The organism is Arthrobacter sp. A2-55, from assembly GCF_025548615.1.
Taxonomy (GTDB): Bacteria; Actinomycetota; Actinomycetes; order Actinomycetales; family Micrococcaceae; genus Specibacter; species Specibacter silviterrae.
Genome location: NZ_JAJLOZ010000012.1, coordinates 1 through 57,671, shown reverse-complemented (window position 1 = coordinate 57,671; position 57,671 = coordinate 1). Strand labels below are relative to the sequence as shown.

Annotated in this window: 48 protein-coding genes, 1 tRNA gene and 1 pseudogene (1 of these 50 running past the window's edge); 23 read left to right on the top strand and 27 right to left on the bottom strand. The window is 62.5% G+C overall.

The window, feature by feature from the left end; translation table 11 throughout:
- Both LPN03_RS05510 and LPN03_RS05505 read left to right on the top strand, forming a co-directional pair.
- Positions 1–463: the final stretch of a hypothetical protein gene (locus LPN03_RS05510; protein WP_262453434.1), read on the top strand. The gene continues 506 nt to the left of window position 1, outside the view; the window shows 463 of its 969 coding nt (coding positions 507–969); the start codon falls outside the window, past its left edge; its stop codon occupies positions 461–463.
- A 92-nt stretch (positions 464–555) separates the two neighbouring features.
- Positions 556–1,614, top strand: a complete 1,059-nt coding sequence (locus tag LPN03_RS05505; RefSeq protein ID WP_262453433.1) for a DUF4192 domain-containing protein — start codon at positions 556–558, stop codon at positions 1,612–1,614.
- Positions 1,615–1,715: 101 nt separating this feature from the next.
- Here the strand turns inward: LPN03_RS05505 and LPN03_RS05500 are convergent, their stop codons facing one another.
- Positions 1,716–2,825 (bottom strand): LacI family DNA-binding transcriptional regulator, encoded by a 1,110-nt coding sequence (locus LPN03_RS05500; RefSeq protein WP_262453432.1) that lies wholly within the window; start codon positions 2,823–2,825, stop codon positions 1,716–1,718.
- 180 nt (positions 2,826–3,005) lie between these two features.
- Between LPN03_RS05500 and LPN03_RS05495 the strand changes: the two genes are divergently transcribed.
- The 9 genes from LPN03_RS05495 to LPN03_RS05455 all read left to right on the top strand — a co-directional run bounded on the left by LPN03_RS05495 (position 3,006) and on the right by LPN03_RS05455 (position 13,996).
- Positions 3,006–3,863 (top strand): ABC transporter substrate-binding protein, encoded by an 858-nt coding sequence (locus LPN03_RS05495; protein ID WP_262453431.1) that lies wholly within the window; start codon positions 3,006–3,008, stop codon positions 3,861–3,863.
- Positions 3,864–3,947: 84 nt separating this feature from the next.
- Positions 3,948–4,736, top strand: coding sequence for an amino acid ABC transporter permease (locus LPN03_RS05490; protein ID WP_262453430.1), 789 nt, complete (start codon positions 3,948–3,950; stop codon positions 4,734–4,736).
- Positions 4,733–5,503: an amino acid ABC transporter ATP-binding protein gene (locus tag LPN03_RS05485; RefSeq protein WP_262453429.1), complete on the top strand. Its 771-nt coding sequence runs from the start codon at positions 4,733–4,735 to the stop codon at positions 5,501–5,503. Before LPN03_RS05490 ends, LPN03_RS05485 begins: the two co-directional genes overlap by 4 nt.
- Positions 5,503–6,555 (top strand): Gfo/Idh/MocA family oxidoreductase, encoded by a 1,053-nt coding sequence (locus tag LPN03_RS05480; protein WP_262453428.1) that lies wholly within the window; start codon positions 5,503–5,505, stop codon positions 6,553–6,555. The genes LPN03_RS05485 and LPN03_RS05480 overlap by 1 nt, the downstream gene beginning before the upstream one ends.
- Positions 6,556–6,621: 66 nt before the next feature.
- Positions 6,622–7,743: an NAD(P)/FAD-dependent oxidoreductase gene (locus LPN03_RS05475; RefSeq protein WP_262453427.1), complete on the top strand. Its 1,122-nt coding sequence runs from the start codon at positions 6,622–6,624 to the stop codon at positions 7,741–7,743.
- A gap of 129 nt (positions 7,744–7,872) precedes the next feature.
- Positions 7,873–8,583, top strand: a complete 711-nt coding sequence (locus LPN03_RS05470) for a hypothetical protein (RefSeq protein WP_262453426.1) — start codon at positions 7,873–7,875, stop codon at positions 8,581–8,583.
- A gap of 742 nt (positions 8,584–9,325) precedes the next feature.
- Complete coding sequence (locus tag LPN03_RS05465) at positions 9,326–9,883, top strand: hypothetical protein (protein ID WP_262453425.1); 558 nt, start codon at positions 9,326–9,328, stop codon at positions 9,881–9,883.
- Complete coding sequence (gene mobF / locus LPN03_RS05460; RefSeq protein ID WP_262453424.1) at positions 9,880–13,431, top strand: MobF family relaxase; 3,552 nt, start codon at positions 9,880–9,882, stop codon at positions 13,429–13,431. The genes LPN03_RS05465 and mobF overlap by 4 nt, the downstream gene beginning before the upstream one ends.
- 22 nt (positions 13,432–13,453) lie before the next feature.
- The gene (locus tag LPN03_RS05455) at positions 13,454–13,996 is read left to right on the top strand and encodes a hypothetical protein (protein WP_262453423.1); all 543 of its coding nucleotides are present in this window, start codon (positions 13,454–13,456) and stop codon (positions 13,994–13,996) included.
- Between the two features lie 75 nt (positions 13,997–14,071).
- On the opposite strand, the gene LPN03_RS05450 is transcribed toward LPN03_RS05455, so the two are convergent.
- From LPN03_RS05450 to LPN03_RS05400, 11 genes are all read right to left on the bottom strand, one after another.
- Positions 14,072–14,995, bottom strand: coding sequence for a restriction endonuclease (locus LPN03_RS05450; RefSeq protein ID WP_262453422.1), 924 nt, complete (start codon positions 14,993–14,995; stop codon positions 14,072–14,074).
- Entirely contained in the window at positions 14,992–19,818 is a 4,827-nt protein-coding gene (locus LPN03_RS05445) for a DEAD/DEAH box helicase (protein ID WP_262453421.1), read from the bottom strand. Before LPN03_RS05445 ends, LPN03_RS05450 begins: the two co-directional genes overlap by 4 nt.
- A 236-nt stretch (positions 19,819–20,054) precedes the next feature.
- Positions 20,055–20,906, bottom strand: a complete 852-nt coding sequence (locus LPN03_RS05440) for a hypothetical protein (RefSeq protein WP_262453420.1) — start codon at positions 20,904–20,906, stop codon at positions 20,055–20,057.
- A gap of 134 nt (positions 20,907–21,040) precedes the next feature.
- On the bottom strand, positions 21,041–23,830 hold the full coding sequence (locus tag LPN03_RS05435) for a TrlF family AAA-like ATPase (protein WP_410468565.1): 2,790 nt from the start codon (positions 23,828–23,830) through the stop codon (positions 21,041–21,043).
- Positions 23,831–24,207: 377 nt separating this feature from the next.
- On the bottom strand, positions 24,208–25,380 hold the full coding sequence (locus LPN03_RS05430) for an ArdC-like ssDNA-binding domain-containing protein (RefSeq protein ID WP_262453418.1): 1,173 nt from the start codon (positions 25,378–25,380) through the stop codon (positions 24,208–24,210).
- A gap of 21 nt (positions 25,381–25,401) precedes the next feature.
- Positions 25,402–25,956: a hypothetical protein gene (locus LPN03_RS05425; protein WP_262453417.1), complete on the bottom strand. Its 555-nt coding sequence runs from the start codon at positions 25,954–25,956 to the stop codon at positions 25,402–25,404.
- Positions 25,957–25,958: 2 nt separating this feature from the next.
- Positions 25,959–27,779, bottom strand: coding sequence for a type IV secretory system conjugative DNA transfer family protein (locus LPN03_RS05420; RefSeq protein ID WP_262453416.1), 1,821 nt, complete (start codon positions 27,777–27,779; stop codon positions 25,959–25,961).
- Positions 27,779–29,239 carry an ATP-binding protein gene (locus tag LPN03_RS05415; RefSeq protein ID WP_262453415.1) on the bottom strand — a complete coding sequence of 487 codons (1,461 nt, stop codon included), beginning with the start codon at positions 29,237–29,239 and terminating at the stop codon, positions 27,779–27,781. The genes LPN03_RS05420 and LPN03_RS05415 overlap by 1 nt, the downstream gene beginning before the upstream one ends.
- Complete coding sequence (locus tag LPN03_RS05410) at positions 29,236–30,696, bottom strand: SCO6880 family protein (RefSeq protein WP_262453414.1); 1,461 nt, start codon at positions 30,694–30,696, stop codon at positions 29,236–29,238. Before LPN03_RS05410 ends, LPN03_RS05415 begins: the two co-directional genes overlap by 4 nt.
- The gene (locus LPN03_RS05405; RefSeq protein WP_262453413.1) at positions 30,689–32,137 is read right to left on the bottom strand and encodes a type IV secretion system protein; all 1,449 of its coding nucleotides are present in this window, start codon (positions 32,135–32,137) and stop codon (positions 30,689–30,691) included. Before LPN03_RS05405 ends, LPN03_RS05410 begins: the two co-directional genes overlap by 8 nt.
- A gap of 9 nt (positions 32,138–32,146) precedes the next feature.
- On the bottom strand, positions 32,147–32,437 hold the full coding sequence (locus tag LPN03_RS05400) for a hypothetical protein (protein WP_129545596.1): 291 nt from the start codon (positions 32,435–32,437) through the stop codon (positions 32,147–32,149).
- A gap of 168 nt (positions 32,438–32,605) precedes the next feature.
- Here LPN03_RS05400 and LPN03_RS05395 point away from each other — a divergent pair, with 168 nt between their 5' ends.
- Positions 32,606–33,181, top strand: coding sequence for a hypothetical protein (locus LPN03_RS05395; RefSeq protein ID WP_262453412.1), 576 nt, complete (start codon positions 32,606–32,608; stop codon positions 33,179–33,181).
- A gap of 61 nt (positions 33,182–33,242) precedes the next feature.
- On the opposite strand, the gene LPN03_RS05390 is transcribed toward LPN03_RS05395, so the two are convergent.
- The 3 genes from LPN03_RS05390 to LPN03_RS05380 form a co-directional block, all read right to left on the bottom strand.
- Positions 33,243–34,340 (bottom strand): C40 family peptidase, encoded by a 1,098-nt coding sequence (locus LPN03_RS05390; protein ID WP_262453411.1) that lies wholly within the window; start codon positions 34,338–34,340, stop codon positions 33,243–33,245.
- Positions 34,340–34,846, bottom strand: coding sequence for a hypothetical protein (locus LPN03_RS05385; protein WP_262453410.1), 507 nt, complete (start codon positions 34,844–34,846; stop codon positions 34,340–34,342). The genes LPN03_RS05390 and LPN03_RS05385 overlap by 1 nt, the downstream gene beginning before the upstream one ends.
- Before the next feature lie 196 nt (positions 34,847–35,042).
- A complete protein-coding gene (locus tag LPN03_RS05380) occupies positions 35,043–35,951 on the bottom strand; it encodes a sigma factor (RefSeq protein ID WP_262453409.1) in 909 nt (302 codons plus the stop codon).
- Positions 35,952–36,328: 377 nt separating this feature from the next.
- Between LPN03_RS05380 and LPN03_RS05375 the strand changes: the two genes are divergently transcribed.
- The gene (locus LPN03_RS05375) at positions 36,329–36,601 is read left to right on the top strand and encodes an ArsR/SmtB family transcription factor (RefSeq protein ID WP_262453408.1); all 273 of its coding nucleotides are present in this window, start codon (positions 36,329–36,331) and stop codon (positions 36,599–36,601) included.
- Here LPN03_RS05375 and LPN03_RS05370 read toward each other — a convergent pair.
- Positions 36,564–37,049, bottom strand: a complete 486-nt coding sequence (locus LPN03_RS05370) for a hypothetical protein (protein WP_262453407.1) — start codon at positions 37,047–37,049, stop codon at positions 36,564–36,566. The two genes, LPN03_RS05375 and LPN03_RS05370, sit on opposite strands and share 38 nt — an antisense overlap.
- Positions 37,050–37,261: 212 nt before the next feature.
- Between LPN03_RS05370 and LPN03_RS05365 the strand changes: the two genes are divergently transcribed.
- The 4 genes from LPN03_RS05365 to LPN03_RS05350 all read left to right on the top strand — a co-directional run bounded on the left by LPN03_RS05365 (position 37,262) and on the right by LPN03_RS05350 (position 39,333).
- A complete protein-coding gene (locus tag LPN03_RS05365) occupies positions 37,262–37,579 on the top strand; it encodes a MarR family transcriptional regulator (protein WP_410468564.1) in 318 nt (105 codons plus the stop codon).
- Between the two features lie 121 nt (positions 37,580–37,700).
- Positions 37,701–37,943 carry a helix-turn-helix domain-containing protein gene (locus tag LPN03_RS05360; RefSeq protein WP_176616495.1) on the top strand — a complete coding sequence of 81 codons (243 nt, stop codon included), beginning with the start codon at positions 37,701–37,703 and terminating at the stop codon, positions 37,941–37,943.
- An 8-nt stretch (positions 37,944–37,951) separates the two neighbouring features.
- Positions 37,952–38,167, top strand: a complete 216-nt coding sequence (locus LPN03_RS05355) for a helix-turn-helix domain-containing protein (RefSeq protein ID WP_262453405.1) — start codon at positions 37,952–37,954, stop codon at positions 38,165–38,167.
- A gap of 107 nt (positions 38,168–38,274) precedes the next feature.
- Positions 38,275–39,333, top strand: coding sequence for a tyrosine-type recombinase/integrase (locus LPN03_RS05350; protein ID WP_262453404.1), 1,059 nt, complete (start codon positions 38,275–38,277; stop codon positions 39,331–39,333).
- 243 nt (positions 39,334–39,576) lie between these two features.
- Here the strand turns inward: LPN03_RS05350 and LPN03_RS05345 are convergent.
- Positions 39,577–39,649, bottom strand: a tRNA-Ala gene (locus tag LPN03_RS05345).
- Positions 39,650–39,776: 127 nt separating this feature from the next.
- Here LPN03_RS05345 and LPN03_RS05340 point away from each other — a divergent pair.
- On the top strand, positions 39,777–40,196 hold the full coding sequence (locus LPN03_RS05340; RefSeq protein WP_262453403.1) for a VOC family protein: 420 nt from the start codon (positions 39,777–39,779) through the stop codon (positions 40,194–40,196).
- A gap of 17 nt (positions 40,197–40,213) precedes the next feature.
- Here LPN03_RS05340 and LPN03_RS05335 read toward each other — a convergent pair whose 3' ends face one another.
- The 4 genes from LPN03_RS05335 to galU all read right to left on the bottom strand — a co-directional run bounded on the left by LPN03_RS05335 (position 40,214) and on the right by galU (position 43,746).
- Entirely contained in the window at positions 40,214–41,005 is a 792-nt protein-coding gene (locus LPN03_RS05335) for an SDR family oxidoreductase (RefSeq protein ID WP_262453402.1), read from the bottom strand.
- A 196-nt stretch (positions 41,006–41,201) separates the two neighbouring features.
- Positions 41,202–42,053: a hypothetical protein gene (locus tag LPN03_RS05330; protein WP_165183558.1), complete on the bottom strand. Its 852-nt coding sequence runs from the start codon at positions 42,051–42,053 to the stop codon at positions 41,202–41,204.
- 165 nt (positions 42,054–42,218) lie between these two features.
- Positions 42,219–42,836, bottom strand: coding sequence for a GNAT family N-acetyltransferase (locus LPN03_RS05325; protein ID WP_165183557.1), 618 nt, complete (start codon positions 42,834–42,836; stop codon positions 42,219–42,221).
- Between the two features lie 7 nt (positions 42,837–42,843).
- Positions 42,844–43,746 (bottom strand): UTP--glucose-1-phosphate uridylyltransferase GalU, encoded by a 903-nt coding sequence (gene galU, locus LPN03_RS05320; protein ID WP_165183556.1) that lies wholly within the window; start codon positions 43,744–43,746, stop codon positions 42,844–42,846.
- Positions 43,747–43,833: 87 nt separating this feature from the next.
- Between galU and LPN03_RS05315 the strand changes: the two genes are divergently transcribed.
- From LPN03_RS05315 to LPN03_RS05305, 3 genes are all read left to right on the top strand, one after another.
- The gene (locus LPN03_RS05315; RefSeq protein WP_165183555.1) at positions 43,834–44,508 is read left to right on the top strand and encodes a 5-formyltetrahydrofolate cyclo-ligase; all 675 of its coding nucleotides are present in this window, start codon (positions 43,834–43,836) and stop codon (positions 44,506–44,508) included.
- Between the two features lie 122 nt (positions 44,509–44,630).
- Positions 44,631–44,966, top strand: coding sequence for an FmdB family zinc ribbon protein (locus LPN03_RS05310; protein WP_165183554.1), 336 nt, complete (start codon positions 44,631–44,633; stop codon positions 44,964–44,966).
- A gap of 180 nt (positions 44,967–45,146) precedes the next feature.
- The gene (locus LPN03_RS05305) at positions 45,147–45,875 is read left to right on the top strand and encodes an SAF domain-containing protein (RefSeq protein ID WP_262453401.1); all 729 of its coding nucleotides are present in this window, start codon (positions 45,147–45,149) and stop codon (positions 45,873–45,875) included.
- A 93-nt stretch (positions 45,876–45,968) separates the two neighbouring features.
- Here the strand turns inward: LPN03_RS05305 and LPN03_RS05300 are convergent, their stop codons facing one another.
- The 6 genes from LPN03_RS05300 to LPN03_RS05275 all read right to left on the bottom strand — a co-directional run bounded on the left by LPN03_RS05300 (position 45,969) and on the right by LPN03_RS05275 (position 55,779).
- Positions 45,969–50,351: a DUF4011 domain-containing protein gene (locus LPN03_RS05300; protein ID WP_262453400.1), complete on the bottom strand. Its 4,383-nt coding sequence runs from the start codon at positions 50,349–50,351 to the stop codon at positions 45,969–45,971.
- Between the two features lie 106 nt (positions 50,352–50,457).
- Positions 50,458–52,047, bottom strand: coding sequence for a glutamine-hydrolyzing GMP synthase (guaA, locus tag LPN03_RS05295; RefSeq protein WP_262453399.1), 1,590 nt, complete (start codon positions 52,045–52,047; stop codon positions 50,458–50,460).
- 35 nt (positions 52,048–52,082) lie between these two features.
- Complete coding sequence (locus tag LPN03_RS05290) at positions 52,083–52,565, bottom strand: DUF3817 domain-containing protein (protein ID WP_262453398.1); 483 nt, start codon at positions 52,563–52,565, stop codon at positions 52,083–52,085.
- The gene (locus LPN03_RS05285) at positions 52,562–53,398 is read right to left on the bottom strand and encodes an SURF1 family protein (RefSeq protein ID WP_262453397.1); all 837 of its coding nucleotides are present in this window, start codon (positions 53,396–53,398) and stop codon (positions 52,562–52,564) included. The genes LPN03_RS05290 and LPN03_RS05285 overlap by 4 nt, the downstream gene beginning before the upstream one ends.
- A 105-nt stretch (positions 53,399–53,503) precedes the next feature.
- Positions 53,504–53,995: a PTS sugar transporter subunit IIA gene (locus LPN03_RS05280; protein WP_165183549.1), complete on the bottom strand. Its 492-nt coding sequence runs from the start codon at positions 53,993–53,995 to the stop codon at positions 53,504–53,506.
- A gap of 44 nt (positions 53,996–54,039) precedes the next feature.
- A complete protein-coding gene (locus LPN03_RS05275; RefSeq protein WP_262453396.1) occupies positions 54,040–55,779 on the bottom strand; it encodes a glycerol-3-phosphate dehydrogenase/oxidase in 1,740 nt (579 codons plus the stop codon).
- 1,023 nt (positions 55,780–56,802) lie between these two features.
- Here LPN03_RS05275 and LPN03_RS20915 point away from each other — a divergent pair.
- Positions 56,803–57,234 (top strand): DUF6318 family protein, encoded by a 432-nt coding sequence (locus LPN03_RS20915; protein ID WP_165183547.1) that lies wholly within the window; start codon positions 56,803–56,805, stop codon positions 57,232–57,234.
- A gap of 20 nt (positions 57,235–57,254) precedes the next feature.
- Positions 57,255–57,671 (top strand): annotated as a pseudogene (locus LPN03_RS05265) (hypothetical protein); the annotation flags it as partial.

The following is a 57,671-nucleotide window of genomic DNA, read 5'->3' as shown; positions in this document are numbered from 1 at the left end:
GTCCGGCGTCGGCGCCTTCGCCGCCGGCTGCATCCTCATGGCCCTGGCCCTGGGCAACCGGCTCGCCCTGGGGGTCATTGAGGAATCCCCCACCCCCAGTGCGCCGGTGTTGGGCGGGTTGAACTGGTCCTTCACCCTTCTGGAGACCCTCGCCGTGCTCCTGGTCAGCATCGGCCTCATGCTCCCGCGCTTCCGCGAATCGCCAGGACTTGTGCGCCGGAACATCCGCTCCCGCTGGCTCATGGCCCTGTTGACCCCGGTGTGGCGGCGCAGCAGCACCGAACGCAAATACCTGCTCCGCAACCGCTGGACCCCGATTCTCGACCCCGTCACCGGGAAAGCCACCGCGCACCTGCACCGCCGCGTGATCGAGATCCGCGACTCCCAGCTGCGCGGCATGGCCCTGCTCCCCCGCGAACGGGCCCTCGTCAACCAGGCAGAAGAACTCCTCCAAGGCCACTAGGGCACCCAGCCCGCGGTTGGTCACGTAGTTTTCGCCGCCGTCGTCCATGAACAGGTGACACCGGCACCAGCCGGCCCGACACGGGAGGCATCATGGAAAAGCTCAGCATCAAAACCCCTGACGACTTCATCGCCCTCATGGGGCACAGCCTGGGCTTCTGGCCCCAGGAATCCCTGGTCTGCATCCTTCTGGACGGGCGCCGCATCGGCGCCAGCCTCCGCGTCAACCTCCCCACCCCGGCCACCGACACCGCCCGGTACACGGACCAGCTCATGCACTACATCACCACCGACCACCAGGCCACCGGCGTCGTCTTCGGCATCTTCACACACACCCCCTGGGCACCCGGGGACCCGCGCCCCCACCAGGACATGCTGGAGGAGTTCGCCGGCCGGCTGCGCGACGGGGGCATCACCGTCCGCGACGGCTGGCTCGTCGGCGAAACCACCTTCACCAACTACCTCCACATGAACACCCGCCACCCCGTCCAGCACCCCCTGGACGGGATCACCGGCAGCCAACTCAACGCCGAACTCGTCTTCCGCGGCTCCAGCATCGAACCCTCCCCCGGCTTCCACATCCCCGTCACCGCCACCACCGACCTCAGCCAAAAGGTCCTGCGCAACTGCTACCGCATCGAAGCCATGAACCCCCACGACGCCACCGAACAAGCCAGGACCCTCTGGGCACGGATGCTCGACGGCGCCGCCGACCCCACCGACGACGAAGCCGCAGAACTCATCGCCTACCTCAAATTCATCACGGTCCGCGACCGGCTCATCGCCGACATCCCCGGCATAGAAGACAGCATGCGCGACCTCCTGCTGGGCCAAACCACCCAAAGCCCCCACTGGCAGCGCGTGGACCGCGCCACCGACGTCCTCTTCCACCTCTACATGCGCGCCGACGGCCCCGACACCGCCCCCGTGCTCACCAGCCTCGGCGTCATCCAATGGTGGGAAGGCCACGGCAGCAAAGCCCACCAATGCTTCCAAAAAGCCCTCGACGCCGACCCCGACTACCGGTTGGCCCAACTCACCGACCACCTCGTCCGCAACGGCATCCTCGCCGACTGGGCCACCAGCCGCCACAACGCCTACCAGCCACCGCACGCGCGCGGCCCCGAAATCGGCGGTATGGGGATGATGTAAATTCCAACTCCACGGCAAAAACTGTGGGGACGTCCCGGTCCAGAAGTTCTACATCGCACGGGTTGACGGGTTACTCGAACGTGACAACCAGAAATGAAGGTTTAGAGTGCGCCATAAATTTCGGGGCACATGTTGGCTGACTTGATCGACTTGGCGCGCCCAACAGAACCCCTGTTCACCAGCTTGGCTTTGAAGTCTGGGGTCTTGGTGCCTGTCGAAGTTCGCTGGATTTTTCGGACCACGGCCGTCGCAGCGGCTGCTCCCATCTCATACACCGGCTGTGAAATGACAGTAAGCGGGGGGCGGATCAGACGTGTCCAAGCGAAGTCGTCGTACATGAGGAAAGAAATGTCCTTGGGTATTTCGAGTCCCAATTTTTGGATTTCTTCGACAACGCCTAAAGCGATCAAGCCGTCCGAGGCAACTATGGCGGTCGCCGCACGAGAGTCGAGCAGCAGATCCTTGGTGATTTGTGCAACAGAGGTGGGATCTCCGGCGTTAAACCTGACCAAGTCGTCGGGAAAAGGCAATCTTGCTTTCTGGAACGCCAGTTCCATCCCGGCCAGACGCTCGGCAATTGGCGAAGACGTGATGGTCAGGCCGTGACGGAAGGCCTGTTCAGATCGATAGGTGGATATGAATGCTATCCTCTCGTGGCCAGCATCAATCAGCTCCGCCGTGGATTCGCGGGCCACGGCCGTCATATCGACGGCGACCACGTCGACGTCAAGACCGCTGACCTTTCGATCGAATAGGACCAGCGGTCGTCCGGATTCTTGAACACGGTGAAGGTGCTCACTGTCAGGGGATGACACAGGTGCCACGATAAAGCCGTCTACCCGTTTGTCGAGGAGCACTCGAACCGCATCAACTTCAGCGTCGAGGTTTTCCCCGGTATTTATCAAAATGACGTCGAACCCTGAGGCTTTGGCGGTATCCGATATTCCCCTCATGGCCAAGCCAAAGTGTGGGTTCTCAATGTCACCAACCACGACGCCGATCGTGTGCGATTTTCCGGTGTTCATGGTCCGGGCGAGCTCGTTTGGCCTGTAGTTCAGGGTCTCGGCTGCCGCCAAGACACGTTCACGCACTTCGTCGCTGACAGCCCCATAGTCTCCCAAGGCGCGTGCCGCTTGGGCCTTGGAAACCTGCGCTTCCTTGGCGACATCGGCAACTGTCACATCCCGGCGCCGGCCTGAAGAATTATTCATTTTTCCTTCCAGAGACCTGTTGACGGCCCTTGTGAGATGAATTACAGTCTTACTATCCATTGTGAGTCCGGTCTCAACTCTAGCGATTGAGACCGGACTCAGCAAGGGGAACCACACCACCAGCCTGACCCCAAAGACCAGAACAGCACTCAACAGCCCTCACCACGATTGGAATTCAAAATGTTCAAACCCAACAAGCTCCGAGCCGGGGGCATCACAGCTGCTGCTTTGGCCGCCGTGCTCGCACTTTCCGCCTGCGGAGGTGCATCCACAGCCAGCCCGACCTCCAACCCCTTTGGCCTGATCCAGCCAGGAACCATTCGCGTCGCCAGCCTCGGTGATGCCAAACCCTACGCATACACAGACGCCCAGGGAAACTTTACTGGCTTCGACGTGGAGCTTTTCAAGAACGTGGCTCACCGGGCCGGAATCGATAACGTTGTCTATACAGGCCAGGACTTTTCCGGTCTTCTCGCTGCAGTAGCGAACGGCCAGTTCGATGTCGGTGTCGCAGCCATCGGCATCACGGCTAAACGCAAGCAAACCGTTGACTTTTCCGACGGCTACCTGGCCGGATACCTCACCGTGATGACCACCAAAAAGTCAGGCATCACCAATGCTGACGGGCTGGCTAGGAAGCGTCTGGGCGTCGTGCAGGGCACCTTGCAGGAAACCTACGCCGTGAAAAACTTCCCCACCGCAAATATCGTCCGGTTCCCCGACAACAACACGGCAATCTCCGCCCTGAACAGCGGCACGATTGACGCCCACTTCCTGGATTACGAAAACGCCAAATCCTATGAGAAGCAGTTCGGCTTCGTTAGCGCGGCCGACATCCCATCCTTTGACGCTCCAGCAGGCTTCGCCGTGGCAAAGGGCAAGCCAGCATTTCTCGCTGCACTGAACAAGGGACTCAAGGCGGCCATGCATGACGGAACCTGGAAGAAGCTGTACCAGAAGTGGTTCCCGGGATCACCAATGCCCAAGCAGTACCTGCCCACAGCAGAGCAAACCACAAGCACTACACCGGCCAAATAGGCCCACGGTGTGGGCCGCTCCAAGCACTGGGCCGGCCCACATCTACCCCCTGCATTCCACCAAAACTATCTCTGAGAGCAACCCATGGACTGGTTCGACACCATTACTCATACGTTCTTCGATTTCAACGCCATGGCCGATGTCCTGCCCCAACTCCTGGCAACCGGCCTCCGCAACACACTCATTATTTCTCTTGCCTCCACCGTCATTGGCGTCATCCTGGGCATGATCGTGGCAGTAATGGGCATTTCGCCCTCCAAATGGCTGAGGATTCCCGCCCGGGTCTACACGGACCTGTTTCGCGGTCTCCCAGCCATCCTGACCATTCTCCTTATTGGGCAGGGATTCGCCAGGCTCAGCCAGTCGATCTTTGGCCCCTCGCCCTACCCTTTGGGCATCATCGCATTGAGTCTGATCGCCAGTGCTTACATCGGGGAAATCTTCCGAGCAGGCATCCTGAGTGTGGACAACGGACAAATTGAGGCATGCCGGGCCCTGGGCATGAGCTATACCAAGGCAATGGCACTGGTGGTCATCCCTCAGGGCATCCGCCGCGTCCTGCCCGCCTTAGTCAACCAATTCATCGCCATCGTCAAAGACTCCTCGCTCGTCTACTTTCTCGGTCTGCTGGTCGGAGAACGTGAACTATTCCGTGTCGGCCAAGATGCCGCGGTTCTCTCGGGAAACCTTTCCCCCTTGGTCATGGCCGGCGTCTTCTACCTCATCATCACAGTTCCCCTCACCCACCTGGTGAACTACTTCGACAACCGATTCCGTACCGGCCGCCGCCGCTCCGCACCACCCATCAGCGGACTCAATGAAGTCAAGGAACTCAGCGCGGCCTCGCCGCTGACCAACGGGAGCAACACATGAGCATCAGCGCCAGCACCACATCAGCCGATATCGAGACCTTCCGCGGCTCCAGCCTGGAGCTAAAGAACCTCAGCATGGCTTACGGAGACATTGACGTTCTCCGCGACGTCTCTTTCACGATCGCCCCCGGGACGACCACCTGCATCATCGGCCCTTCCGGCTCAGGAAAGTCCACCCTGTTGCGGGGAATCAACCGCCTGCACGAGCCTAAAGGCGGGGATGTCGTACTCGACGGATCCAGTGCCCTGGGCCTGAAACCCGACGTGCTGCGCCGGCGGATCGGCATGGTGTTCCAACACTTCAATCTGTTCCCGGACCATACGGCTCTGGAAAACGTGGCGCTCGCCCTCCGGAATGTCAAAGGAATGTCAAAGGCAGAGTCCAAGGAGCGTGCGATGCGCCGCCTAGTGGAAGTTGGGCTGGCAGAGCGATCCGACCACCGGCCGAGGGACCTCTCCGGTGGCCAACAGCAGCGCGTAGCCATTGCCCGAGCGCTGGCCATGGAACCGGAAGTCATGCTGTTCGACGAAGCGACAAGTGCTTTGGATCCAGAGCTCGTCAAAGGCGTGCTGACCCTCATGGCAGGGCTCGGCGGCCGCGGCATGACCATGGCCGTCGTGACACATGAGATGGGCTTCGCACGCAAAGTCGCGGATCAAGTGATCTTCATGGACGAGGGAGAAGTCGTGGAAGCAGGCAGCCCAGAAGACCTCTTCGACCGGCCAAAAAGCGACCGCTTGCAGCGCTTTCTCTCGGAAGTCCTGTGATGGCCAGCACGACGTCGGACACCCAACAAGTCAGGACCGCAGTCATCGGTTTCGGGATCTCTGGCAGAGTCTTTCACTCCCCATTAGTCGCCGCGGACCCGGCGTACTCGTTGGACGTGATCGTCACTTCAAATCCGGAACGTGCAGCACAAGCCGCGGCGCTCTATCCCAATGCTCGGGTTGTGGCCACTGCCAAGGAACTATATGCCGACACCGGCAACCTCGATTTGATCATTATCGGCACTCCGCCAGCAACGCACTTCGCCCTCGCATCTACCGCCATCGAACACAAACTCAACGTCGTCATTGACAAACCATTTGCCTCAAACTCAGACCAAGCCCAAGAACTCATCGCTCAAGCTGAAACAGCGGGCGTCCTGCTCACCGTGTTTCAGAACCGACGTTGGGACGCTGACTTCCTCACGCTCCAACGGCTCATCAACCAGGGCGATCTCGGTCAAGTCCGAAGCTTTGAGTCCCGCTTTGAATGGTGGCGCCCGGGAGGCTTCCAAAATTGGCGTGACGAAGCAACACTCGCCGAAGCCGGCGGCATCCTCCACGACCTTGGAGCGCACCTGATCGACCAGGTCATCCAGCTGTTTGGACCCGTGTCCGATTGCCACGGCGAAACTACCCGTATAAGCGACCCGATTGGTTCAGATGCCGATCAGGAGGCCTTCGTTTCACTCCAGCACAAGTCAGGCGTCCGGTCCAGACTCTGGATGAATGGAATGGCAGCCCAAGTCGGGGCACGTTTTCACGTCCTAGGTTCCACCACCGGCTACACAAAATGGGGACTCGACAGCCAAGAACCGTCATTAGACGCCGGGATACTGCCAACGGACCCGCAGTACGGCGTCGACCCTGAAGAAAACTGGGGGCACTTGGGCATCGGCCCAGAAACGACGCCGGTTCCACCGGATCGCGGGTCCTACCCGGAGTTCTACCGTCGCCTTGCTCTGGCCTTAAATGGCGCCGGCGCTCTCCCCGTAGATCCGGCCAATTCCCTTCAAGTACTGCAAATCATCGAAAAAATCCACCATACTGCCTAGCAATGCCGGCTAAGAGGCTCCATACCTCCTCATACAGCCTTCCCTAAGTCAGAAATGAGAATCGTCATGTCAGTAGAAGAATCCGCCAAGCACGTCGCAGTAATCGGCGGCGGAATCCTAGGCGTTTCCACCGCCGTCCATCTGCTTCGCAAAGGAGCTACAGTCACGCTCCTGACCGAAACCCATCTGGCCAGTGAAGCCACGGGCCGCTCCCTCTCCTGGCTCAATTCAGCCGGCGAGCGGTCCCGGCCCTACCACGACCTTCGAATGGCCGGTGTCGACAGATACCGCACGCTCTACGCATCGGACCCCACACGGGAATGGCTGCAGTTCAGCGGAGGACTGCAGTGGGCGGAGCCTGGACATGAGACAGATACCCTGTCCCGACACTCCTACGAAACTGCCCACGCCTATGACTCACACCTGCACACCCCCGAAACCGTAACGGCAGTCGCCCCAGCAGTTGATCGTAAGGCGGTCCCTTCACAAGCAATCTTCAACCCGGGCGAAGGCTGGGTCAGTCTTCCGGATCTGGTGGATTTCCTCATGGAAGAGTTTGACGCCCTCGGAGGCGAACTGGTCCTCAATGCTGGCAAGGTCACCGTAGTCGTCGAGGACGGCGATGCCACCGGCGTGACTGCTGCCGACGGCCGGAACTACGCTGCCGATGCTGTGCTCGTTGCCTGCGGTGCGGCAACTCCCGATGTCGTCGCACCACTGGGTGTAACCATTGGCAATGCGTCGCCCATCTCAATGCTGGTCATCACCAAGCCGTTCGATCATGGATTGAAAGCCGTCATGAACACTCCTCGTGCGGCAGTTCGCCCCAACCCCGGCAATACCCTTGCCCTTGATCACGATTGGTACGAAGCCGACATCACCGAACACGACGACGGCACGTTCAGCATCCCCGACGACATCGTTCAAGAACTCGCCAACGAAGCAGCCAAACTTTTGGACGGCACCCCGGACGTCAAGCCAGCCTCATGGAAGATCGGTCGGAAACCAATCCCCGGCGATGGCGAACCAGTATTTGGACAATTGAAAAAGGTACCCGGCTGCTTCGTTGCCTTCACCCACTCAGGTGCGACTCTGGGTCTAGTCGCAGGCGAATTGATGGCAGGCGAGATCCTGACAGGAAACCCCCACCCGATGCTGGAAACCTTCCGACCAGAACGATTCAGCTAGGAACACCATCCGCGCGGCGGCTACCGATTGAGTCGGCAGCCGCCGGATGAGAAATATCTGTCATTTCTACTCGTATGATGAATATTTTCCTGATTCCCCTTGTGCCATCGTGTGGGCTCCATTATCGTCATGGAACCCGCCATCGGCATTCACAAATCATGCGAGAACTGTCCTGCAAAATCTGGCGCACACCTGGAGGCCCACTTGTTGACTTCGCAAATTAGTTTCGAGGCGAACAATATCAACACGGCCATCGACCTACTCAAGGGCACAAGACGGAAGCGAGGAAGAAATGCCCTCCTCCATCAAGGACTCCAAGCTGCCAAACGAGCCCTGGAAGTGCTTCAGCAGGAACCCCTGATAACCGATACAGAAGCATTCGTCCACGAGACTTTAGCGCGATTTAACTTCAATCCGTGGGGAGTCACGGAGGAATTGCGCATGGATAAGTCCACGATACGTTGGTTCGTCAAAGCAGAATGCAAACTACTCCGTGCCAAAGGCTTCGACACTTCCTTGTTGGAAGTCTTCGAGCGAGACATGCTCGCCGTTCAGGACAAGCCGTTGGCAGACTCAATCCCCGCTTTGACAGAGAGTTTCCTGCAACTGCAGACGAAAGTAGACGAACATCTTGAGCAGCTTCGCGTCGAAGGGGAACACGCTGAAGCATGCCGAACCCTTGCCGTGGTGCTCGGAGTACTAGGCGGCTGCGGCGCAGTTGCCGCGGATACCGCGGCCGCGGCTTCGACTACAGGCGCCGCCGCAGCCATACTAGGCGTCTCTTTGCCAGTGGGAGTCACCATGATCGATCATGCTCTTTCGGAGCTCATTGACGACTGACTACGCTCCGACTCCAACCGTGGTCCGCAACTATTGCCCGCGTACAGTTCAACAGGTCGACACCGCCAACTGGTTGAAGATCCCGAACTGTGTACCGGCAATCGATTTAGACAATTTGGCTCGCTCCCGAGGCACTCACCTCAGCCGCAGCGACTTCGTGGACCAGAGACTCCTCACGATTTAGGGCAGACCCCTATCCTGATATCTGACGATCCACTACTCAAGACGGGCGATTCAAAGCAAATTTGATGTCCCAGAAGCCGAAAACCATCAAGCCGACGACGAAACCAGTAATCCAAGACAACAAGCTGTCCCCTCAAGTAATGTCCGGGGAGACTGGGGGGAACTGGTCAAGACGCTGAAGAGCTCTCCGTCCAGGTCGATTCCAAAAATGCACGCCGAAAAGCGCGGCAGCCACCTTTCACGGAACAGCATTAGTCATCCGTGACGTCGATCACGGCGTCGAAACCGCAGATCGTCGTCTCCAGATGAACCGTAAAATTTGGCTGTCCCCTATCCAGGGACCGACTTCGTCTATTAAGAACGTTCCCGCTCTCGTCACGTCTCAATTGATCGACCTGGTTTAATGCCAAACCTAGTTCAAGGCTGCCGAACCCGACGCCTCGAGTCCAGCTTAGAAATCTTCAAATCAGTTCACACATCTGGCATCCAAGGCCCTGACCGCGGCGGGAACTGTCGCGGCCGGTCATGGAGTTTCGGGCCGGGATTCCCATGAGTATGCATGTCTACTCAGAAGTGTCGGGAATGCCTGGCCGTCTTTGAACCGGGCCGGCCAACCCAGTTGTACTGTTCGCCGTCGTGCTCCCGGGCCAGCCGTGACCGGCGGCGGGCCGAGAAGCGCCGCTCCACGGGCCGGGCTACAAGGAAGACGCTGGTTGCCGTCGAACGCGCCAATGCCCAGGAAAGGCTCCTGCAGGCAGAATCCGACTACCAGCGCCAGCTCCGGCGGGAAACCGAGTCGGCGGAGGACAAGTTCCACCATGCCGTCCTGGAACGCGACAAGACCATCGACCAGCAGCTCACCCAGCTGCGGCACCTGGCCGCCGTCAACCTGGACCTCTGCGGGGAACTGGCCGAGGCGAAGGCACAAACCACCGAGCTGCGCCTGGAAATCGCCCGGGTCCTCCACAGCCAGCGGGGCGACACGCAGGACCTCATGCGCCTCGCCGCACGCCTCCTGCAGCTCTCGGACCACCTCGGCATCCCCCTCGACCGGCCCACCGCGGAGATCTACCGCCGCCGCGGCTGGCCCACCATCATGCCGGCCCATACGCGATGACCGTCTCCATCGCCCGCCTCACCGCCCACGCAGGCGTGAAGTACCTGCTGAAGACCACCATGGGCGACGACGTCCCCCTCGCCCCGGGAGATGCCACCGGCTACTACATGAGGGCTGGCACTCCCCCGGGCCGGTGGCTCGGCCAGGGACTCGAAGGCATCAACCGCCGGCCCCTGGACCAGGTGACCAACGCCGATGCCACCGCCATCTTCAGCAACGCCGAGCACCCGGACACCCACCAGCCGCTCGGCCGCCCCCACGGCCAAACCACCGTCGCCCACCGCAACGGCGAGGAAACCAAGCGCGCCGCCGTCGCCGGATTCGACCTGACCTTCAGCGTCCCCAAATCCGTGTCCGTCATCTGGGCGCTCGCCCCCAAGGACATCCAAAAGCTCATCCTCCAAGCCCACCACGAAGCCGTCAACGAAGTCCTTGAATGGCTCGAAACCCAAGCCATCCACACCAGGACCGGCCGCGGCGGGGTCGCCCACGTCGGGGCCAAGGGCGCCGTCGCCGCAGCCTTCGACCATTGGGAATCCCGCGCCCGCGACCCCCAGCTCCACACGCACGTGGTCATCGCCAACCGGGTCCAGCGGGCCACGGACGGCGCCTGGTCCAGCCTGGATTCACGCACCCTCTACAAGGCCACCATCTCCGCCAGCGAACACTACAACGGGCTCCTCTTCGACCGCCTCCAGGAACGCCTCGGCGCAGTCCCCGGCTTCCGCCCGCCCGCCATCCGCGAACGCAACCCGCGCCACGAGCTGGTCGGCGTCGACGACAAGCTGATTCAGGAATTCTCCAGCCGCTCCCACCTGATCAACGCGGAAACGGACCGGCTCATCCAGGCCTGGGAGGAAACCCACGGCAGCCGGCCGTCCAGGACCACCGTGACCAAGTTCCGCCAGCAGGCCACACTGTCCACCCGCCAGGCCAAGGACAAGGACCCCACACCCCTCAGCAACCTCGCCACAGGCTGGCGGGTCCGCGCCCAACGGCTTGGCTTCGAACCGGCCACCGTGATCCGCCAGACCATCAACCGCTCCCACGAACGTCCCGTCACCGCCGCCGACCTCACCGGGCCATGGGTCGCCGCCGCGGCTTCAGCCGCGCGCGAGGAGGTGGCCGGGCGCCGCGCCACCTGGAACCGGTGGAACCTGCTGGCCGAGGCGGAGCGGGTCTGCGCCGACATCCGCTGTGCCACCGCCGCCGACCGCCGCCACCTGATCGACGCCGTCGCCACCGCGGCCGAGTCCCAATGTGTCGCGCTCAACCCCTACCGCTACACGGTCCCGCCGGATGCCGGCAGCGACGTCGCCTTCGCCGGCCACGCCGTCTTCGAGTTCCCCGGCGCCCGCCTCTACACCGATGCCGGCATCCTCGCCAACGAGCAGCTGGTCATGAACACCAGGAACGACGACGGCGGCCCCGCCATCGCGCCCCACCTCGCCGACACGTTCCTCACCCGTGCGGGGCAGGCCCCGGACCGGACGGAGCTGGCGCCGGACCAACTCGCCGCCGTGCACGAGGTGCTTTCCAGCGGCAGGTACCTCGACGCCGTCGTCGGCCCGGCAGGCTCGGGGAAGACGACCACCATGGCAGCCATCCGTGACAGTTGGGAACAGGCCTATGGTGCGGGAAGCGTCGTCGGACTTGCCCCGGCAGCCGCGAGCGCGAATGTGCTGGGCCGGAAGCTGGGGCTGGTGGCGGAGAATGTGTCCAAGTGGCTGTATGAGTCGGTCGGGCAGGGCGCTGCGGGGCGGGCGGAGCGGTTCCGCGACCTTGAAGCATCCCGTTCCGGTACATTCTGGCAGCGGCTGCGACGGTCGCAACGGATGGCCGACTTGGCGATGCGGCAGGGGCACTGGAGTTTTCGGCGGAACCAGCTGGTGATCGTGGATGAGGCGTCGATGGTTTCCACTGCGCAGCTGGCGGCCCTGGTGCACCAGGCGCGGGATGCCGGGGCCAAGATCGTGATGGTGGGCGACCCTGCCCAGTTGGACGCGATCGACGCCGGCGGGATCCTGGGCTGGCTGGACCGGCAGGGGAAGGCGATCCAGCTAACCAGTGTGCGGCGGTTCCGCCACGGGTGGGAGGGGCCGGCGTCGCTGCTGTTGCGGGCGGGCGACTTCACGGCGGTGCAGCAGTACGAGGCGCATGGACGCCTCCGCCGCGGCGAGTACATGGAGATGGTCGACCAGGCGTACGGGCGGTGGATCGCGGACGTCCATGCCGGCAGGGCGTCCATCCTGATTGCACCGGACAACGACACCGTCACAGTCCTCAACGAGCGCGCCCATGCGGAGCTGGTGGACCAGGGCCTGGTCGACGCCCGGCGGGCGGTGCGCCTGAGTGACGGGCTCAGCGCCGGCCGCGGGGACACGGTGATCGCCCGCAAGAACGACCGGCGGCTCACCGACCAGGCCGGGGACTACATCCGCAACGGCACGCTTATCAAGCTCACGGCGAAGCCGGGCCATGACGGGTCGATTGTGGGCCGACGCCTCGACACCGGTGTGGGCATCAAGCTGACCAGTGAGTACCTGGCCGCGTCGGTGGAATTGGGGTATGCGACGACGGCCCACCGCTCCCAGGGAATCACCGTCGACACCAGCCACACCCTCCTCACGCAAGGGTGCCTCACCCGGGAGCTCTTCTATGTAGGCATGACCCGTGGCAGGGAAGCCAACACCGCGTACATCTGCGAAACCGATCCCGCCCCAGACGAGGAACTCCACGAGGTCGATACAACCACGTGGCTGGAAATCATCGGCGAAGTCCTTGCCGCCCAAGGCGCCGAGCGGACGGCACACGAAGTGGGAGATGAGGAAAGGGAGAGCGCCAACTCCCTTCATCAGCTTGCCGCCGAGTACGACTACCTCGCCCAGATCGCCGCAGCCGAGAACCTGCGTTCCGCCGTCGAACGCCTGCAGCCAGGTTTGGCAGCGAGTCTCGAGAGCTCGCCGTCATGGGGTGCAAGTGTCGCCGCCTGGCGACGCGCCACTGCAGCCGAATCTAGGGCAGCAACCGCCACGCTGGAACAAGCCATCCGACGCCCCGGCGACGCGAAGGACCTGATGGCCGTCATCCACGCCCGCCTCCGACCAATCGGCAGCGACAGCTCCCCCGGCATTGACGGATGGCTTGACGAAGCCGTCCCCGGCGAGCGCGCCGACCTGATGGCCATGGTCGGCCAAGTACGTGAGCTTGCAAACGCCAGGATCCAACAGCTGAGGTTGACGGCACTCTCTGGCACAGAACCTTGGGTCCAGCAAGTGACAGCGACACTCCCGGATTCCACTCCCACTGCCGACCGCAACCACTTGGTGGAGGGCATCGCCGTCTACCGAGACCGCTGGCTGATCGGCGATTACGAGGACCTGTTGGGCCCTCCCCCGGCCGACTACGAATGGGACCGCGGCCGGGATCGCCAGCAACTCGAAGCCGAAATCAGCCTGCTTCAGAACGGCAACCGTGATGGGGACGGTCCGGCAACCTCAACAGTTTCAGTTGAACCTGGCCTTACCAATGTCGGATGGGAAATTTAGAATGAAGGCGGAGGGAAAGCCCATGGACACCAACCCAATGGTCAAACCGCACATCGCCACCGCCCCCATGGTGGTGATGACCACCATCGCTGCCGTCATCCTCGTTTGCGTTGCAGCCATCATCGTGTTGGCGTGGCCTCCGAAAATCGGGGCCTGGATTGCCCTGGCCGTCGTGGTTATTGCCGGCGCCCTTTTAGCGCGTCGCTGGACCACCCTCTTCCACAAAAAATCCGAATGGCAACGGTTCTCCGACAGGCAATGGGAGTTTTTGACCCGAACGCAAAGTGAACACAGCACAACGGCGGTCATAACGGTCCTCGGATTTCAAGAAGTTCAGCCGACCGGCTCATGGGCAACCATCCGATGGGAAAAGTTCGGATATATCCAGACAGCTTGGATCGAGCCGTGCATGTTTTCCATCTGGCCCGATACGGTCCTGCTGATCCGCCCGGACCCAAACCAAATACACGTTGGAGCGCCTTGGCCGGCCACCTACCACGTCAGCTCGAGCGCTTGCCTGGCCATCGCACCAGCCCGTCTAGCCGCGGCCAGGGCGACTAATTGAAACAGCGCCAGTCGGATGCCAAGGCTCGACTTGGCTCAACTGTCTCCTGCCATGGCGCCTCCCTGGTCCAGAAACTTAAATATTTTCAAAGAAGTCTAAATCGAGTTTTTTGACCGTGATCGTCTGTTCCGCTTGCACGCCGACACCGTACTGAACCATGAGTTCCGCAAGTCGTTGGCCATCGATGAGAAGCAGCGTTTTGTGAACCACTTCCTTAGGAACCAGCAATGCGTCTGAGGTAAACGACGACGTGGTGATAAAGATGCCCTTTGTTGCTCGGTGCTGGTCGAGAGCTCCGCTGAACCCACGAACTTCACGCCCACCAACTTTGTTTTCAACACCGTAGCGTTTGGCCTGGAGATACACGCGGTCCAGCCCTAGGGCATCCTGCCAGACAATTCCATCAATCCCCTTATCGGCGGCCGTCAGGCGCGCTGTGGCTTCGTTCGTGCGGTTGGCGCCGTAGCCCAACTGGACAACGAAGATCCTTATTAACCGTTCGAAGGCGTCTGGAGATAAATGGGCCAGATAGCTATATACCTCCGCAACAAGGCTTCTATCAAGTGCGGCCAACGCAGCATCAAGTGCGTCGGTTGGCGTCTCAGCGGCAGCGTCTTCGTCAGTGGGTACGGAAGGTCCGGAGGCCTCGGCCGATCTACCCGATCTGTTCATGAACTCGAGATATGACGGATATTCACGCAGCATCGCCGCCGTGACGGGCAATCCTTTTGCAGCGAGTACCTGCCCCTCGTCGCTTACCCGATAGATTCCCCGCGACGGGCGCGAGACGAGTCCCGCATTATGGGAGTGCGTCAAGGCCCACAGTAGCCGGTTGTACCAACGTTCCTGCCCTGAGGGAATCTGCTCGACTCTCTCTTCAGGGGTCAAATCAACTCGGCCCAAGACGCCCGAGCGAATCGATCTCAGCGTGTGATCCTGACCATCTTCCAACACCTGAAGGGCAGGCAATATGAACTCGTACCATTTAGGAATTGTCACGCAGTGACACCTTCCAGATCTAGCGTTGGCAGACTATCCACGATCCGGTTCGTCTCCAGGCTCACCGCAACGATCCGCCCGATCAGGTCAATGATGTAGCGCGGCTGGCCGTGCTCGCGAGACCAGTCATTGGGGTCATTGACAATCCCCGAGGCCTTGTCCGTCTTCACCTGGTACCGCTCTAGAATCCAGTCAAGGCCGGACCTGGCGCCCAGCATGTAGCGCTGTGCCTCCACTGGCACGCCTTCGAGGGTGATGTGGCTGTTATACACGATGCGGGTCTTGTCCCACGCACCGGCCTTGCCGCCATACTTCATCTTCTTCACGGCGTACTTTGCGTACTCATCCTCGGCAGGCACGACGGCGGTCTCCACCTCTGTGAGCGGGTACGGCTCTTGCTGATCGTAACCAATGTGCAGGGCGGACAGTTCCCGGCCCGCTTGCGAGAACGCCATGAATTTCTCTGCCCCGGGCACCTTGGGGATGCGCGGAAGCATTTTCTTCAAGTCTGCCGCGAATTTACCGCGGTACTCGGGCGAGTGCAGCAGACCGTAGACGTAGAAAAAGATGTCGTCCTTGCTGACCGTTGCACCGTAAACGGCACGATAGTCGGCCAGCGTCGCATCCGTAATATTGTCCGCTCGTTCCGGGGACGAGGACGCTCCCGCCGAAGAGAACAAGTCGTCGTCTACCGTCGGGGATGGGTAGGTGTACCGGGGGAAGAACTGAACGCCACTTATCCCTGCCCCACCAAGGTCTGGGACCGTATCGACGGCCAGGCATAGGAACGGCGGAGCTGAATTGCCAGGTGCTGGAAGATAGAATCCCGCGTTTTCTGTGGTTCCATCTGGAAATATTTGAGGAAGTCGTCCACGTCGATCATTCAACTGGTCGTCGAAATAGACTTTCATTTTGGTAAAGGGCCGATAGAGGGCCGTACGTATGTTTTTGCTATTGAACACTATCTCGGTACCTCGAGAATGGAGCGATTCTAGTCCGCTCGACCAGCTGACCATTGTAGGTTCACGATCGATCACGCCACGACGAAGCTGTTCCCCATAGTTCGTAATCATCCTTTTTGTGGTGGACTCCAAACCAACCATCGAAAAGTTGTAGACCCAGGCATCACGATTCGTCTTCAATCCTCCGCTGAAATCGGCAAAGATAGTTGGCTTCTCGCCTCCTCGTGCTTTTTCGGCAATGGGTGTGAAAGATTCGAACAAATCGTTGCGTTGATTGATCCAGTCGCCTTCGGCGTTGGGCGTAATGGTGACCCAATCGAGCGTGCTGATGCTGGCAGCTTCGACGAGGGCGAGTTTTTCCTTACGGTCGAGGTAGTCGCCAATGTCCTTGTAGTGCAGCACCGCGCCGGGTGTGGGCCCAGGCTTCTTCACAAGGATCAGGATGGCCACAGTATTGCGGCTGCCTGATTGAAAAACGTTATCTTTTTCCTTCTTGCGTTGCTCGCCGGCAGTGCGAGCATTGCCACGGAGGTTGTATACGTAAATGTCATGGAATTCGCCCAGGAGTGTTTTGCGAAAGCCGTCCGCGGTGTTTCCGTCGATGTAGCCGCCGTTGGAGACGTAGGCAACCACGCCGCCGTCGGGCGAGGTCAGAATCCGGTCGGATGCCCATCGAATGGCTCGGATATAGGAGTCGTATAGCGAATTCTTGAGTGTCGCCGTCGACCGTTCCGCGTAAGTGGAGCGAATTGACTCGTCCAGTGTGGGGTATTTCAGGTTGGCGTTGTTGTCGTTGCCGCTGGACTGGCCCACGGAGTACGGCGGGTTGCCAAGGATGACACGGATGTCGAGCCTGTTCTGGGCAACCAGACGGTCGTTGTTGGACGTAAAGACGTGCTCGTCGAGTGTGTCACCAACCTCGGACATCTGAAACGTGTCTGTGAGCACCATGCCGTCAAATGGCACATACTCCACCGTGTCCGGTTCCCCTCCTGCGTCCGCCGTCTGGTCTTCCAGCAGCCCATGTAGCGTTGCCTCGATGTTGATGGCGGCAATGTAATAAGCCATAAGCAGGATCTCGTTGGCGTGGAGTTCCTGTGTGTACTTCCGCAACAAGTCCTCCGGCTTGATGCGGCCAGACTGCAGCAGCCTCACAGTGAAGGTGCCGGTTCCGGCGAAGGGGTCAAGGACGTGCACGCCGGGTGCCGACAGGGACGAGTCAAAGTCCTTCGCGAGGACATCGTCGACGGCGCGGATGATGAAGTCGACCACCTCCACCGGGGTGTAGACAATGCCAAGGGATTCAGCGGTGCGAGGGAAGGCCAGCTTGAAGAATCGTTCGTATAACTCCGTGATAATTTTTTGCTTGCCCTCGGCATTGGTTACGCCTTCGGCCCTGATCCGCACCGAGCGGTAGAAGTCTTCCAAGTTCTGAACCTCGGAGTCGAGGTTGTACTGCTCGAGCACGACGACCATGGAATCCATGACCTGGGACACCGGGTTGTGGGCGGCAAAGGAATAGCCGTCAAACAAGGCCTCGAACACTGGCTTGGTGATCAGGTGCTGGGAAAGCATGTCGATCGCGTCGGATTCGCTGATGCCATCGTTCAGGTTGCCACGGAGCCCTTCCAGGAACACGGCGAATTCTTCGCGTGCCCTTGGATCCGGACCGTCCAGGATGGTGCGGATGCGGATCACGTGCCGGTCCGCGATTTCCTTGACATCGGTGGCCCAGGATTCCCAGTACCGCCGGTCGCCGACCTTGCGAACCATGCGGGCGAAGATCGCGTTCCGCCATTCATCTGCCCTGGCCAGGGCGAACAGCGTCTCCTGGGTAACTCCAGTGTCAGTGCCGCTTTTCTCCTGGGCAGGAGCGCCGCCGTCGTCCGCGTTGAATGGATCGGTGACCGCGATGACGTCAATGACATCATTGGCATTGCGGTTCAGGTCGAGCTTGTTGATCATGGCCTCGAAGCGGTCATCGTGGGCACGCAAGGCCTGCAGCACGTCCCAGACAACTTTGTATTTTTTGTTGTCATTCAGGGCGGTCTCCGGGTCCTGCGACGCTGGCACTGCGATGGGCAGGATGATGTACCCGTATTCTTTGCCCTCTGCCTTGCGCATCACACGACCCACGGACTGGACGACGTCGACCTGCGAATTCCGCGGGTTCAGGAAGAGCACAGCGTCCAGGGACGGCACGTCCACGCCCTCGGAAAGGCATTTGACGTTGGAGAGAATGCGACAGACGTTGCCGTCGGCAGGTTCCTTGAGCCAGTCAAGTTTCGCGGAACGTTCCAGGACATTGAAGGTGCCATCCACGTGCCCTGCTTCAAGCTTCAATGCCTGTTCTGCCTCAGCGTCAGCGGCGTTGACCAAGAGTTGCTTGCCTATGAGCTCGAATTCCTCGGCAAGCTTCTTCGATTCCTTGATGTTGCGGGCGAAGGCCACGGCCCGGCGCATAGGGCTGGCGTTGGCAATGTCCAGGCGCTGGCCGTTGACGCCGCGTTTGGAGAGCCCATTCCAGCAACCCACGATGCGGGCAACGTCGTCGAGCTTGAGATCACCGTTCTCCTCAAACATGCCTTGGAAAGAGCGCGACACGGCTTCTTCATCCACTGCCAGGACAAGGACCTTGTAGTCGGCCAGGTGACCCATCTCGACGGCCCTGCCGAAGCCGAGGTGATGGAATTCGGGGCCGAACACTGCCTCGTCGTCCATGGAGTAGACCGCCACGTTGTCCTCCGCGGCCTTCGCCTTGGACTCCTGGACGTAGATGCGGGGCGTCGCTGTCATGTACAGGCGCTTTGCCGCCTTCAAGTACGTCTCATCGTGGACGCGGACGAAGGATGAATCATCATGGTCTGCTTCAGTGATGCCCGTGGTTCGGTGGGCTTCGTCGCAGAGAATCAGGTCAAAATCCGCGAGGCCCTGCTGCTGGGCCTGGGCAATGACATCGATGGACTGGTATGTGGAGAAGACGACCGTCACGGCCTCCTGCCCGGTGCTGATGCGGGCGCGGTTCAACAACTTCACGGGATCCGTGGTGGCCGGAAAAGCCAGGTCATGGACGCTGACGTCCTCGTTCTCCTTGCGGCCGACCTTGGTGTCCGAGCAGACTGCCAGCGCCCTGATCGGGACGGTGGCCTGGGCGGTCCATTCGTTCAGTGTTTGCTGCAGCAACGCAATTGACGGGACGAGGAAGAGCACGGCTCCGCCGATAGGGACCTGTTCCTCCACGATCTTGAGGGAGGTGTACGTCTTGCCTGTACCGCAAGCCATGATCAACTTGCCGCGATCGCCGGTTTGGAAGCCGGCTTTGACATCGTCGATGGCTTCACGCTGATACTTGCGGGGTTCCTTGCGGTCCAGCTTGCGCATCTGCTCGGGGACATCGACGTCGAACTGCGACCAGTCAATCGTTGACTCAGCCAAGTCCTTCAAGCGTAGCCTGGTCATTCCCTTCGACTGGCCCTCAAGTGCATCCTCGGCGTGCTTGGACCAGTGATCCGTGGTGGAGACCACCATGCCATAGGAGAAGTCGGTCTTGCCGGCAGCAGTGAAGAACGAATCGATCTGCGCCTTCTGCAGCGTGGACATCGGGTCGTAAAACTTGCACTGGATTGCCGTCAGTTCGCCCGTGTACCGGTCCCTGGCCACGAGGTCGATGCCTGTGTCCACCTTGCCGTCCCGGCCAGGGTACTCCTGCCACATCCAGACATCGGAAAACTGGTCTGCATACTTCGGCTCCAACTGCAAATACCGCTTGACCAACCGCTCAAACTTGCTGCCTTTGTCCTTCTGGTCAATGGCAGTGAAATAGAGCCGGTCAAGCACGTCCTCAAATGTTGCAGATCCCATGCAATCATCTTGCCGCATTCAGGCGGGTTACATCGGACCGGGGTTGCGTCTCGGAGTCCTGTGTCCTGAAATCAGGAGGCCACCGTGGAGAGTTCAGCGCTCTTGGCTCGTCAGGTCCGTGCTCGGTGTCGCAGGTCCGAACGTCGCGCCAGGGTTCACCTGCGAAACCTCAGATCGTCTTGCATCCCATGGGATGCGAGACATATCGGTTGCGAGACACCCGCTGGGCTGTCGTGTCAATTGCCGTCCCTCAATTCAGGAATGTGCGTCCACTCCGATCTCCAGCCGCAGCCAGCGCAAACGTTTGACTCCTGATAGTCGTCTCTCTCAGCGTTGTGTCGGATCTCATTATGCAACCGATAGGAGTCACAGCGCGGGCAGCGCTCAGGTTCACCAACTTCTTGTCGGTGAACCAACTTCCCAAAAGTCAGGATGAGGTGAGAAGTTGCTTCCAATACTAGGTCGGCGTCGATCGCGGTCGCGTTCGAGTAATGCTGTAACCAGACTGTAAGGTCCCAAGTCTTGTCCACCATTGCCTTGAGATATCTCCTCAAACGGCCGTCAGTCAGACAATCTGCGAAGATGTTTGCCCAGCCCTTGAAATCAGCTGCCTTTGGAGGATCCAGGATTTCGCCCAACCAGGGTGCGGACTGATGAGTCCTCGCCAAGGCAATCAATGAGTCCCGGCATTTAATCCCTACGGATTGAAAGTCTTCTGCCTCGGAGGCATCGTTCATTGTTTCCAGAGCATCACGGAACCGTCTCCACGAAGCCGAAACATGTTCTTCCTGTTCCTTTTCTATTTCCGTGCGCGTCCGTTCGGCTAGGAAAGCTCCGAGGCCGATGTGGAAAATCAGAGCTTGTTCGGAATCAGGAAAATCTGCTTGGAGATAAAGATTCCGTGGTTCCGTAATGACCCACCATCTGGTTTGAGTACAGTGCACATCAAACACATCGTGGACCCTGCCCAGTACTCGATGAGAACGTACCTTCTGAACAAGGGTCGCTTGGTCGTCGTCAGATGACTCCATGTTGACATAATCGCGAATGGCGCGCGCCTCAGGCCCCAGTGCATCATCAGCTATCAAAACACTTCCTTCCCGCCCTGTACTTATCGCAGTTCATACCGTTAGTCGTTTTACTTAGAGCATGAGTCACTTGCAGGTGTCTCATTGCAATGGGACCATCGACAGGTTCTGACTTGTTTCACAGCATTTGTTAGCTATGCCCATTTGATGTTGTATTTGTTCTTTCTCTTTTCGAAGGCATCCGTACCTCCGTCAAGAATTTCGCAGGCGTGTTCGCTTATGCCTCGACTTTCAAGGATAAAAGACTTCGCTCTCGGCGGTTCACTATGTTCCAAAGAACCTGATTTATAATCGAAAAGTCGGTCGGCGCGATTCTTTCGGTCAAGCCCATGTCGGTTTGCGATGACGATCGACTCTGAATCGGCACCCACCACTAGGTTGGCGTTGTGACTGACCATGATTATCTGCCGTTCGCCCTTTCGTGCGATCAAGTAGGGCACGATTACTTCGTAGATCGACCGACTATCGAGATCATCTTCGGGTTGATCTAGTAGCAGTGGCCATGGCTCGTCGGATTCACTGAGAATAAGTGTTAAGGCAAACAGTGCCTGTTTACCTGGCGTCATTGTAGTCGTCTCGAAGCCTCCCACTTGGTCACCATCGAGTGTCGCGGTAAGTCGCACTTCGGGAGCCGCAGTCAGGACACGAGTTGCAAGGGCTTGGCTTTCCTCTCCTTGCCTAATTTTTTGCGTACCGGACTCAAGCGACTGGATAAATTTCAACGGTTCCGATTTGATCCGGTCAAGTTCGACCCTCTGCCGGTCAGGGCTTAGATAGTCGCTTACGGCCTGTTTATTAAAGCCCTGCGCCAGCCAATCAAGTTGTTCTGGCGCATTACCGATCGCTAGACCAAATTCCATGGAGTCCAACACCCGGATTTCTTGTTGAAAGGACCTGATGAGGCGTTTATGAAGATCATCCCTTGTAGCAAGCGAGTCTGTTATCTCTCGCACACTTTTGTCCGCAGATTTCTGGTCTGACGCCATCAGTGTCTCTTGCGTCTCTATTTTCGACAGCGTGAGTTGGTGGGCTGCAAGGCGATCTTCCAGATCAGATGTCGCCGCGAGCTCTCCAATTCTTGCAATTAGGGGTTCATGCTCCTCCGCTAAGGCAGCTCTTCTCTCGATGAGGCCTCTTCGTTTCGCTGTGAGTTTTTTGTACTGCTCTACGATCAGGCTGCCTAGATCAGCCTTCAATTGGTCGTTTGCACCTTGCACGAGTGTCTCTATGGCCACGCCGAGATCATGCCCAAGCTCTTGCACTGCAGGGGAGGTTTCAATAGAAACGCTGACCTGCTCGGATGCCGTCACCTCTAGTGTTTCAGAAATATTTATGAATACACGAAGTCCCTCGAGTTCCGAGTCGAGCTGCTGAACAACCTCTTCGGCTTCAGCTAGTTCTGTTTTTACCTCGGTGTAGATTGCGTTTTCCGCGTCAGTGAGGGAACTTGCTTTCCGCAACTCGCCGATCTCATCTTTAATACTTTGCTCGGCCGCTTGGATCGCCGATTTATCGCCAAGCTGAGCTAGGTCCTTGGCCCGAGCGCGCATGGCTGCAGTGTGAGAGAACCAGTCGCTGATGGAGGTTCCCATTAGGATTCTGATTGCCTCACGTTCGCCCTGAAATCGTTTGAACTGCTTTTCGAGTTCAGGGTAGGCGCGAAAAAGTGCCGGTCTGATTTTATCCGTTATTTCGGTTTTTCGATTGCTAATTTCGAAAAGTGAATTCTGTGGCACGTAGATCACCTGACCCCTGGTGGCCTCTGGATTTCCCCACACGATGTTCCGTTTGACGTGCTCCACTGAGGCCCAGGTATGACCCGCCGCAGGGCCCAGATCAGACACTTTGGATTTGGCTGCTACAGCTTGCTGCTGTTCAAGTGTGTGGTCTGCATTGACTGCATGGGCAACGTACGCCAAGAGAGCCGACTTCCCTGAAGAGCGGCTGCCGATGATTGACGTGAGATTGGGATTGAAGATGATTTCGGAAGGAAAGTCTGGGTGGTCGAATACGATTTTCTCGATGTATCGATAAGGCTCTTTGAAGTCGGGTTTTGATTCACCGATAGAGACTCGATCTGCCGGCTCCACCAGGATCTGCTGCAGTCCCTCGTATGTCAGATCGGCTTTGATCCAGGTTATGCACTTCTCGTTCGGCGCAGGAACCGTGCGGCCTAACCACGCAAGTAAATCGTCAAAGTTATGTGCATCGCTCCCAGTCACAACAGGTTTGGGGCGGGAAGGACCTGCTCCAGCTTCAAAGCGCTCTTTATTTAAGAACCATTTGGAATTTGAGGCGTTGCCGAAGATCAGGTCGGCTGCCTTGTCGATTTGGTCTGCTAGGCCCAGTTTCCGCTGGTTGGCGTTATCGGCCCGGATTCCATCATTGTTTGAAGGAACAATCGTCAAGATGTGATCAGTCTGGGTCAACTTTCCGAAGGCAGCAACGTATGCCTGCTCAATCGCTTGTCTAGTTACTGACGCACTTTCGAGTAGGCGTTTGGTTTTCAAGTCGAGGCATGTGAGACGCCTGTCTTTTTCGTCAGTCAGTTCCGTTTTTAAAGAGCCGAGGAATAAATTGATTCGGTCTTGAGTCTCATCAGGCCGGAATAGGATGTGAAAGTTAACATCATCCCGTGACTTGTTGACTGCTTCATTGAGGCGTAGCTCGACAACGGGGAAAAATGCTTTATGCGAATTTGGGTACCTACTCTCAAATTCTGTCCGGAAAGTGAAGAACACATCGAGGTTGAAGTAATCGGTTAGTCCGAAAGCATCGACGTCGGATTCTTCAATGATGGAGCAGAAGCGTGACCAATCGATCCCGCCATCCTTCTCCTGAAAGCTGTTGGACATTCGCGGTGAGGGCAAGTGGACATGCAAGTCCCACTTGCGCCATTCTGATCCGCCTGGAAAAAGCTTCATTGGTCCCCCTAGTTTGACTAAGAGTCATGCTATCCGATCACTCCCAAACCAATGGAGGTCGTGGTTGTCTCGCATCCCTAGGGATACGAGACGTCTCACCGACCAAGCGGCCAAGGCGGGGGCAAAGTCCCGATGATCGCGGCGTTGTGCACTTTCGTCCCGACCGGTAATTCTCACAACTATGTCTCGAAACTTTTTAGTTGAACAGCGGTATCCATCGTTAGTTACGAGACATCCCGGAACGCCAATAAAGTCGCTGATCGGTAGCGCACGACATTGGAGGCGATAGACCAGTCCATGTCGCCCGGCGGCGGACCCAAATCAACGATGGCCATAAGCTACGGAAATATCTACCTTTCGCACCAAGTGCACTTCCGTCACCCCGCAGCGGACGGACCCCGGACATCGAAATTGGCTTCGTGGAGTCTCCATCCATCGTGAACCATGAGTGCGTCCGCCGTTCGGGCATGAAAGGGCGATGGACCTGTGGTTCCCAACCTCCCGCCTAATCCAGGCGGGTTTGTCGTCTCCAAGATTGTCTTGGCCACGGACGTCACTCTGCCGAGCGTGGACTTGGCGATGTCCACCCTGGACATTGGTTTGCGTTCCTTGGAACAGCGCAGAATCGAGTCAGCTTCAGCTTCCAGCACTGCATCGGCCCAGTTGGCGAGGTAGGCTGCCGATTGGGGTCCGCGGTCGATGCAGTGGGCCCGCAGGACCACGTAGGCGACAGACTCTGCCTCGATTTCCGCGAGGCCACGGTGTTCGGCGCTGCTGCCGTAGAGTGCGCCGATGGCGTCGCCGGGGACGTGGAGTGAGGCGTGGGCGAGCTCGTGGGCCAGGGTGGCGACGCGGTCGTCCAGGTTCAGCCAGGACCCTACGCTGATCAGCCGGCGCGCGTGGTCGGTGAACCCGTCCGCGAGCCCGGCCTGTGAGTCGGAAACCACGAGGTTGTAACGTGCCTGTTTCACCACGGCCGTCAGTGATTCCCATAGTTGTTCGCGAGCTCGGGGATCCAGTGGCAGCTCGTCAGGTCGGGATGTGGGAACGAGCAATGGCTCGCCTTCAGTCTGGGATACGTCGAATACGGCCTGTCCACGCCAGCCAACGATCCGTGACCTGTTCTTGCCGTCGCCTGGCTCGGCCAACAGTCGGTCTCGAAGGTCGCTGGCAGCCACGTCCGTCTCCGCTATCCGGGCCGTCCGTGGCGCGATGACGAACAAGGCGTGTTCGCCCTTGAGGACGTAGCGGCCGTGGCGTTCCCATTCCTTGTAGCCGGCAACAAGGGTTGGCTGCACCGGTCCTCGTTGGGCCATTTGCATCATCAGCAGTGCCACATTGCCACCGGAGTACCGCCACATCGTGGCAGAGGCGTCGAGAAGCCGGTGCCACTGTCGCGGATCGTCGACGGCGTCGGCCAGCAGGGCATAGAGTCCCTCGGTGAGTTCGGCGACGCGTTGCTCGGGGCCAGGGTGCGATGCCGGTGGCGCTGCCGCTGCGGAGTCAACGGCGACGAGTCGGCGTGGTTGGGGCTTTGGGTTGGGGTCCATGACGTTGTTCCTCCGCTGGGGTCAGGAATCGGAACTGCCCGACGCCTGGCCGCCTTCCTTGCCTGGATCGTTCGGCGTTGGCAGCCCGGTCCCGGATCCGCCAAAGAGTGGCGTTGTTCCTCCGGGTCCGTCGCTGGGCAGCCTGCGCTGTGGCGGTTCCCGGTGGTGTTGCAGGCTGACGCAGCCGGCTGTCCTGGTTTCCTCCCGCAGCCGGGCGATGCAGTGTTCGAGCCGTTCGTGGAAACCCAAGGGGCCGAAGCCGCCGTCGTCCTCGGTGTAGGACGCCTGCTCGGCCCGCTGGAGTGCGTAGAGCTCGGCGACGATCTCCGAGTGCCGCCACCAGCAGTCCGGGACCACGGAACTTGTCAGGTGGTAGGTTGCCACCAGCCATTGGACCCACTTGCCCAGGTGGTCCCAGACGTGGCTGGCCGTGCGGGGATCCATGTCCCGCCAGCGATACGTCATGGGCACCCGTTCCGAGCGCAGTCCCTTCGTGGAGCCGAAGAGCAGCTCGGCGAAGTTGTCTTCCGCGCCGTTTGCGACGTCGTATTCAAAGGATTCATCTTCGTCGTCCATGGTCATGCCTCCTGGTTGTCTGCGGTGATGGCCGCTTGTTGGTCGTGTTGTCGTTTGAGGTGTCCGGTGAGCAGTTCGAGCTCGGTTTGTTCCTTGGACCGCCCGAGCTGGGCTGCGTCCTTGCGTTTGTGCCATTCGCGCAGGTCCAGCAGGATGGGGCGGCTGCGGCGTCCGAGCATGATGGCCGTCCCGGCTGGGAGCCGGCGGATTTCGTGGAGCGGGATCACGGGCGACTCGCGAATTTGCTCACCGTCCTGCCTGCCTTGGGCGGACCAGGAACGGGTGTTGAAGGTCAGGGTCCGTTCCCCGATCAGGCCGGCCAGGGCGCGGAGGTCGCGTTCGTCGGAGCCGCCGCCGAAGATGACCTTGATGATGGCGGCGTCCCAGATGGTGGCGGCCTCGTCCATGGACCAGCCCGACCGGGCCTGGGAGAGAGACTGCAGGACCACGATGGTGGAGATGCCGATGCCGCCGCCGTCGGAGAGCACCACCGGCAGGCCCGGCCACGGTGAGAGATTGGCTATCTCATCAAGGATCAGCGAGAGGGGCGGATCCAGCCTGCCGCCGGGAGCTACGAAGGCCATTTCACGGGCGGCGTTGTCGATGTCGTCGATCAGCGCGGACAGGTAGGGCCCGGCGGCGGACGCGCCGCTCTTGGTGCCGATCAGGTACAGGGTGCCGCGTTGCTCGATGAAGGCCTTGGGGTCAAACTGTTCGCCGGCGCCCAGGGGGTTCAATGCTGCCAGGACCTTGGGAGATGACAGGGGAGCGACGGCGGCTGTCACGCCGATCCAGGAGTTGGAGGTGTTGCGGGGGTCGTCGTGGAGGATGCCCATCAGGTCCGCCTGCCAGCCCAGGGCGGCCTCGGGGCGGCCCAGGATGTCCAGGGCCTCCCGCGCCAGCACAGGGTTTGAGGCCCAACGCCGGAAGGATGCCACGCCCTCCCCTTCCAAGGCTGCGGCGTGGAGCAGGCATTGGAGGACGATCTGGGAGCGTTTCTGCCAGGCGGCGTTCTCCCCCTTGAGGGCCGCGTCGGCCGAGATGACCAGGGCACGCCGCGTTGCAACGTCGGGGTCCTGACAGCCGCGAACGGGTGACCAGCGCAGTGTGGAGGGCAGGCCGGACATGCCTTGCGGGTCGAACACGGTGACGGGGCGGCCGTTGGTGGCGCGGGCCTTCATGGTGACGACGAGGTTGTCGGCGCGGGTGGAGGTGGTGACGACGGCGCCGGGCGCGTCAAGGATGGCGTTGATGATGACGTAGAGGCCCTTGCCGGAGCGGGGCGCGCCCTGGATGACGAGGGATTCTTCGGTGGAGACGTGGACGGTGACGCCGCGGGACTTGCCGATGGTCCAGGACACCTCCTCCACCTTGGGGTCCTTCGCCCCGGGGCGGGTGTACCTGCCCCGTTTGAGCGCGGCACGGGCACCGAACTCCCGGGCGATCTCCGCACGCCGGGCCACGCCGTCGCGCTTGAGAATGTCCTGCCGCAGCCAGGCACCGGACTGTCGCCAGGAGTGCCAGGCGAGGGTGCCTGCAATCGCTGCCAAGGCCATGAATGCGAGGGCGGGTGCGATGATGAGCCACACCTGCCCGGCCCCGATGCTGCAGGCTCCCCCGCCTGGTTGGGCCCACTGCATCCGCCCCGATAGGAGTAGTAGCGGTGCAGTGGGGTTGAAGTCCCAGGGGGCGTTGGTGCCGCAGTGGGAAGCGTAGGCGAGGTGGGCGGCGGCCTCCACGAGGAGGTCGAGGACTACGTAGCCGGCGGTGGCGGCGAGCCCGATGGAGACCAGCGGGTTGCCGTCGTCGAGGCGGCGTGGCATCAGAGCATCCTTTCATCGGTGCCGAAAACGGCGAGTTCGTCGGTGGTGACCTGGTTGGCGACGATGAAGGAGCGGTTTCCGACCTTCCAGAGGCCCACGCCCTTGGGCAGGTTTTCCACGTGTTCGCATTCGGCTTCGGTGAGGCCGAGGGCTTCCTTGGTCAGGCGCATGGCGTCGTGTTTTTGCCGGTAGATGACCCGGGTGTCGGCCTCGGTGAGCAGGCCGAGGGCTTTTTGCCGCAGGCCGCTGGTACTGTCGCCGATCTCGTTGAGGTCGGCGATTTTGTGCATGATGAGCAGGTTCGCGATGCCGTAGCTGCGGGCCAGGCGCCATTGCTCGCTCATTTTGGCGAGCATGTACGGGTCCGCAAGCATGCGCCAGCCCTCGTCATAGACGACGAGTCGCTTGGCGCCGCCGGGGTTGGTCACGGCCGCCTCCAGCCACGTGGCACCGCACACCGTGGCCAGGGACAGCGCCTGTTCCGAGGCACCGATCAGGGCGGAGGTGTCCAGGACCATGATCGGGGCGTCCGCGTCGAACGCGACCGTGGAGGGTGCATCAAACATGCCCTCCAGGTCGCCGGAGACGGTCCGCCGCAGGGAATGCCCGACACCGGTGCCCCCGTTGGGGCCGACGAGCGCGGCTGTCGCCGGCGTCGGGTTGAGCAGGTACTCCAGGACCATGGGCAGGGTGGGGGTGGTGTTGGCCGCCACGGCGTCGGAGAGGGCCATGTCGAGGGCGGTGTGCTCCACCGGGGTCAGCGGGACGCCGGGGCGCATCAGCGAAACCAATGCGACGAGAAGATGGCGGCGGCGCTGGCGGACCACGGCCTGCCATTGGGCGTCGGTGAGGGCGCTGGAGCGCGGGCCGGCGTCGAGCGGGTTGACCCTGGCCATACGGCCCGGGCCGACGGAGATGACTTTCCCGCCGGGGATGGCGTTGGCGACGGGCACCCACTCCCCCTTGGGGTCGGAGGCGACCGCAGCTTTGCGGCCGAGGGTGATGGAGCGGGTGACGAGGGACTTGCCGCACATGGACTTGCCGGTGCCGACGGTGCCGATGACGACGATGGAGGGGCCGCTGATGAAGCCCTTGTCGTACATGACCCAGGGGTCGTAGCAGAACGCGCCGGAGCCGAACAGGTCCGTGCCGATGTAGGTGCCGTCGGGCCCGAGGCCGGATTCTGTGAGGAACGGATAGGCGGCGGCCATGGTCAGGGTCGAGGCCCGGTGGGGTGCCGGCTGGGCCCGGTGCGGGCCCCACATCGTCGCTCCTGCCCGGTCGCCCCAGTCACCTGCCGTACCGGCCTCGCCTTTGTCGGCTGCCCGCCGGGCCCGGAGCTCTCGCAGGGACAGCTTGGGTGAGGCGGCCAGGGAACGTTCGCGCCGCCGTCGTGCCTGCCGCTGGCCATGGGTCTCCCCGGCGGGTGCGAAGCCCACGGTTCCCACGTGCTTGCTCATTTCAATCCCCTTCCCAGCGGCAGTGCCCCGGCGATGAAGGCCGGCCACTGCTGTCCTGCCATCAGCCGGAGCTCGACGAACGCGCCCGCGGCAGCGGATTCGAGTTCCTGCCGGCACCGGGACAGCCCGTCCAGGGTGTCCGCGGTGATGGTTACATAGGCGGCGGGGCGCACATCGCCATGACCGGCGACAATTTCCTCCTCGCGCTGGGCGACTTCCTCCTCCTCGGCGCGCTGTTCACGGGTCAGGGGGCGGTCCAGGCGGGCGTTGATGCGGCGCCGCGTGTCGTGGGCCTCCTGGGCGGAGCGGATGTCCCGCAGGGCCTGGTCCGTGGGTACGGCGCGGATGACCTGGGTGACGGTGTGCCGGAAGTCGCCCACGTAGATCAGCGGATGCAGGAAGCCGGGGAAGACCTGCTGGCGCGGCCACTCCGCCACCCAAAACGTTTGGTGGAAGCCGGAATCCGTGCGCAGGTAGGACCAGTGTTCCTCGGCGGCCATGGGGCCGGCCGACACTTTCGGCAGTTCCTTGCCCGTGGCCGAGGCCCACTTGGGCACCGCTTCCGGGTCAAAGGAACCCCGCACGACGGCGGTCACGGCGGCGTCGGAGAGCCACTCCGTCACCAGGACGCCGTGCGTCTTCAACCCGGTGGTGAACGATTCGACTTCCGAGCGGAGCACTGACTCCAGGCCTGCCATGCCTCCGCCGGCGTCCTTGATCCGGCGGCGGCCCTTCGCGGTGTCCAGGACGATCGCCATGATGATCTCATGGCTCATTGAGGACCCCGCGGCCTCGATCAGGTCCAGGTAGGACTGGTCTCCCCACTGTGCGTCCGCGATGCGTTCCGGCGGGACCGCCCGCTCGTAGTAGGCGCGCAGGGCGCTCGACGGGTACGGCACGGTGTAGTCCTGGATGGCGATCCGGGCAACGGCCGGGCGGCGGGCCATGGCCGCCTGCACCCGCGACCAGGCCTGGACCGCGTACGCCTTGTCATCCCCATCCATGAGGGCGAACGAATTAGTGGTGCACCGCAGGGCGACGATGGTCTCGTGGCCAGTGTGGTCCACCATGAAGGCCTCCCCCTTTGATGTGCGGCGCAGTTCCAGGCTGCCCAGGCCGCCGGGAAGTTCCATGGTCCCTGTCTTTCGCGCCTGCTCAGGCCGTGCCAGGTAACGGGTTTCATTGAGGACGCTGCGGAGGAAGAACAAGGAAGCCGTGTAGGCCCACACGGGGTACGGAATGCGGGCGTAGTGGAGAACGCCGAACAGGATGACAGCCAGCCAGAGTGGTGCCGTCAGGAAGAATGCCGGCGGCCCGCCCGTGGCTGAAGCGACGACGGCGACCAGCGTGCCGGCTGCGATGAGCGTGAGCTGGTACCACTGCAAGCCCATGAACAAGCCGTGGCGCTCGTAGCGCGGGAAGCGGACCGCTTGCAGTGTGCGGGTGTTTTCAGTCATGGCTGCCATCTCCAATTCTTGGCTCGGTCTTCGGATTCGTTCGCGGCGGAAGGTTCGGCGGCGGTGTTGCGTGCCGTCCTGGTACGTCCGGCGGTTTCACCGTCGGTGCCGGTGAAGGCGGTGGCGGGCTGGCCGCCGTCGTTCTTGGCCGGCCCGGGTAACGGGACGTAGTGGGACTTTTTGCCTGCGCAGGTTGCGGCGCTTCTGCGTGCCCGGTCCCTTGCCCCGACGGGGATTCATCCTTGGGCGCGGGACCTGGCATGGGCCACGCTGCCGGCTTCGGTGCCTGCTTCGGCGCCGTGCCCGCAGACGAGCCACCCGACGTCGTCGGGCCTGTCGAACCTGACTGGTTGGGAATCCTTGTCCAGCCCTCCTTGGGCGGCAGGTGGCTGGTCGCGTGTGTCGATGCAACCGGGGTTGGCCCATGTGAACCCACCCCGGACATGTGCAACTTCCCGCCGAACTGGCGGCCAAGTTGGCGGCCGGTGAAGGAGCCTGCCCGGCTGGCGACGTGGCCCCCGCCCGCCATCTGTGCGGCCCCGGCAATCTCGCCGCCGGCGAAGCTGACGAGCCTGAGGGCCATCAAGGGAGCGCCGCAGGCGAGGACCATGCCGACGGCGCCGGACGCGAGCCCGCTGAACGACGCCGAATTGGCGAACAGCTTCACGGCCACTGCCAGCACGGTGGCGGCCAGCGGTTTGGCAATCAGGAGGGCGACGACCGTTTCACACCAGAGCCGGGTCCACGATTTGGTGCGCTCCCACGGCAGCAGCATGAGTGCCACCGGGGCCACCGCGGCGAGGACGATCAAGGCGAAGGAGCGGAAAATCATGGAGCACATGAGGATGAAGGACAGGATCCATACGACCAGGACTGCGATGGCGGTTACGACCACGCCGCCGACCGGGCCGGCTGCCGTTCCGGTGCTGAGCGAGACCACGTCCCAGGTCCGGCCGGAGCCGAGGGGTGCACGTTGGAAGCCGAAGAGCCGCATGAACACGACGTAGGGGTCCGTGCCGAGTGTCTGCAGCAACGCCGTCGATGCCGAGTCGGTGAAGCTGGAGAGCTTGCCCATGAGGCCCGTGGCCACGAACACCAGCGGAACAGCCAGGGCACCGCCGAGCAGGGCCCGTCCGATGCGGCGGGGCTGCTGGCTGACCAGTCCGGCGATTAGCTGCACGATCATGACGACGACCAGGGGGGTCATCATGACGACGATCCACCAGTTAGTCAAGCCGCTGACAATGGCCCATTCGGAGGTGTCGATGTTGGAGACGCCGAACGCCCCGGAAATGAACGACCACATCCACGAAGCCATGCTCTCCAGGATGCCGGCGATGTAGGCCGTGACGGACGAGGCGAAGTCGTCATTGGCCTGCGACACGATTCCGCAGCCGGGCGGCCACCAGCCGTCGGCACCGCATTTGACCATCGGTAGCATGGCCGCAACCTAGAAACCGAGGTTGAACGCGTTCTGCGACCACAGGATGTAGCCGTTGATGCCGCCCAGGATCGCGGCCACGGGCCCGGTCCAGAGCAGGATCATGCCGCCGCCCGAAGCCAGCCGCGAGGACTGGCTCAGCTTGCCGGCCAGAAGCATGGCGGCGCCGATGATCGCCACGATGGCGATCACAATGAATGCGCCGACCAGGATGCCGCCGCCGATCTGCTTGAGCGACTCGAGAAACGGAAAGTTGGTGTTCGGGGTGATCCCCGGATCCACCGCTGCCATGTACAACATCGTGAACTCCATTCGGTGTCTGTCCACGTGCGTGGACAGTATGTTCACTTGCTTCATGGTGGATGGGCGATGAAACTACATGACCAAGTTGTTTCAGATTCCGACAGTTGCTAACCGCAGGAAATTTAGAGCAAACCTCAAAAAATGGATTCGACATAGCATTGAGAAATGGTCGACACCAAGATGACAAAATCTTCCGGCGAGCACTGGGTATGCACCATGCTTAGCCGCCTTAATTGGGGCGTGGCGCTGACTCGTGACGGTCTGGAGCGCACAGACATCCTCGCCGTCAAAGCCGACGAGACCAGCCGGATGATCGCGGTGCAGGTCAAGGCGGCCTCTGGAGCTTCACACCGGACAAGTTGGCCAGTAACGTCGAAGGCTCAAACACCTGCCGTCAATGATCACGAGTGGTTTGTTTTTGTCGCCTTGCCGCAGGATCTGGCGCTCCCTCCCAGATCATTTGTCGTTCCGCGTGACCATGTTGCTGCGGCAGCGTGGATCGCACACATGGATTGGCTTACGGATCCCACCGCCCAACCCGGCAAAAGAAATGCACCTGTCGATAGATCGCGGGTCTACATGAAGGTTTGGGAAAGGTACGAAAACCGTTGGGACCTTCTTGAAAGGTCTGCATACGAAGCCGAAGTCCTACTTCCTAGGCATTACCGCGAACTCGCTCAGCTTGATCGAGTCGGATTGCCACCGAAACATCCCTGGAAAATCCGACTTCCGGAGTGGTAGGCAGTTCATTGTCCCCTCGATCCTACGGGTGTGAACTGGCAGGAATTAATCTCCCCTCCCACTACATCGAAACACGAAAGTACGCCGAGCCCGAGTTCCACGCAACCGGGTGCAAAAGCGTCCCGACGTCCGGGTTGAGGGCGCTGTACATCATGCCGTTGCCGGCGTAGATGCCGATGTGGCCCCAGTGGTTAGGTCCGTCGGGGTTCTGGACGACGAGGTCGCCCGGCTGTGGGTTAGTTGTCCGCGTCCCGGCGGTCCACTGTTCCGTCCGCGGGAGTGTGATGCCTGCCTGGCCGAAAACCCATTGCACGTAGCCGGAGCAGTCCCAGGCCTTGTAGGCAGTGCCTCCCCAGACGTAGGCGCCGCCAACTCCTTGCTGGGCGTAGGCGAGGATGGTGCGCCTGAGCTGGCTCAGGTTGGCGGGAAGCGTCGGCTGGCCGGGCCTTTGCTGGGTCGTGCTGCACGCAGCCGGACCTGTGGAGGTGGCCAGCGCCCTGAGAATTTGCTCGGCCGCCGGCTGCCATTGGGCGTACCGTTCCGGGAATGCCGATCCCTGCACGGCCTGGGCTGCTGCACCCTTGTCCATCTGTTGCCAACCGGGGACGTCCAGCAATCCTGGTGGGGAGCCGTGGTTGGGCCCTTGCGGTCCGCCATAGAACGCCTCGGCGTTGTAGTCGGGCTGCATGAGCTGGGCGACACTCCCCCAGCCGGCGGACGGGCGTTGCTGGGCGCTGCCGATGGAATCGTGGTCGCTGCCGACGCCGTCGTGGGGATAGTTCAGGGACTCAGGCACGGAAGGGTTGGCCAGCATTTGCAGGTCGGATTCTTGCAGCGCCATCATCAGAGCGATGACGATGCCGTCCTCGGGCACTAAGCGGGCCCGGCCGACGGCGATGTAGGACCTGGCCACGGCCACCTGGGCAGCGTTCAGTCCGACGGACATGCCACGGGGCACGGTAATGGTCATCGCCGTCCCTGGTCCGCCGGCAGCAACAGAACACGCCGCCGTCGAGCCTTTGGCTGCAACGGCCATCAGGGCCATGGACCCGCAAAAAGCCATGACGCAGCACAGCACCAAGGCGCTCAGAGCCGTTCCAGCGAGCTTAAGTATTGCGCGCTTCTTGACCGCGCCCAAGAGGAGTGCCGGGGCGGGCATCAGTACACGATCCGGTCGGCCGCGGCATAGAAAGCCACCACGTCACAACGGTTGGCAGGCGCGGTCGCTGCCGGCGGGCAGTTGACGACGACGCTGACGGGTGCGGTGTAGTTGTTGGTGCCGGAGGTGGCGTGCTCGGTCACGGCCAGGGTCTCGGTGCACACGTGCATCCCGGCCCAGGGTGGCGGGTGTTGGACGTATTGGGCCAGCTGACTGTCACAGGAGGCGTTCAGAAGGCGGGCGGTGCGGTAGCCCTGTGAACCGGTCAGGGATGCGTAGGCCGCGGCGTTGGTCCCGGTGGCCTCGAACTGCGTGGCGAAGACTGTCAGGGGATTCGATCCGTCCGGGAGCACGTGCCACCAGCCGCGCAGCCGTCCGTAGGTCTGGGAATAGGTGGCGGTGCGCGTGTCCCAGGTGTAGACGGCGCGGGCCGCTGCCGCGGCCAGCTGGCGGAAGTTCAGCGTGGATGGTTCCCCCGCTGGGACTGGTGCCGCGTCCGGAGGCATGCTGGCCGCCGTCGGACGTTGGGTGGCAGCCGCCGAGGCAGGCGGAGGCGTCGCCCGTGCCAAGCTCGGCGGCGCCGGGGCTGTGGTCCCGGTCGCTGCGTTGGGTGTCCTGATCGACAGCACCGCGGCGATTCCGGCGATGGCCGCCGCAGCGATGAACAGCAGTACCCACCGTCGGACCCGGCCGGCTGAACCCCTATGATGCAGCGACTTCTGGAACATGACTATGGCTCGCCATCGGGTGGCCCAGGCCCTTCGCCTCGGCGGCGCGCGGGCGCTTGGCCCTGTTTTGGATGACGGGACCCTCGATGCCGGTACCGGAGCGCAGGACTTCTTCCACTGCGTGAATCATGCCGCGAACCAGGCCAATCTGGACTTCGACATACCTCGCACTGACGCCCGACTCCTGGCCGACGGCGGCGGCTGCCGCCTTACGCTCCCTGCCCTTGAAGCCCGGCACGACGACCCGCTTGGCAATGAGTTGGAGGAGAGGCGTCGGCAGCGACTCGAGGGACGCTTCCCGGAGTGATGGCAGATCCTCCACCGTCCTGGGATCGACGTCCATGGCGTTCTTCACGGCCACGGCCGTCTGGCGAACCACGGTTAGGGCATGCCAGTGCTTGCTGTCAGCGACGCGAACGTTGTCCGGATCTCCATACCGCGACGGGCGCAACACGTTTTCCATGGCCAGGTCCCAAATACTGTCGGACACGTGTGCTTTGACGATGCGCAGGATGTCGGCGGCCCAAACACCGCCGGTGGCCTGCTCTGATACCGGATCCGGGCGGCGCGCCAGTCCCAGGTCTGCAACGTCGTGGACTCCGTGCTCGGGGTAGTCGACGAAGGGAACTGTCGACTTGGCAATGCTCCTCCGGAGGTGGTCGGCACACAGGTTGCAGGCAATCCCCTGCACCCAGGCATCAAATTTCACGTCGGGAATGGCCTGATAGCTCCCCCGCACGGTTCCTTCCCATGCCGCGACCCGGATGTCCTGCAGGACATCGTCCAGGTCCTGGAACAGGCCGTAACGTGACAAGTGGGAGCCGACGTAGGCGCGAACCCCCTCGACGGCCCGCATCAGCTGGTCAATGGGAATGTCAGGCACCGGAGGCCGGGTCAGGGACCTGTCAAGCGTCCCCCTTGCAAATGCTTCAACTTCTTCTCTGGTCCGTGGACCCATCATGTTCACCGCTTCGCGCGTTGATTGGATAGTATGCGCGGCGCCCGTGGCGGATGTCGTGCTGGCGGTCCTGGGGCCACCGGGATGGCGGCAGAATCGTTCCGGCCGGAACCGGAATTAGCAGGCCGGGCTCGATCAATGATTATTCGCAACCCTGCTCTAAGTGTCGTAAGACTAGTTTGCGAGCATCAAAGATATATTGTCAAGGGATCAATCTTACCTTGTTGATAACTATGAGGCAGAATGATGGCATGCCTCGAATAACGCGTCCAGTAGCTAAGGATTGGCCCCAAGAAATCGAAGTGGCCGTGTTCACCTTCGGCAACTTGGCGCGCACTGAAATCATCCGCTACCTGCTGGAACACGGACCCTCCGCACGTGGCGACATCGTTGCCAACGTGGGTGCCAGCGAGGCGAGCGTAGCGAAGCACCTGGTACTTCTGGAGGACGCTGGTGCCGTGACTGCGGACGTGGAACCGGGACGCCGGCACGGCCGGGCGCCGCGGTATTCAGCGAACCCCGAAGGGATCAAGGCCCTTATGGAAGCCCATCTTCGCTACTTGACGGAGCGTTAGGCACATCAGCATGCGCGGCGATGTCGCGGTTCAAGAACTCAGTAATGGCATGCAGGGTGTCCGGGGAAACATCCGCCAGCGTGCGTGCCGCAAAGGCCTGCACCCGCGAGGCCCGCAATGCCTTCACAAAATCGAGGCGGGCCTGGATGCTCTCGGGAAGTTCATCTGAGTCCATGTCGAGCAGAAATGACGGGTCGACGTCGAACATTTCGCAAAGTGCGATCAGGACCCTTTTGTCCCGAACCAGCGCACCGGTGCCATCCTTCATGTAGAACCACCGGGCCCGGGACATGCCGACCCCGTGCTCGGCAAGCTTTTCCTTGACCTCACGGAAAGTGACCGCCTCGCCGCGCTTTTCAGCCGCCGCGTCCAACAGCAGGTTCAGGCGCCTGGCCAGGGCCACCTGGGGCGACAGCGGCTCCGGCGTCCCACTAGGTCCAGCGGTCATGCCCGGCTCCTCACAATCCAAGTTTGGACGGATCCAGATTCCCCGGCTCCGTCGCGTTCCCTCCAGTATTGTCGCCGGCTTTCAGCACCGCAAGAAGTCGCTCCCCTTCCGCAAGTTGGCGAACCGCAAGTCACTTTGCCATGCCAACTTGCATTTAGTCATGTTGTTTAAGGCCGTTTACACCATGGACTGGTGAGAGTAAATTGTTCAGAATGGACGGGTCCAATTTGACCCGCCTGCGCGGCGCAGGAGTGTTACCCATGGAACCCTCAATCTTAATGAATCTCACGCGGAGTCGAATTCTACACATGCTGGTGACCGAGGGTCCATGCTCGGTGGCGCACATCGCCTCCGCCCTGGGCCTGTCCAAGAGGGTCACTCTCCGCGAGATCACGTTCCTTGTTGACCGTGGCGTCGTAAGGCGTATTGTGCCCACCCACGGGCGCATTGATCCGCACTTTGCTGCAGGCGTCCCCGAGATTTTCCAGGAAATGGCACGAGCGTACCAATTCCTTGGACTTAAGTTTTGAGCAGCCTTCCATCCTGACTGGTATTCAGTCATATTGTTCACCGCTTCCCTAACTATGAGAGTGGTACGAACACAATTGGCCACCGTCAATCAGTCGGCAGCCCCATAGGAAAGGCACCCCGATGACGATCTACACTGATCCAGAGAACCGCATCGATTCCGAAACTAACCGATGGCTGTCACCAACCGACATCTGCCATGAACTGCAGATTCCGCTGCAGACGTTCTACCAGTGGCGGGTCAAGGGAATTGGACCACGTGCCTACCGCTTTGGCAGGCACTTGCGCATTGATCGCCGCGACTTCGATGAATGGCTGCAGTCCCACGTTGAAGCCGGCCACACCTTCGGTTCCCCAGAACACTGAGGGGAAGCATGTTAGCCAATACAGTCCCCGATCACTCCCAGGACCCAACCGCCGAGGAATGGTTGTCCCCACGGGACATTTGCAATATTCTGCACATCCCGGAGCAGACTTTCTACCAGTGGCGCGTCAACCACCAAGGCCCCCGGGCCCACAAAGTCGGCAGGCATGTGCGCGTCATTCGAAGCGACTTTGAGACCTGGATCGCCGAGCACTTGGAGGCATAATGACTCCGCGACCGCCTCTGCCCATTGGCTCCTGGGGACGAATTGCCCGGCAAAAGCTACCCGGAGGACAGTGGCGGGCCTTCGCCCGGTACAGGGATACGGACGGCGTGACGCGCCAAGTGGAAGCTTGGGGAAAAACCGGAGCCGGCGCCGAACGCTCGCTCGTAAACATGTTGAAGGACCGGCAAGCCCATGTGGATTCCGACATAACTCCCAGCATGCGGCTGTCCGAACTCAGTACCCTATGGTTCGACGAAATCGAAAATAACGGTCGCGCAGGGCGGCGCACGATCGACGGATACAAAGACACCTACAACCGTGCCATTGCGCCCGCTTTGGCAGGCGTTCGTCTCAACGAAATGACAACGGGCCGACTGGACCGTTTCCTGAAGAATGTTGCGCTCGATCATGCAACAACCGCCCGACATGCCAAAATCGTGCTGACCGGCATTCTGGGGCTCGCCGTTCGGCAGGATGCCCTCCGCAGCAATCCCATTCGTGATGTGGGCGCGATCAAGCTCGCCACTAAAGACGTTAGGGCACTGTCGCCCATCGAGGTCAAGAAGCTAAGAGCAATCGTCCGCAAATGGCAGGACGACCCCGACCACCAAGGCCGCCCACGGGCATCCGACCTCATCGACGTACTAGACATCTTCCTGGCCACGGGTGCGCGCATCGGCGAAGTCCTGGCAATCCGCTGGCAGGACATCGACCTCAACGCGAAGCCCCCAACCATCACCATCTCAGGGACCGTGGTCATGGAGAAAGGACGCGGCACCTACCGCCAGGACCACCCGAAAACCAAGGCCGGCTTCAGGACAGTCAAGCTCCCACCATTTGCACTGAAAACACTCCTCCGAAAACAAGCATCGGAGCATCCCAGGCCCGAAGATATGCTTTTCCCCTCCTCCACCGGCACCGTCCGCAGTCCCCACAATTTTCGCAGGCAATGGCGGGATGCGCGCTCGGGGTCCGGCTTTGAATGGGTCACCCCGCACGTTTTCCGGAAATCCGTCGCCACGCTGATTGACCGTGAATACAGCTCCAAACAGGCGGCCGCCCAACTTGGGCATTCCGGGCCGGGCATAACGGAAAAGCACTACATCGCCAAGGCATCCGAAACACCCGACGTCACAGATGCCCTGGAACTATTCGGCGAGGAATAGGCACCGGTCAATCCGGCCGACCATACAAGGCAAGCGACTCTTCGGCGACGATTAGGAGCCGAAGGTTGGCTTACCGGCCGGGCCCTCCCATGCGCCAAAGACTTTGTTCGACGAATATGACAGTAGTCAAAGATTCACAGTAGTTTGCGTTCAAAACGCTGGGTAAACGCTGGGTTGGAGCCATTTTCGCCAAAAGCAAAGCCCCCCAACCGAACGTTTCCGCAGGTCAGGGGGCTTTCGGGGTGGAGCTAAGGAGATTCGAACTCCTGACCTCTTCGATGCGAACGAAGCGCGCTACCAACTGCGCCATAGCCCCGTGACGGCTGTTACGCCGTCAGCTTTTCTAGCGTATGCCCAGAACCGGCCAGATGCCAAACCGACCCAGCAATTGGTCCCATCCGGCCCCGCTGGCGAACCGTACGCCCGAGTGGGAGGATTCGATTATGCCCATTATGACGAAATCCATCAACCACATCCGCCTCACCGTCACCGACATCGATCGCTCCCGGGCATTCTACGAAGGCCTCTTCAACTGGCCCGTCGCCATTGAAATGCCTGCCGGCACCGCACCCGAGGAGCAGGGCCGCTACGGTTTCCTCTACGGCGGCGTCATCTACAACATCGGCCACTCGTTGCTGGGCCTGCGGCCGGTTTCAACAGACACCTTCGACGAAAACCGCACCGGCCTGGACCACCTCAGCCTGGCCCTCCAAGGACCCGCCGAACTCACCGCGGCCGTCGCACTCCTGGATGAACAGGGTATCCCCCATGGCGACATCAAGGACATCGGCAACGGCTTCATCCTCGAATTCCGCGACCCCGACAACATTGCACTGGAGCTGTTCGCACCCAAGGAACCGTAAGTCACCGGGCAGCGGGGCTAGCTGCGCTCCGCCAGCCAGTCGCCAAACTCCTCACGCCCGACGGCGGCCTCCGGCACCAGGTTCCGCCCGGCCCGCAGGAACGTTCCGAAAGCCCCCGGGAGCGGCATGGACGTGACTATCCCGCGCCTCCCCGTGGCCGACTTCCATTGTTCCGCCAGCGCCTTCATGGTCCAGACCGAGGGTCCCCCGGCGCGGACAGAGTGGTGCCCCGCCCCGTCTAGGCCCGCCACAGCCTCATCCACCAGCACCCGCGCCACATCCGCCGTCGAAATCGGCTGGAAGGAAACACCCGGAAATGCGGGGATGAGCCCCACCCTGGCGCCGGCCGAGAACACCCCCGCCACCAAGTCGTGGAACTGGGTGGCGTACACCACCGACGTCGGCATCCCCGCTGACGCATAACTGCGCGCCCGCGACGCCTGCACCTGGTAGTACCCCATGGAACATTCGGCAGCGTTGACGATGGTCAGCAGCACGCCACGCCCGACGCCGGCACGCGAGGCCGCCGCCAGCACGGCAACAGACGTAGCCGGAAGCGCCTTCAACGCAGCACCCGTGCGCGCGTCCAATGTTTCAACCACCGCATGGGCGCCGTCGAAGGCCGCCGCCACGCCGTTCCCGGTCCGGAAGTCGGCCGTCACATAGGACGCGCCGGGGACCCGCCGGGGATCACCGGCATCAGGGAGATGTCGGCTGATGGCGCGGACCGCATGTCCCCTGGCCACAGCTTCGGCAACAACCGCCCGGCCGGCCGTGCCGGTCCCTCCCGCAACAGCAATAAGCACCATGGCTTGAGGCTACCCCCGGAACCGGAGGAAAAGTAGGCGACAACGTGCCCGGCCGCTGAAACAGGCACGACGCCGGCACTTGGCCCGGGCGCCTACCCCTCGAGTTCGCAGCGATGGCGACTAAGACCAGCGCTAAGCCGCCATCGCTTCATACTCACCGGATAGCCGGCACGCGCATGCAGCCGCGTGGGGAATGTTATGCGCGGCGGCGCTGCAGGACTACGTCCAGGTTGGTCAGGGCGTGGGCAACCTTCGCCGGCTTCGCAGCGGACGCGAATGCAGTTGCGGCGGGCCCGCCGGCAGCCGTGCCAGCGTCCTCCCCAGCCCCTTCCGGAGCCCCTTCAACCGGTCCTGCAACGGCCACGGGGACGTCTCCGGGAGCGGGCACGCCGATGCCGGCCTGGTCGGCCTTGATCGAGGTGCCGGCGGACTTGGGCGCTTCGGGAAGCTGCAGGGGTCCGGCAGTGGCCTGCGCCGCGCGGGCAGCCGTCACGTATCCGGGCTTCGGAACCTCCACGGGCTCCCACGTCTCGGCTTCCAGCTCGCCCTCTGCCAAAGTCTGCGTGTGGGCCACCTTGGCATCCTCGGCGCCCTTGGCCGCCACGCGCAATGCCGCGTTGCGGAGTTCCGCCGCCGTCAGCGGCTTTTGCGCGGGCGCCTTCTCGGCCCCGTCAACCCTGTCAAAGAGCACCGTCTCCCGCTGCACCACGGCGGCACCGGACGGAACGGCGGAAGGGGCGTCCGGCGTCGAACTTTGCTGGGTTGCAGCCGCAAAGCGGCGCCTGTTGGCGTCTCGCACGGCAACGGCGCGCAAGCCGGCCAGGACAGCCACGAAGATTCCCACGCCGGCCCAGGACAGCGCCGTGGACCCCATGTTGAACACGTTCAATGCCCCGGAAATGCCTGCCATCAGCAGCGCAAATACCCCCACCACGGCAAAGGCCATGCGGTCCCAGCGGATGGTGAAGGGTGCCGAGTGTGCTGCGGGCATAACGGATGACTGTTCCGGCTCCACTGGAATGTGGGCGTCGGAAGTACTGTGTTCCATTGACGTCTCCTGCAACTGCTGGTCTGGCGTGCCGGCTGCGGCATGGCAGTCGTGACAACCACCAAATCGGGGGTGCGCCGGGTGGGCGCTTCCACGTTTCAACCCTAGAGGGGAAATATGTCCCAACTGGCATTACTGGCGGTGTGTCGCAAGGTGGCCGCAGAATTAGTGGCGGCTTGCCAGCCAGCGGTTGAGAATCCCGCCGGGCACTTCCTCCGCGTTCAGGGCAAAGCAGCGGTGGTCGGCCCAGTCGCCGTTGATGTGCAAATAGCGCGGGCGCAGGCCCTCATCGCGGAATCCCAGCTTTTCCACCACCCGCAGGCTGGGGCCGTTTTCCGGACGGATGTTGATCTCCATCCGGTGCAGCCCCAATGTGCGGAAGCAGTGGTCGGTTGCCATGGCCACGGCGGTTGGCGCAATCCCGCGGCCCGCCCTGTCCTGGTCCACCCAGTACCCCAGCGTGGCCATCATGGCCGATCCCCACAGGATGGAAGAGACAGTCAGCTGGCCCACGATCACCGGCCTGGACTGCCCGGGCACCCGTTCGGCAATGACAAACGGCAGCGCCGAAGCGGCCCGGGCCTGCGCGGTTAGGGCGCGGACCATGCTGCCATACGTGGGCAGGTCCCCCTGTCCGGTGGGGTTGCTCGCTTCCCAGGGCTGCAGCCAGGCCGCGTTGCGGGCACGGACCATGGTCCACTCGGCCTTGTCGCGCAACCGGATGGGGCGCAGGATCAGGTCCCCGGACTCCAGCGTCACCGGCCAAATGGCCTGGCCCCACATTTGGGGGCTATTTCTTGAGGTCGGCGGCGAACTTACCGAGCCAGTCGCGCAGCCCGGGGCCGAGGTCCTCGCTTTCGCAGGCCAGGGTCACCACGGCCTTGAGGTAGCTGAGCTTGTCCCCCGTGTCATACCGCCGGCCGCGGAACACCACGCCGTACACGCCGCCACCCTCGCCTTCCCGGACCGCGAGGGTCTGCAGGGCGTCGGTGAGCTGGATTTCATCCCCGCGCCCCGGCGGCGTGTTCTCCAGCACGTCAAAGACTGCCGGATGGAGCACGTAGCGGCCAATCACGGCCAGGTTCGACGGCGCGTCCTCCACCGCCGGCTTCTCCACCAGGTGGTTGATCTTGACGTAGTTTTCGCCCTCCACCACGGTCATGTCTGCACAGCCGTACGCGGAAATCTGCTCCTTCGGCACCTCGATCAGCGCGATCACCGACCCGCCCGTGCGCGCCTGGACGTCGATCATGGTGGTCAGCAGCTCGTCGCGTTCGTCGATCAGGTCATCGCCGAGCAGCACGGCGAAGGGCTCGTCCCCGACATGGGTGCGGGCGCGCAGCACCGCGTGTCCCAGCCCCTTCGGATCACCCTGGCGCACATAGTGGATCTCGCCCAGGTCGGTGGCGTGCTGGATCGCGGCCAGCTTGCCGGCGTCGCCCTTGGCCTCCAGCAGCGCCTCCGTGGAGGGCACCCGGTCAAAATGGTCTTCCAGGGCGCGCTTGTTGCGCCCGGTAATCATCAGCACGTCCGTCAGGCCCGCGCTGACAGCTTCCTGGACCACGTACTGGATGGCAGGTTTGTCCACCACCGGCAGCATTTCCTTCGGCATGGCTTTGGTCGCCGGCAGGAATCGGGTCCCCAAACCGGCCGCAGGAATAACGGCTTTACGTACGCGTCGAGCAAGAGTCATGGTCCTAGGCTATCCGACGCACGGCCCCCTTTGCGGAACACAGTTGCTACATTGGTCTTAACACTGCCCACTTCAGAGGTCCTGACCATGACTTCCACCCTAAAATCGGCCTGGCGGTCCCGCCTGCGGGCCGCCCGCCGTTCCATGGACGACGGCGGCCCCAACAGTGCCGCTGCCGGCCTCGCCGCCGCCGGCCTCGCCACTGCGGGGCTGGAGTGGGCGGGGCTGGTGGCCGGGGCTGCGGGAACGTCCACTATTTGTGCGTACATCTCCATGGGCCACGAGCCTCCCACGGGCGCCCTGCTGGCCGCCTTGCACAGTGCGGGGCACAGCGTATTTGTGCCGATTTGCGTCGAAGGCCACCAGCTGGCCTGGACCGCCTGGACACCGGGGGTGGCCATGGCCCGCAGCCTTCTTGCACCCGTCATGGAGCCCGTGGGCGAACGGCTTCCCTTTGCTCGCCTGGGGCCCGTTGCCGGGGTGCTGGTGCCCGCACTAGCAGTGGACACCGCCGGGGTGCGACTGGGGCAGGGCGGCGGGTACTACGACAGGTTTCTTGCCACGCTCGGGGCCGCCCCCTCCCACACTCTCGGCAGCGAAGGCGCGGAATCCGCGGTGGCGAGGGCCGGCGTCGTCTATGAAAATGAACTGCTCGCAGCAGGTTCACTCCCCCACGACACGCTGGACCAGCCTGTGGACTGGGTGGTCACCCCAGCGGGGTTCCACAAAATCGGTGCAGGCGGGCCGGAAATTGGCTCCTGAGGAAATATTGACCTCCGTCCATGTGTTATAGGCAGCGATGGTAGAATTGGCACTCGGGGCCTTGGACTGCTAAGCAAGTCACGCTGGCAAGGCCCTGACGCATGTATCCAGGAGGAATTTCAGTGCCCACTTACGCTTACGCTTGCAAGGACTGCGGCCACGCATTCGACATCCACCAGTCCTTCAGCGACGACACGCTGACGGTCTGCCCGGAATGCCGGGGTGCATTGCGCAAGAAGTTCAACTCCGTGGGCGTGGTGTTCAAGGGCTCAGGTTTCTACCGCACCGACTCCCGATCGGGTGCGGGCAGCACTGTGGCTGCAGCGCCCAAGGCGGGCGCTTCCTCAGCCGTTTCCTCCGAGTCCGGCAGCCCGGCGTCCGCGTCCGCCCCTAGCACCAGCCCGGCGTCCGGCGCCGCACCGAGCCCCAGCAAGACCCCAGCCACCGTCGGCAGCTAGCTCCGAAAATTCCGAATGGCCGGCTGTTGGGACTGCCGGCCATTTTTGCTGCCCTTTTTCTACCCCTCTTCTGCCCTTTTTCTGCCCTTGGCCCCTCCACAGGCAGGGCGTGGCAGCCGGCCGTCCACAGTTGGGGCCCGCCCCAGTGACTCGGTTCCCGGCCGGTCCTAGCGTGGAGACATGAAGCACTCCAGCAACCGTTCCGCATCGACCGCCCCTCCCGGATCCGGGTGGCGGGCACCGCCCTGGACGTTCCGGACCAGGCCGGCCACCCGTCCCGAACGACTGTTGCGGTGGGTTCTGCGCCGCCGCAGGCTGCTTGCGGCACTCCTGCTCTGTGCCGCAGCCGCCCTTGCCGTCCAGCAGCTCACTCCCGGTGCCCCGGCCACTACCAGCGTCCTGGTGGCCGCCAGGGACCTCCCCGCGGGCCACTCGTTGGGGCCGGCAGACCTTGTTGCCGCAGCCGTGAGCCCTTCAATGGTTCCGGACGGGGTCCTCCACACGGGCATGGCATGGCTGGGGCGCCAAATGTCCGGGCCGGCCAGGCGGGGACAGGTCATGACGGACGCGTCCCTGCTCGGCACCGAGTTGCTCATCGGGGCACCGGCGGGCAGCCAGGCCGTGCCGCTCCGGCTGACAGACCCTTCCACGGTGCAATTGCTGCGCCAGGGCCAGCTGGTCAATGTGGTGCTCAGTTCCAGCAAGGGACTGGACGGCCCCACCAGCAACCAGGTCCTGGCTACGTCAGTCCCCGTGGTGTGGACACCGGCCTTGGCCAAGTCCGGCGGCGGGTTGTTGCCCAGCCAGGAAACGGACGGGCTGGTGGTGGTGGCTGCTACGGCGGAGCAGGCCGTGCTGCTGGCGGGCGCCTCGGCCCGGGGAAAGATCTTCCTTGTCCTGGTTTCTTGAAGCCAGCCGCTTCAAGAAAGGCAGGCTTCAAGAAAGGCAATTTCAGGAAAGGCCCATTTCACGAACGGCCGGTTTCCCGAACGGGCATTGCTGCTAACCCCAGTGCGGCGGCTTGTTCTCCCGCAGCCATTCGTCGTGGCCTCGGTCGCGGCGGTCGTCGCCCCACGTGTGGGCGTCATCGTGGGGCGCCACCTTTGGTAGGATTGCCGCATCTTGCGCCTGGGAGACCGGGACGCGCCCGGCGTCCTTGGCTAATTCTGTTTTGGCGGAATCTTCCGAGGAATGGTTGGACGGCTGGCTCACCGTTGTCACACTTTCTGCTGCTTCGTGGGGTGATGGGACAGCGGCAGTGGTTGGAGCGCCCTGTCCGCCTTCCATTTTATCCCCGGCAGCATCCTCGGATTTCCCTGCCCCCGTCTGCGCGTTCTCTGCGACCTCGGCGACTTTGGGGTTCCCTGCCCCGGAATCCGCGTCCACTGGCTTCCCGGACGTGGCTTGCCCGTCCCCGGCCGGGGCGTCCTGCACCTGGCTGTCCCCTGCACGGCCGGCGTCTACATGGCTTTCCTGTGGCTTGCCGTCCGGGGCTGGCGTACCGTTCCCGGGCCTCCCCCCATGGTGGTTCCGGCGGCGGGATCTGGGAGAATCGATGACTGCTGTCACCGACGGATCCCCTTCCCCGGACGTTCCCATGAGTGATTCCAGCTCGGTGTCCCCCAGCAACGTGGGCAAGCCAAGGTACCGGCCAATTTGGTCGGCGCAGCTGGACGGGTCGGTGAAGACCTCAATGGTCCACAGTGGCATGTACCGCCAGCCCAGCCGCTCAAGCATCTGCGGTCGGAGCCGGCTGCGTTCGCGCACACTCATGTGCCTGTACTTTGCGGTGCCGTCGGATTCCACGGCCACAGGAACCGGGATCTCGCGGTCGTCGCGGCCCAGCAGGCTCTTGGTGTCGGGCGCGGCCACGATGTCGAGGGCGCCGTCGAAGTGGTGCCAGACGCGGGCCCCGCGGGCCCGCAGCCTGTCGGCCAGGTCGGCGACCAGAGGGTCCTCGCCGGTGGCTTTCTCACTGTCCTGGGCACGGGTGGCCGGGGTCCCCAGCATCGAGTTGCCGGCCAGTTCGCGGTCCAGCAGTTCGAAGAAGTCCACGGCCCCATGGCTGAGCCGCTGCTCATCCAGGTCCTCCGGGCGGAAACACGTGACCAGGTGCAGGTGGTGCCGCGCCCGTGTCATGGCCAGGGCAAACTTTGCCCGCCCGTCCGGTGCGGACAGCGGCCCAAATTCGTGCAGCGCCCGGCCGTGGGGCGTGCGGCCATAGCCCAAGGAGAAGATGACGCGGTCGCGGACCAGCCCCGCCGCGCGGTCCACGGTCACCACCCGGAAGGATTCGGGGCCCGATTCAAAGAATGCGGCCAGCAGCGGGTGGTTGGCCATCTGCAATCGGATGGCCTGGGCCACCCGCACGGCGTGCCTGTCGCTGGCAGTGATGACGGCCAGCGATTCGCGCGGGCGGACACGGGCATGCTCAAATACTAGATCCACCACCCGGTTCACTTCCGCAACCACGGACTCGATTCCGCCGGTGCCGGCTCCCGGCAGGCCCTTGCCGTCAGGCAGGTAGTCAACCGTCAGCGCACGGTCCAGGCCCGTGACGGGGCGTCCGTCGGGCAGGCGTTCCAACTGTGAATCGTAGAAGCTGCTGCTGAGCTGGCGGACCAAATCTTCGTCCACCGCGCGGTAGGCGACTGTCAGCCGGTGCCGCGGCAACACCCTGGACAAAGCGCCCAACACGCTCTCCAGCGGATGCTGGTCCACGGCACGGTTGGCGGGGTCACCTACTGCCACAGTAAAGCTGCGCGGGCAGGCGGTCTGTTCGTCGCCAAAGGCAATGACCTGTTCGGCCCGTGCCAGCGAAGGCAGCGCCGACTGCAGCGAGGTTGATTCAGCGTCCAGGATGACGACGGCGTCGAAGCGGTAGGCCGCCGGGATGACTGACGGCACCACGAGGGGGCTCGCCGTGAACACCGGGACCAGGTTCTTCAGCAGGTCGGGGGCCTGGAAGGCAAGGGCCTCCAGGGACACCCTCCCGTCCTTGAGGACGTTGCGGAGCATTTCGCCCTGGCGGTTCCGCCCTTCAAGCACGCGGCGCCACTCCTCGGCGAGCTTCCACCGAATCCGCCCGGGACCGGCGGCCACGTGGGCCTGGTCCGCCAGGCGGAACTCGGCTTCGACGCGGCGGAGGTTGTCGCCGTCGGACATGGCCAGGTAGTCGTCCCCGCTGATCATCGCCTCGAGCGCGGACTGCCACCACGCCAATTCCAGCTCCGCACCGGTTTGTTCGGCGCCCACCTCGCGCTGGGCCAGGTCATCCAAAAGTTCGCCCAAGCCTTGCTCACGCATGCTTTCCAGCGTCAGCGTGCGTTCCGGCAGGGTCTCCAGCGACGCCTTGTCCTGGACCAGGGCGTCCAGGCGCCCCACCAGCTCCCCGGCGTTGCAGTTGAGGAGGTCGCCGCCGTCGACCGTGTGTTCCAGGGAATTGCCCAGCGTCTTGAGCTTGAGACTGAGCTCGCCGTAGCTGCGGCTGAGCTCCGCCAACCCGGACGGAACAGTGGGGTGTCGCTTGCTCGTGGCAACTTCCTCCCACAGGTCCCGCTGCCCGTTGACGAGCACCAGGGATTCATGGAGGTCCGCCACGTGCACACCCGGGCGCACCAGGTCCTTGGCGCCGCGGCGAAAGCGTGCACGCTGCAGGGCCGGCATGTCCACGCCGTGGTCCCTCCGCCAGGCCGCGGTGGCTGTGGCTGCGATCATGTTGTCGATGGGCCAGTCAAAGACGACCGACGTGAACTTGTCCAGGCTCTCCCGGACTGCCACCAGCATGTCCAGCTGGCGGCCCCACTCTGCGAACGTGTTCCCGTGGCGGATCTGGCTGAATTCGGCCACCTGGTTCATTTTGGCGGCAAATGCCGGCACTTGCTCGAAGAGCTGCCCTGCCAGGGCATACGCGGCCTCGGTCTCCCTGCGGGTGACCAGCCGGGCCCCGTGCCAGGCACTCCCGACGGCGGCCTCGCTGAAGGCACCCAGTTCGGCCGCCCGGCGCAGCCGGCCGGCAAGGTCCCCGCGCACCTTGATGCTGTCAAGCACGCTTCGCTTGAGCCGCACGGTGGTGGCCGGTGCCGGGTGGATGGACGTCAGCTCGGCCAGCGACTGCATGGCCTGGTAGGGGGAGCAGCCCCAGCGTTCGCGGACATTGTGGAGGCTGGCCACGTGGTCCACCAGCTGGTGGCGGTGGTCCACCAGCGTTTTGTGCAAATTGGCCAGCTGGGGTTGCACGGCTTTTTCGTTGCGGGTGATCGAGCGAATCAGCTGGGTCTTGATCTGCTGCGGCCCGGTCTGGGCGCTGAGCTGGAGCAGCAGCGAGTCCAGGTCCATCTCACCCAGGGCCTGGGCCAGTTCATTGAGCGTGCTCCGGCGCTCCCCCACCACCAGCACGCTCTTGCCGTCATGGACCAGCTGCGCGACCGCGTTGATGGCCGTCTGGGTCTGGCCGGTGCCGGGAGGCGTTGACACCAGCACGGATTCGCCTGCGCGGATCAAGTCCAGCACGTATTGCTGCTGCGGATCGGCGTCGCGGACCAGGATTTCAGCGGATGGTTCACGCTCGTCCAGGGGCGTGAACCGGCCAAAGTCGGATTCCAGTTCAACGGGCAGGATGTCGTCGCTGCTGTGGTTGCGGAGCCGGGTCAGGAGCTCGGTGCCCTCCAGCAGTGCCGGATCGCTGAGGTTGTCGGCGAGGAAGGCAAACGTGGACACCAGCAGGTCATGGTCCACGGTGGCGCCGTCCACGGGCGCCAGGAGGCTGCGCATCTTGTCGAGCACAGGTGCCGGGTCGAAGCGTGCAGTGCTGTAGGCCAGGCGGCCCAGGGCCGGCGCGTCGATGGAGATGCCGGCCTGCGTTTCAAGCCGGTGCACCAGGGCAGGGTTGACCTGTGCCTGTTCCATGAGCTGAAGTTCGTAGTCGTCCTGGCCGGGCCGCACGGTAAGTGCGACGGCGGCCAGCAGCACGGGTGCGCATACCTCGCCGCTGTTCTGTCCACCGACCGCGGACCACCGGGCCAGGCCGGCGGCGAGGTAGCCGACGTCGATCCCCCGATCGGTGCTCAGCTCAAAAATCTTGGCGCGCAGCGCCCCCGCTGCACGCTTAGCGGAGGCATAACGGTCCGGTTCGCGAATCAGCGTGGAAAGGCGGGTCTTGCGGCCCGCCAACAGCTGGGCAAGGCCGGAGGGGTGGGCATGGCTGAGATCGATGCAGCCGGATTCCGTCTTGGCAAAAGCCAGCGCCGTGTCCGGTCCAGCGTACGAATCCAATCCTGCAAGCCAGGTCTGGAGCTCCGTGGAGCTCTCATCGGGCCTTGCGAATTCGGACACGGGTGCCTTCTTCTCTGCATTCGAGCGGAACGGTCTTGACCATACTGACATGCACTTTAGGCTATCGCCCCTTGCACCCCAATACCTGTTCGGCACACTGGAGGGCTCCAAATTCGGCCAAAATTAGGCCGTTGGGCCCTCCAGCGCCCCCGGGGGATTACTCCCACTCAATGGTTCCCGGCGGCTTGGAGGTGACGTCCAGGACAACCCGGTTGACACCCTCCACTTCGTTGGTGATCCTGTTGGAGATCCGTGCCAGCAGATCGTACGGGAGACGCGACCAGTCCGCCGTCATGGCGTCCTCGGAGGACACCGGGCGCAATACGATCGGGTGGCCGTAGGTGCGGCCGTCTCCCATGACGCCGACACTGCGGACGTCGGCGAGGAGCACCACCGGCATCTGCCACACCTCATTGTCCAGGCCGGCTGCTGTCAGCTCGGCACGGGCAATGGCGTCAGCCTTGCGGAGCAGCTCCAGCCGTTCGCCGGTGATTTCACCGACAATGCGGATCCCCAGGCCGGGACCCGGGAAGGGCTGGCGGCCCACGATTTCGGCTGGCAGGCCCAGCTCGGCGCCCACGGCCCGGACTTCATCCTTGAACAGTGCGCGCAGCGGCTCAACCAACTCAAAACGCAGGTCCTCAGGCAGGCCGCCCACATTGTGGTGGCTCTTGATGTTGGCCGCACCTTCGCCGCCGCCGGATTCGACGACGTCGGGGTACAGCGTCCCTTGTACCAGGAACTTGATCTCTTCGCCTGCGGATGCGGCGTCGGCCATGATGGCGCGCTCGGCCTCTTCGAACGCGCGGATGAACTCGCGGCCGATGATCTTGCGCTTGGTCTCCGGGTCGGAGACGCCTGACAATGCGTTCAGGAAGCGGTCCTGCTCGTTGGCCACGTACAGCTTGGCCCCGGTGGAGGCCACGAAGTCATGCTCCACCTGTTCGGCCTCGCCCTGGCGGAGCAGGCCGTGGTTAACGAAAACACACGTGAGCTGATCGCCTACTGCGCGCTGGACAAGTGCTGCGGCAACGGCGGAATCAACGCCTCCCGAGAGGCCGCAAATGACCTTGGCGGAGCCAATTTGCTGGCGGATGAGCTCAATCTGGTCGTCCAGGATGCTGCTGGCCGTCCAGTTCTTCTCCAGCTTGGCGCCGTTGAACAGGAAGTTTTCGAGCACCTTTTGGCCGAACTCGGAGTGCTTGACTTCAGGGTGCCACTGGACCCCGAACAAGCACTTTTCCTCGTTGGCAAAGGCGGCCACCGGGGCGCCGGCGGAGGAGGCAAGCACGTCAAACCCCTCCGGGGCCTTCTGGACACTGTCGCCGTGGCTCATCCAGGTGCTTTGGGTCGCCGGGGTGCCGGCGAGGATGGAGCGGCCAGCACCGTCCAGGCTCACCGCGGTGGCACCGTATTCACGCTGCCCCGTTTCCGCCACGGTGCCGCCAAGGGCTGCCGCCATGGCCTGGAAGCCGTAGCAGATGCCCAGGACCGGGACGCCGGCTTCGAACAAGTCTGCACCAACATTGGGTGCGCCCTCGGCGTAGACACTGGAGGGTCCGCCGGAGAGGATGATGGCAGCTGGGTTCTTGGCCAGCAACTGCGCAGTGGTGTAGGTATGCGGCACGATTTCCGAGTACACATTCGCCTCACGCACACGGCGCGCAATCAGCTGAGCGTACTGGGCTCCGTAGTCCACAACCAGGACGGGCTTCTGGGAAGTCTGGGCTGTAGCGGGATTAGTCACGGTTCAATCTTAACCCACGCCGTACCGGGCCGCGGTCAGTACCGCTTGGGCGCCTGCGGGTTGGCGGCGACCTCGGCAAGGACCTGCTTGTGGATCCTGCCCTCTACAATGAAGGACAGGAACGGAATCACGCCACCCAAGGCGATGAGGATGAATTTCGGGAAACGCCAGCGCATCAGGGACCACAGGCGGAAGTCGGCGATGAGGTACACCACATACATCCAGCCATGGACAATCAGCACGGTTGTGGACAGGTTCACCCCGCCGGAGACGGCGTTGATGGCAACAAAACCGAAGCCGTGGGATGCTCCGGTCACGGCGTTGGTGCCGCCAGCCATCAGCACGCTGCCGAAGCCGTAGCGGACCACCAGCTCGGCGGTGAGCAGCAGCAGCATGGTGCCAGTTGCGTAGGCCAGCACCTTGTAAAACTTCAGGGAGCTCAGAATCTGGGCCGGGGTTCCGCCGAACCGCCGCTTAGGCGCTGCCTTGGTGCGGTCCGCGGGATTGGTTTCAGTCACTGTGCAGTAGCTCCTAGATCTGGGTTTGGTTCAATGTCGTCCTCATGGTTGAGGTCAAAAAGTTCGTCCTGCTCCCGCCGGTAGTCGTCGGCCACCAGTCGCCACCACAGGAACACGGCGAATCCGGCGAAGAGCACCCATTCGATGGAATAGAAGATGTTCAGCCAATTGACCTTGCCATTTTGGTCCGTGGCCGTGACGGTGATGGCCACCATGTTCGTGTTCGTGCCCACCGCTCCTACGTCCACGCCGTTAACCACCTGGTCATGGGCCACCATGAACGCCGCATAGGTGGTGGTGTTCCAAATGTTGGTCAGTTCCGCCGACGACAGTGCGCTCACGTGTCCGGAGGGCAGGTTTTGGGCGAGGATGGGGCCCTCGGAGTTGAGCAGGCGGCCTTCCACCTTGACCGTCCCCGACGGCGGTGCCTGGGCGCTGGCCGGATCGGCTATCCAGCCGCGGGCCACGGGAATGACTGCTGCCTTCGTGGCGCCTGCGCCCTTTAGGACGGGCGCTCCGTCAACTACCAGTGCCGTGACCACCCAGTAGCCGTGCTTTCCGTCCTGCATGCGGGACTCGACGATCACCTGTTTGGAGGCATCGTAATGTCCGGTGGCCGTGACCAGCTGGCCCTCGGCATTGCTCAGGAGGGGCTGGCCGGGCTGGAGGGTGTCGAGCAGGGGCGCCACCTTTTCCGTGACGGAAGGCGGTGGCACATTCGTTTGCAGGGAACGGTTGAACTGCCATTGGCTGAGCAGGACAAACACGGCAGCCACGGCGAGCGCAAACACCAGGGCTGCGATCCACTTGGGCTTGAGGGCAGTTTTCAACACCCTCTAACGGTACTTCGTATGCGTGTAGAACAGCGAATGGCAGCCCAGGCAAGGGGGCACCAAGGTGACGGACGGCGGCAGGCGGGGTCCCGCCGTCGTCCGCGTTTAATGGTCGAAGAAAACCAAGGTGGAGTTGATGAGCTCGGCGATGACTTCCTGGTCGTGGGCGCGGCGCAGTGACTCCCGAAAGTTTTCCTTGAACAGTGAACGGGCCAGGGTGGCCAGCACCTCGAGGTGTTCGGAGAACGAGCTGGCGGGCGTGGCGATGAGCAAGATCACGCTGGCGGGCCCGTCAACGGCACCAAAATCCAGGCTGTAGCCGAACCTCGTTATGCCTACGGCGATGGACGTTTCCGTGACGTAGTCGCTGCGCGCGTGGGGCAGGCCGATGCCGCCGGGAAGCCCCGTCGCCATCTGGTGTTCACGGGCATTGACGTGGCGCAGGAAGCCCTCCAAATCGCTGACGCGGCCCTGTTCAAAAAGCTTCGCCGCCAGCTGCGCCGTGGCGTCTTCCTTGGACGTGGCCTCCATTTCCAAGATCACCAGGCCAGGGTTGGTCAGTTCCGTGTCATAGCGCTCGAGCGAACCTGCTGTCATTGACTGCCTTTCAGGGCTTTGTGGTGCTGCGGCGGTTCCATGGCTTAGGTGAGCGGGACAATTCCGGGGGCGCCAATCCTGGCGGCATCGGCGGTGACGTCGTCGGGCTGCTGCTGGCTCAGCCTCTCGGCCTCCACCCTCGCAAGGTAATTGGCAATCTCGTTGTCCCGCTGGGTGTCGCTCCACCCCAGCACGTCTCCCATGAGTCTAGCGGCGACTGGCGCGGCCGAAACCCCCCTGTCCCACGCCTCGATGGAAATGCGGGTGCGGCGCGTGAGGACATCGTTGAGGTGCAGGGCGCCTTCATGCGTGGTGGCGTAAACCACCTCGGCGGCAAGGTAGTCGTCCGCGCCGGGCAGTGGCTCGGCCAGCTCCGGGGACTCAGCCATGAGGTCCAGCACTTCCTGGGTCAGGGAGCCGTAGCGGTTGAGCAGGTGTTCCACCCGGGCCACATGGACACCTGATTCGTCAGCCGTGCGGTTCCTGCGGTTCCAGGCTGCCTTGAAGCCGGTGGCGCCCAGGAGCGGGATGGTTTCGGTGCAGCTTTCGGGCACCTTTTCATCCAGGGCCCGGGTGGCTTCGTCGACTGCATCCTTGCCCATGACCCGGTAGGTGGTGAACTTGCCGCCGGCCACCACCACCAGCCCAGGCACGGGATGGGCGACGACGTGTTCCCGGGACAGCTTGGCCGTCGAGTCGTTTTCGCCCGCCAGCAGGGGACGCAGACCTGCGTACACCCCCTCGACATCTTCCCGGCTCAGGGGGCGCTTGAGGACCTTGTTGACGTGGCCCAGCAGGTAGTCGATGTCGGCGCTGGACGCTGCAGGATGTGCCTTGTCCAGCTTCCAATCCGTGTCGGTGGTGCCGATAATCCAGTGCCGCCCCCACGGAATGACAAACAGGACCGACTTCTCCGTCCGCAGGATCAGGCCAACCGTGGATTGGAACCTGTCTCGGGGAACCACCAGGTGGATGCCCTTGGAGGCCCGCACCTTCAGTTGCCCGCGGTCCGTGACCAGGGCCTGGGTTTCATCCGTCCAGACGCCGGTCGCGTTGATGACCTGCTTGGCGCGAATTTCGAATTCCGTGCCGTCCTCCTGATTTTGGACCTTGGCGCCGACCACGCGCTCGCCCTCCCGGAGGAAGTCGATGACCTTGGTCTGGTTGACCACGTGGGCGCCAAAACTGGCCGCCGTCCGCATCACGTTGGCCACGAGCCGTGCGTCGTCCACCTGGGCGTCGTAGTAGCGGATGGAGCCGATCATGGCGTCATCTTTCAGGCTGGGTGCCGCCCGCATGGTGCCCTTGTGGGAGAGGTGCTTGTGCATGGGGACGCCGCGGCTGTTGCCGCTGGTCAGGCCCAGCGTGTCGTAAAGCATGATGCCGGCGCCAACGTAAGGCCGCTCAACCCACCGTTTGGTCAACGGGTACAGGAACGGCACGGGACGGACCAGGTGTGGGGCGATCCGCTGGATGAGCAGGCCCCGCTCCTGAAGGGCCTCCTGGACCAGCGCGAAGTCCAGCATTTCAAGGTAGCGCAGGCCGCCGTGGATCAACTTCGAGGACCTCGACGACGTCCCTGCGGCCCAGTCGTTGGCCTCCACCAGCCCCACGTTTAGGCCTCGTGTCACCGCGTCCAGGGCTGCGCCTGCGCCGACTACGCCGCCACCCACCACCAAAATGTCCAGTTCCTTGCCAGGTTCCGTGGTGGCCTGCAAGTACTTGAGCGATGCGTCCCGCGACTCCTTGCTCAAATTGCCGTTCGGGTGGGTTGAAACAGACATCGCGGACCTCCTGGACATACGAGCTACTGACACTAAAAACCATACGCGGTTGGTCAACAGAAAGGCAGGGGGTGCCGGTCCGGCCGCTTCACCCGTCAGGGCCTCCTCGAGTTCACGCGCCTTCGTTGCGGTGATCCGTCCATTGTCGGCGAGGCACCTGGCATCGTCCGCGAATCGGGATACGGCGAGTGCCTGTTCCGTGCCCACGTCCCCGGAAAGGAAGGCAGCTCCAAGGATGGGCTGGGCGGGTGGCATGGTAACAAGTGTCAGGGGGTTGGTTGTGGGCAGAAAGCGATCGGCCAGGCGAAGCCGACGGTTGGCCTCACCGCGGCCTATCACGAGGTTGTTCGAGGGGACGTCCAAAGTGTTCTTGGCTCCCGTAGCCTCAAACGGCCTGGCGCTGTGCGAATGGACAGTTACCTGCGACTTGGCCTTGCAGGGCCTCGACGAACCGGCCAAGTAGTTCCATTGAGTTCGCCCAGCCGATCAGCGCCGCATCGCCCAATCCATCCAGTACGAGTTATTGAACTCTCACCTCCTTTGTCCGCCAAAGCTGTGGATAACTTCTGGCGGGGATTGGTCAAGTCGGCTAGCTTGGAATATAGCTAGGCCGGGGGACCGCAAGGAGGCGGCCCCGGGGGGACTTGGGCGGGGGCTCTTATGACAACGGACTTGCTCACCATTGGGCGCTCAATTCAGGCTGTGGCAGGGCGTGCAGGGCCACCATTGACAACGCGTGGGGAACCGTCATTGGCGGGGCATGCCAGGCCCATTTCCGGAGGTTCCCCCGGGGCCGGGCGGCACCGTCTCCGCCTGGCGGCCACGGTGCTGGGTGCCGTGTTGCTGGCCGGGTGCTCATCCCCCGCCCCACCAGTGACCGGAAGCGGGTCCCCCGGGCAGTCTGCTCCCGCAACGGCCACCGCCGCCGCAAGTGCTGCGCAAACCAATCCGCCGACCACCGTCCCAGCGCCGGCGTACAAGCCGGCCACGGCGGCCGGCCCGGCACAAAACGTTCCCGTCCCCGTGCTGCCGGCCAAAGCCAAGGAATTCTCCAAGGAGGGCCTGGAAGCCTTCGCCACCTACTGGTACTCCACCCTCGGCTACGCCTTCGAAACCGGAGACGCCGGCCCCATGCTCGCCATCAGCGACCCAGAATGCAAAACCTGCCAGGCAATGGAAAAAACGGTTGCTGCAGGCCACAAGGAAGGGAGGTGGATTGAAGGCGGGCAAATGAACATTCTGTCAGTCGATAGCCCATTCGCACTGATCGACGATGGGACTTATCAGGCAATCACCATGGTTCGCCAGGAACGCGTGAAGTACTACAACGCCGACCGAACAGTAAGGAACGATTTAGGCGTCACCGCGCCCATCGCAGACATAGTGGTCGGCAAATACAATAACGATCACTGGATCGCAATCACCGTTGAACATCTTCAAGGCAGCAAGAAGTGATGCCCCAAAAAGGTCCACAAGTGACGACGCTGAAACTAGCGTCCATCATGTTACTGGGGATCATTTTTTCGTACCTGAACCCGATTCCCGGTATGGCCGATGATCCAACCGTCGATACCAACTGGAACGCTCCAGGAATTGACGTGAGCGCCTGGGATCCACTGCCGGGGCCAGAAGGCCGGTACGGCAAGAATCCGTCCGCCGGCGCCCTCGACCCGTTAGTCTACGAGTACAGGCCTGCCTGCACGGCAACTGATCAAGCCATTTACCCCAATTGTGCCGCCAATCTGCCATCCTGCACGGCCGCGAAAGGCGGCGTGGCTGTCTGGTGGTACCAATCGCCCAGAGTAGCCAAGCCGCCCAAATGGGTGTTCCATTCCGGCCCCACCTGCATCTACGACGAAAAGCCCATCGACGTGCTCAAGGAAATCGCCGCA

What these genes read in the sequence shown, in the direction of transcription:
- LPN03_RS05500 (WP_262453432.1), bottom strand. Translation starts at nt 2,825, where the DNA reads ATGAATAATTCTTCAGGCCGGCGCCGGGATGTGACAGTTGCCGATGTC.
- LPN03_RS05340 (WP_262453403.1), top strand. Translation starts at nt 39,777, where the DNA reads ATGCCCATTATGACGAAATCCATCAACCACATCCGCCTCACCGTCACC.
- LPN03_RS05365 (WP_410468564.1), top strand. Translation starts at nt 37,262, where the DNA reads ATGGACGGGTCCAATTTGACCCGCCTGCGCGGCGCAGGAGTGTTACCC.
- LPN03_RS05405 (WP_262453413.1), bottom strand. Translation starts at nt 32,137, where the DNA reads ATGCTACCGATGGTCAAATGCGGTGCCGACGGCTGGTGGCCGCCCGGC.
- LPN03_RS05430 (WP_262453418.1), bottom strand. Translation starts at nt 25,380, where the DNA reads ATGGACCCCAACCCAAAGCCCCAACCACGCCGACTCGTCGCCGTTGAC.
- LPN03_RS05275 (WP_262453396.1), bottom strand. Translation starts at nt 55,779, where the DNA reads ATGTCTGTTTCAACCCACCCGAACGGCAATTTGAGCAAGGAGTCGCGG.
- mobF (WP_262453424.1), top strand. Translation starts at nt 9,880, where the DNA reads ATGACCGTCTCCATCGCCCGCCTCACCGCCCACGCAGGCGTGAAGTAC.
- LPN03_RS05485 (WP_262453429.1), top strand. Translation starts at nt 4,733, where the DNA reads ATGAGCATCAGCGCCAGCACCACATCAGCCGATATCGAGACCTTCCGC.
- LPN03_RS05385 (WP_262453410.1), bottom strand. Translation starts at nt 34,846, where the DNA reads ATGCCTCCGGACGCGGCACCAGTCCCAGCGGGGGAACCATCCACGCTG.
- LPN03_RS05490 (WP_262453430.1), top strand. Translation starts at nt 3,948, where the DNA reads ATGGACTGGTTCGACACCATTACTCATACGTTCTTCGATTTCAACGCC.
- LPN03_RS05335 (WP_262453402.1), bottom strand. Translation starts at nt 41,005, where the DNA reads ATGGTGCTTATTGCTGTTGCGGGAGGGACCGGCACGGCCGGCCGGGCG.
- LPN03_RS05505 (WP_262453433.1), top strand. Translation starts at nt 556, where the DNA reads ATGGAAAAGCTCAGCATCAAAACCCCTGACGACTTCATCGCCCTCATG.
- LPN03_RS05355 (WP_262453405.1), top strand. Translation starts at nt 37,952, where the DNA reads ATGTTAGCCAATACAGTCCCCGATCACTCCCAGGACCCAACCGCCGAG.
- LPN03_RS05410 (WP_262453414.1), bottom strand. Translation starts at nt 30,696, where the DNA reads ATGACTGAAAACACCCGCACACTGCAAGCGGTCCGCTTCCCGCGCTAC.
- LPN03_RS05495 (WP_262453431.1), top strand. Translation starts at nt 3,006, where the DNA reads ATGTTCAAACCCAACAAGCTCCGAGCCGGGGGCATCACAGCTGCTGCT.
- LPN03_RS05475 (WP_262453427.1), top strand. Translation starts at nt 6,622, where the DNA reads ATGTCAGTAGAAGAATCCGCCAAGCACGTCGCAGTAATCGGCGGCGGA.
- LPN03_RS05435 (WP_410468565.1), bottom strand. Translation starts at nt 23,830, where the DNA reads ATGAAGCTTTTTCCAGGCGGATCAGAATGGCGCAAGTGGGACTTGCAT.
- galU (WP_165183556.1), bottom strand. Translation starts at nt 43,746, where the DNA reads ATGACTCTTGCTCGACGCGTACGTAAAGCCGTTATTCCTGCGGCCGGT.
- LPN03_RS05305 (WP_262453401.1), top strand. Translation starts at nt 45,147, where the DNA reads ATGAAGCACTCCAGCAACCGTTCCGCATCGACCGCCCCTCCCGGATCC.
- LPN03_RS05400 (WP_129545596.1), bottom strand. Translation starts at nt 32,437, where the DNA reads ATGTTGTACATGGCAGCGGTGGATCCGGGGATCACCCCGAACACCAAC.
- LPN03_RS05425 (WP_262453417.1), bottom strand. Translation starts at nt 25,956, where the DNA reads ATGGACGACGAAGATGAATCCTTTGAATACGACGTCGCAAACGGCGCG.
- LPN03_RS05480 (WP_262453428.1), top strand. Translation starts at nt 5,503, where the DNA reads ATGGCCAGCACGACGTCGGACACCCAACAAGTCAGGACCGCAGTCATC.
- LPN03_RS05420 (WP_262453416.1), bottom strand. Translation starts at nt 27,779, where the DNA reads ATGCCACGCCGCCTCGACGACGGCAACCCGCTGGTCTCCATCGGGCTC.
- LPN03_RS05330 (WP_165183558.1), bottom strand. Translation starts at nt 42,053, where the DNA reads ATGGAACACAGTACTTCCGACGCCCACATTCCAGTGGAGCCGGAACAG.
- LPN03_RS05360 (WP_176616495.1), top strand. Translation starts at nt 37,701, where the DNA reads ATGACGATCTACACTGATCCAGAGAACCGCATCGATTCCGAAACTAAC.
- LPN03_RS05470 (WP_262453426.1), top strand. Translation starts at nt 7,873, where the DNA reads ATGGAACCCGCCATCGGCATTCACAAATCATGCGAGAACTGTCCTGCA.
- LPN03_RS05395 (WP_262453412.1), top strand. Translation starts at nt 32,606, where the DNA reads ATGGTCGACACCAAGATGACAAAATCTTCCGGCGAGCACTGGGTATGC.
- LPN03_RS05465 (WP_262453425.1), top strand. Translation starts at nt 9,326, where the DNA reads ATGTCTACTCAGAAGTGTCGGGAATGCCTGGCCGTCTTTGAACCGGGC.
- LPN03_RS05415 (WP_262453415.1), bottom strand. Translation starts at nt 29,239, where the DNA reads ATGAGCAAGCACGTGGGAACCGTGGGCTTCGCACCCGCCGGGGAGACC.
- LPN03_RS05390 (WP_262453411.1), bottom strand. Translation starts at nt 34,340, where the DNA reads ATGCCCGCCCCGGCACTCCTCTTGGGCGCGGTCAAGAAGCGCGCAATA.
- LPN03_RS05300 (WP_262453400.1), bottom strand. Translation starts at nt 50,351, where the DNA reads ATGTCAGTATGGTCAAGACCGTTCCGCTCGAATGCAGAGAAGAAGGCA.
- LPN03_RS05445 (WP_262453421.1), bottom strand. Translation starts at nt 19,818, where the DNA reads ATGGGATCTGCAACATTTGAGGACGTGCTTGACCGGCTCTATTTCACT.
- LPN03_RS05325 (WP_165183557.1), bottom strand. Translation starts at nt 42,836, where the DNA reads ATGTGGGGCCAGGCCATTTGGCCGGTGACGCTGGAGTCCGGGGACCTG.
- LPN03_RS05455 (WP_262453423.1), top strand. Translation starts at nt 13,454, where the DNA reads ATGGACACCAACCCAATGGTCAAACCGCACATCGCCACCGCCCCCATG.
- LPN03_RS05370 (WP_262453407.1), bottom strand. Translation starts at nt 37,049, where the DNA reads ATGACCGCTGGACCTAGTGGGACGCCGGAGCCGCTGTCGCCCCAGGTG.
- LPN03_RS05280 (WP_165183549.1), bottom strand. Translation starts at nt 53,995, where the DNA reads ATGACAGCAGGTTCGCTCGAGCGCTATGACACGGAACTGACCAACCCT.
- LPN03_RS05315 (WP_165183555.1), top strand. Translation starts at nt 43,834, where the DNA reads ATGACTTCCACCCTAAAATCGGCCTGGCGGTCCCGCCTGCGGGCCGCC.